Here is a 55,822-nt window from a genome sequence, read left to right as displayed (position 1 = left end):
CGGTTCGCCATGATCACCCGCGGCTCCTGGAGGAACGGCACGCCGAAGACGCCGTCACCGAACGTCGCGGTGCGCCAGCTCTCGGGCGGGATGTCCTCCCTGAGGCGCCGGGGCAGCAGATCGGTGAGGTCGGCAAGCGAGCCCCCGTACGCGAAGTCCGCGAGGTCGTCGGTGGCGTCGTGGATGATGTCGGGCGGATCGCCGCCCTCGAAGGCGGTCAGCAGCTGATCGTGGACGCCGGTCCAGCTGCCCTGGACGTACTCGACCCGGATCTTCGGATGGGCCTCGTTCCACTCCGCGACCAGTTGCTTGTTCGCGGCCACGGACTCCTGCTGCCAGGCCAGCGACTGGAAGCGGAGGGTGACCGTGCCGTCGGCGGAGCGGCGGCGGCCCGCAGAACAGGCCGGCAGCAGAGCGGCGGAGGCGGGCGCGGCCAGCGCCCCGGCGAGGAAGTGCCTGCGGCGCATCAGTGCTTCACCGCCCCGGCCAGCACCCCGCCCGTGATCCGCCGCTGGATGACGGCGAAGAGGACGAGGGAGGGGATCGTGGCGAGCAGCGCGGCCGCGGCGAGCGGGCCGAGGTCGGCCACACCCTCCGCGCCGATGAAGTGGGTGAGGATGACCGGCATGGTCTGCTTCTCCGGCGACTTGAGCAGGACCAGGGCGAAGAAGAACTCGTTCCAGGACGTGATGAAGGCGAACAGGGCCGTGGCCACGATCCCCGGGGCGAGCAGCGGGGCGGTCACCGAGACCAGGATCCGCGCCCGGCCCGCGCCGTCCACGGCCGCGGCCTCCTCCAGCTCGCGCGGCACGGCGCGGACGTACCCGGTGAGCATCCACAGCGCGAACGGCAGCGCCCACACCACGTAGACCGCCACCAGGCCCGCGAGGGAGTCGATCAGGCGGAGGTTCTTGAGGACCAGAAACAGCGGGATGATCACCAGCACCACCGGAAACGCCTGGCTGACCACGACCCAGCCGGTGGCCGCGCGGGACAGCGCGGACCGGTGGCGGGCCATCACATACGCCATCGGGGTCGCGACGACGACGGCGAACACGGCGGCGCAGGCGGCGGCGACCAGGCTGTTGGCCGCGGCCTGGAGCAGCGGCTGCTCGTCGAACGCCTGGCGGAAGTTGTCCAGGGTGGGGCGGTCGGGGATCCAGCCGGGGTCGAGGGTGGCCAGCTCGCGGGGCGGCTTGAAGGCGGTGGACATCAGCCACAGGAGGGGCAGGACGAGGAAGCCGAGGTAGCACAGCAGCGCGAGGTACTGGCCGGCGCGGGCCGTGCGCTTGGCGGCCGTTTGCCGCTTCACCGGTCTTCTCCCTTCAGCCGCCCGGCCAGATACACGGCGAGCAGCACGGAGACGACCGCGACCAGCACACAACCCATCGCCGCCGCGTAGCCGAACTGGCCGTAGCGGAAAGCCTCTTCGTACGCGAAGAGCATGGGCAGCCGGGTGCGGCCCCCGGGGCCGCCGTTGGTCAGGACGTAGACCAGCGCGAAGGAGTTGAGGTTCCAGATGAAGCTCAGCGCGCTGATGGCCAGGGCTATCGGCCTGATGGCGGGCCAGGTGACGGTGCGGAAGCGGCGCCAGGCCCCGGCCCCGTCCACCGCCGCGGCCTCGTGCAGCTCGCGCGGCACATTGGCCAGGCCGGCCAGCAGCGCGACCGTCACCTGCGGCATGCCCGCCCAGACGCCGACCACGATGACGGCGGGCAGGGCGGTGGCGGGGTCGCCCAGCCAGTTCTTGTCGGTGCCCAGCGCCTCGTTGAGGACACCCGCGTCGGGGTGGTAGACCAGCCGCCACATGATGCCGACGACGATCTCCGGCATGGCCCACGGGACGATCGCGAGGGCGCGCGCCAGCCAGCGGAAGCGGAGGTTCTGGTTGAGCAGCAGCGCCAGTCCGAGCGCCAGCAGGAACTGCGGGACCGTCACCCCGACCGCCCATTGCAGCCCGATGCCGAACGACTCCCAGAAGAGCCGGTCCTGGAGCAGGTCCTGGAAGTTGAGCAGGCCGATCCACTGGGTGGGCCGGGTGCGGCCCGACTGGGAGTCGGTGAAGGCCAGCGCGATCCCGTAGAGGAGGGGGCCGACGCTGAGGACGAGGATCGGTATGAGGGCGGGCAGGACCAGGAACCACGCGCCGTGGCCCCGCCTCCCGTCCGGTGTTCTGTTGCCCGGCCGCGCCATTGCGGCCATTGATGTCACGGCGAGGGACTCCTTCGGGCGCGGCGGTACGGCTGAACTGGGGCGCCCGGTGCGGAGGCCCACGTCATCGTGCGGAGGGGGCGCGGCGCAGTCAAGCGTTTGGATCAAGGTGAGGGGTAAGGGAGTTGGGCGGCGGGGTTGTTTCCCCACCCCGCCCCTTCCCGATCCGGGGCTCCGCCCCGGCCCCCATTGGGGCTCCGCCCCAACCCCCGCTGGGCCCTGCCCCCGCCCCGCTGGGGCCCTGCCCCGGCCCCCATTGGGGCTCCGCCCCCGACCCCGGACGCTCCGTGGCGTGCCCCCGAGGCGCAGGGCCGCCCCGGCCCGGAGATGCCCGCCCGGCCCCGTAGCCTGGAGCGCGCCGCGCCGGGCAGCGTGATGGGACCGCCCGGGCGTCCGGGGGCCGGGGGCCGGGGGCTTGCCCCCGTCGCGGGAAGGGGCGGGTGGGGGCAAGAACCCCACCGCGAACACGTCTGGGAGGCACGGCATGGGCACCACGACGCTGACCGAGGCGCGGGCGCGCGCCGTGCTCGGCGCCGCGCTGCCGCCGTACCGGGCGGGCACCGCCGAGGCCCGGCTGCTGGCGCTCGGCGAGAACGCCGTCTTCGCCGTCGACAGCCTGTCCCTCGTGGTGCGGATCAGCCGCGACCTGGAGGTGTGGGACCGGGCCGCCCGGGAGCTCCAGGTCGCCGACTGGCTGGCGCGCGAGGGCCTGCCCGCGGTGCGGCCGGACCGCCGCTACGGCCCGGAGCAGCCCCTCCCCTTCGGGGGCCACCTCGTCACCTACTGGCAGCAGCTCCCCGAGTCCGTACGCCCCGCCGGCCCCCGCGACCTCGCCGAGCTGCTTCTGCTGGTGCACGCCCTGCCCGAGCCGCCCTTCGCCCTGCCCGGCCGTGATCTGCTGGGCGGCGTGGAGCGCTGGTTGCGGCTGGCCGGGGACGCGATCGACCCGGCGGACGCGGCGTATCTGCGCGCCCGCCGGGACGACGCCGCGGCGGCCGCCGCGGAGCTGACCCCACATCTGCCGCCCGGCCCGGTGCACGGCGACGCGCTGCCGCGCAATGTGCACATCGGCCCAGCCGGCCCGGTGCTGGTGGACCTGGAGACCTTCTCGTACGACCTGCGCGAACACGACCTCGTCGTCATGGCCCTGACCCGGGACCGCTACGGGCTCGGCCCGGCCGCGTACGACGAGTTCGTGGCGGCCTACGGCTGGGACGTACGGGAGTGGGACGGCTGCGCGGTGCTGCGGGGCGCGCGGGAGATCGCGAGCTGCGCCTGGGTCGCCCAGCACGCGCCGGGCAATCCGGCGGCACTCGCGGAGTTCGGCCGCCGCGTGGCCTCCCTGCGGGACGGCGACCCCACGGTCCGCTGGTACGCGTTCTGAGCGCGGCGGCCGGTCAGCCCGCCACCGCCACCGCCTCGGCCTCGTGGAGCGGCCAGCTGCCGTCGACCACCGCGTCCGCCGTGCCCTTGCGGCGCAGCCATGCCTGGAAGTCGGCCGCCCATCGGGCGTACCAGACGACCTGCTTGCGGTGCAGATCCCACAGGTCAAGACCCGCCACCTGGCCGTGCCGCTCCGCGACCGCGTACGCGACGCGGACCGCCGCCAGTGCGTCCGCCCCCGCCTCATGGGCGTGCTCATGGACCACCCCGTACTCCCCGCACACCGCCTCCAGCGTGCGCTTTCCCTTGCGATAGCGGTCGACGGCCCGGTCTATCGTGTACGGGTCCACGACCGGGCCGGTCTCGGCGCCGCCCAGCCGCTCGCCCAGCGAGGGCAGCCCATGGCGCCGCAACTCGGCGGCGAGCAGGCTCAGATCGAATGCCGCGTTGTACGCCACCACCGGCGCTCCCGCCCGCCAGTGGGCGACCAGCGCCTCCGCTATCTCGTCGGCCACCTCGCGCGCGGGGCGCCCCTCGGCCGCCGCCCGCTCGGTGGTGATGCCGTGCACGGCGACGGCGTCGTCGGGAATGGGCACGCCCGGATCGGCCAGCCATTCGCGCCGCCCGACCGGCTCCCCGCCCCTCACCTCGACCACGGCCGCCGTCACGATCCGGGACTCCCCCGGGTCCGTGCCCGTGGTCTCCAGATCGAATCCGATCAGCAGCTCTCGGTGCCAGCCCATACCGGCCCTCCTTCGTACTTTCCCCCTGGTGTGAACCACCCTCCCACGCACCACTGACAACGCATCGAGTCCTCAGACGTCTGAGGACTCGTGCTAGGGTCCCCGGAACATGATCAGGAGAGGTGGGGGCGTGGCGGCGGAGCCGACCCGGCTGCGGCACGGGCGCGTTGTACCGCAGGTCGAGGGCGCGCTGCGCGACATGCTGCGCGAGGGACGCTGGGGGCCGGGCGAGCGGCTGCCCAACGAGGTGATGCTGGCGGCGGAGCTGGGCGTCGGCCGGTCCTCGGTGCGGGAGGCCGTACGGCTGCTGGCCCGGGACGGCCTGCTGGACGTACGCCACGGCTCGGGCACCTTCGCCGCCCCGACCGCGCCCGAGCAGGCCGCACCCGAGCAGGCCGGGGCGGCCGGGGAGCCGGATCTGCCCCAGCTGCTGCGCCGCGCCCGGCTGCTGGAGGTCTACGAGGTCCGCAGGGCCCTGGAGGTGGAGGCCGCCCGGCTGGCCGCGCGCCGCACGCGCCCCGAGGACGTCGCCCGGCTCGCGGCGGATCTGAAGCGGCGGCAGGAGTCCGCCGGGGCCGGGCCCGCCGCCTTCGTGGACGCCGATCTGGAGTTCCACCGGACGGTCGTGGAGCTGTCGGGCAACGCCGTGCTGCTCGGCCTGTTCACCTCCGTACTGCCGGTGCTGCGCGAGGCGCTGGTGGAGATGGTGACGTACGAGACCCGGCTGCCCGACCTGTCCCACGCCCACGCGGAGCTGCTGGACGCCCTGGCGCGCGGCGACGCCGCGGCTGCGGTCGCGGCCACCGCCGCCCATCTGGCGTCCGTCATGGCCCTGGTCGAGGAGGAGGTGCGATGACCCGCTCCGCCGTGCTGCGGGCCGAGGACGTGGACGTGGTCCGCGACGGCCGGTATCTGCTGCGGTCGGTCTCGCTGACCGTGCGCGAGGGCGAGCACTGGGCGCTGCTCGGCGCCAACGGCGCGGGCAAGAGCACCCTGCTCGGGCTGCTGGGCGCGCTGACGCACCCCACCCGGGGCACGGTGCAGGTCCTGGGGCACACGCTGGGCCGGGTGGATCTGCGGGAGCTGCGCACCCTCGTCGGCCATGTCGACCCGCGCCATCCGCTGCGCTCCCCGCTGCGGGTGCGGGACGTGGTGCTGACCGGGCTGACCAACACCGTCGAGACCGTGCCGCGCCGGCGGCCCGAGCCCGCCCGGCTGGAGCAGGCCGAGCGGCTGCTCGACACGCTGGGGATGGGCGCCCGGCGCGACGCCCTGTGGCCCACCCTCTCCCAGGGCGAGCGCGGCCGGGTGCTGATCGCCCGCGCGCTGATGCCCCGCCCGCGCCTGCTGCTGCTCGACGAGCCGGCCACCGGTCTTGACCTGGCGGCGCGCGAGCAGCTGCTGGACAGCCTGGACGCGCTGCGGGGCGACCATCCGCGGCTGGCCACGGTGCTGGTGACGCACCATCTGGAGGAGCTGCCCGCGAGCACCACGCACGCGCTGCTGCTGCGCCAGGGGCGCGCCCTGGCCTCCGGGGCGGCCGACGAGGTGGTCACCACGGAGCGGATCAGCGACTGTTTCGGCCATCCGGTGCGCATCACCCGCACCGACGGCCGCTGGGCGGCCCGCACCGGCCGGGCCCGTACCGGCGGCCCGGCTCAGCCGGCCACCAGCGCGGCCATGGCCGCCGCCGACGCGGGGGCCAGCCGATAGATGCCCCGCACGCTGTGGGAGCGCTTCAGCTCGCCCTCTTCGACGTGCTTGATGCGGCGCTCGCCCCGCCGGGAGCGGTAGGTCAAGGAGGCCAGGAGGCCGGGCGGCACCGCCCGGTCGAACCGCAGGGGTGAGCCGGGCGGGCCGAGCAGCACCTCACTCACCCCGCCCCCGGCCTTCAGCGCCCGCCAGCGCAGCACCCGGGCGTAGTCCTCGTCGGTGGTGAGCTCGCCGACCGTGTCGTACGGAAGGATCCGGCCGACCTCCATGCGGCCCAGCGCCCACAGCCGCTTGCGGAAGGCGCGCACGGGGTAGATGTGGTCGCCTTCCTTGACGCCGGCGCGTACAAAGCTGGGCATCGACTGGAACGGCCCGCCGAAGAGGATCACCAGGCGCTCGCCCTGGTACCCCTCCTTCTTGAGGTACGCGCACAGGTCGTTGGTCCACAGCATGGTGTAGGCATCCGGCATGCCGGGAGGCTAGCGGCAGCCACTGACAACGCTGCTCAGGACACCGGCCGGGAGTCCGCCCACACGCTCTCGAACTCCTCGCGGTAGGTGCCGAAGAGCCCGTTCTCGCCGTCCCGGTTCATGTCGTGCCCGTCCCGCAGCACGTCATGGCCGCGCCCGCCACCGCGCAGCACCAGCACCGGGGCCTCGATGCCCCGGGCCTTGCGCAGATACGACTGGACGACGGCCAGGCCGTCCGCGCCGTCCCCGTTGACCAGGTAGGCGGTGAAGCGGGGGGTCTCGTCGAAGACATGGATCTCGAACGCGCCGGGGTCGCGCAGCCGGGCCCGCACCCGCCGCATGTGGAGGATGTTCATCTCCACCGACCGGCTCATCTCGCCCTTCTTCAGCCCCAGCTCGCGCTCGCGCCGCCGCACCGCGCTGCTGGCCGGGTTGAGGAACAGCAGCCGGGCCCGGCAGCCGGATTCGGCCAGCCGGACCATCCGGCGGCCGGAGTAGTTCTGGACCAGGAGGTTGAGCCCGATGCCGACGGCGTCGAGGCGGCGGGCGTTGCCGAAGAGGTCCTCGACGGGCAGTTGCCGCTGGAGCCGCACCCGGTCGGAGTGGACCCCGACGACATCCGCGTACCGGTCCCCCACCAGGTCCTCGACGGCGTCGATGGGCAGCCGGTCGGCGGAGGGGGTGCCGGTGCCGCTGCCGAGGATGTCCAGGAGCCGGGCGGAGGCGCGCTCGGCCTGGGCCAGCACGGTCTCGGACAGGGCGCGGTTGCGGGAGACGACGTTACGGGCCACCTCCAGCTCGTCCAGGGCCAGCTCCACCTCGCGCCGGTCGTCCAGGTACGGCTCGAAGCACGGCCAGTGCTGGACGAGGAGTTCGCGCAGCTGCGGCAGGGTGAGGAAGCTGAGGACGTTGTCGTCCGCCGGGTCCAGCAGATAGCCCTTGCGGCGGCTCACCTCCCGCACGGCGACCGCGCGCTGCACCCACTCCTGCCCGGCCGGCCCGGCCGCGGCGACGACCCAGTCGTCGCTGTGCACCGGCTCGTAGATGGGGCGGAGCACCGCGGCCACGACCGCGCGCAGCCGCTGCTCGACGAGGTTCAGCCAGATGTAGGCCCGCCCGGCCCGGCGTGCGCGGGTGCGCACCTCGGCCCAGGCGTCGGCGCCCCAGTCCAGTTCCGCTCCGATCTCCACCGGCTGTACCAGGGACACCGCACCGGGGGGTGTGTCGGTGGCGCTGTCTCCCCCGGGAACCGCGTCCCCAGAGGGCAGCTCCAGCCCGCCCGAGCTCACCTGCGCACCGCCTTCCGCCCCCATCCAACGATCACCGCAGACTACTGCGGAGGACGGGGGCGGTGCAGCTCGATCGATCGAGCTTACGGTCAACCTGCTTGTTGTGTATTGCCGTTGTGATCGGACAGTGCAGAAGGCGTGAGCGGATTCATAGCGGTCACGTCTCGCGGGGCGAGCTGGAAGCCCTGCCAGTGGACCGGCATGGGCTCCTGGTCCTCATCGCGGGCGATGTGGTGGAAGCCGATGTTGACCCACACGATGGGGTGCTTGAGGGTCTGGCCGTTCACCCACTTGTCGACGCTCTTGCCCGCGCCGGCGCCGCAGTTGCGCAGATTGTGGCTGGCGAACTGCTCACACTTCTTGTACTCGGTGAAGTAGACGTCGTGCTTGGTGTAGCTACGGCCGGGGAACTTGCTGGTGTGGCCGGGCACGATCTCGTAGCTGCGCGGGTGGCCGTCCTTGTTCTTGCCCGTGTCGGACACGATCCGCCACCAGCGCTGCGCGGCCGCGTCCCCGGCCAGCTCCTTGGTGACCTTGGTGCGGGTGGTCTTGGTCTTGGGATTCTGTCCGGAGGCCGTGGTGGTCTTGGAGTCGTACTGCTCGATCCTGCTCTTCGGGGAGCCGTCGAGGCCGAAGTTCAGCCGCCAGAAGACGTTGTGGGCGTGGCTGGTGGCGTAGTCCTTGGCGCCCTTGCCGATCGGCCAGCCGCGGCCGTCGCCCGCGTCGTAGTCGACCGGGGAGAGCGTGCCGGTGGCGCCGACCTGCATGGTCATGGTGCCGTCGCCGGAGAACCGCCACTCGGTGATGTACTCGTACCAGCCGACCATGTTGACGGTGTAGAGGAGCAGGTCCTTGCCCTGGAGCTGGTAGACCTTGTTGCCGTCCTGGCCGCCGCCGCCCATGCGGTAGGCGTGGCCGCGGGCGCGGGTCGTGGCGCACAGACCCTTCACATCCGGGTTGTCCGGGTCCCATGCGCCGGGGACGCGGACGGTCTTGATGGTGCCGCCGGGGCACTCGGCCGGGTCGAGCTGCTGGAGCCCCTGGGCGAAGGACTGCCCGGTGAGGTCGTCGTACTCATTGGTGCCGTCGTCGTACGGCACATGGATCTGGGCGAGTTTGGCGCTGGTCAGCACCTTGATGGGGGCGGCCTCGCCCTTGGGCTGGTACGAGACGTCGTCGAGCACGAGCCCGGCCTTGCTCTCGTAGTGCCAGCACATCCGCCAGGTGGTGCCGCCGTCCAGCTTCTGTTCGATCCGGTACGGGGCCGAGCAGTCGGCGGCCGCGACCGGGGCCTTGGCGGGCGCCTTGGGGGCGGCCTGGGCGGATCCGGCCGGACCGGCCGCGACGCCCGTGACCCCGATCAGCGCGGAGGCGCCGAGGGCCGCCGCGACCCGCGCGCGGGCTCGGCGGAGCCTTCTTTCAGGCATGGTGGAACTCCTGTGGTGAACGTAAAGGTGTGCGAAAGGGAGCGCGCCGGGGGCGTCAGCCCAGCCGGTGGACGCTGCGGGCGCTCAGGTCGATGACCATCTGCCGGGTGTCGATCCACTGCCCGTTGACGACCTTGGTGAACAGCCGTATGCAGCGGTGGGTGCCGCAGTCCGCGAGGGCGGCCGGCCCGGCGTTCTCCTCGTCGACCCGGTAGACGAAGCCGGTGACCGTCAGCTGGTCGGGGCCGGTCAGCGCCCTGCCGGTGGCGTCCTTGTAGTCCCGCTTGAGGCCGTCGCCGAGCTTGTCGGCGATCAGCAGGCGGGCGGCCTCGCGTGCCTCGTCGCGGGTGGGCGGCGGCTGCACGCCGTGCTGGGTGTCGGTCTCCACGACCTTGCCGGAGTCGAGGTCGACGGTCTTGGTGACGTAGCTGTCGCCCTTGTAGTCGTAGTACGAGACCTCGGCGCGGCGCGGTGGAGCGGCCTCGGCCGCCTCCTCCGGAGACAGCTCCGCGAGGTCGGTGGCCAGCTGCTGTGGGCCCTTGCCGCCGGTGACGTTCTCGCTGCTGTCGCGGAAGCCACGGGTCAGCGCGAGCTGCTCGGCGCGCTTCATCTCGTCGCCCGTGAGCGGGTCGCGGCCGGTGCCCTTCTTCCCCTGGGCGGGGGCGGACTCCACGACGGCGGGCTGCGGCCGCCCCGACTGGCTCTGCTCGGCCGTCGAGCCCTGCGGGCCGCCTTCGCGCCCCGCGGCCGCGCCCTTCTCCTGGCCGGACGCGTCGCTCGGCAGCGTCACCCCCACCATCACCGCGGTGGCGGTGACCGCGATGGCCGCACCTGCCACCACCTTTCCCAGGTGGCGGTGCATCATGTTGCGCACATTCTCCCCCAAACACCCCTCAGGTCGCATGGGACCGCATACCGGGAGATCCGGTGTGCGGAGTCACCCGGTAGGACGAACCGATCCGACCGTAGGTTGCCTCCGTTTCAGCGAAGTTGGAGCGAAACCGCTACCCCAGGGCGCCAGTTGGGCAAGGATTTCTTCTCGTGCGGTGCCAGGGGTGCTCGCGGCCCCCCGGGAAGAAGTGGAAGAGTCGACGCATGCAGGTCTGGCCGGGACAGGCTTACCCCCTGGGCGCCACCTACGACGGCGCCGGAACCAACTTCGCGGTCTTCTCGGAGGCCGCCGTGCGGATCGAGCTGTGCCTACTGCACGACGACGGCTCGGAGACCGCGGTGGAGCTGCGCGAGACCGACGCCTTCGTACGCCACGCCTATCTGCCGGGGATCATGCCCGGGCAGCGGTACGGGTTCCGGGCCCACGGCCCGTACCAGCCGGAGCGCGGCCACCGGTGCAACTCCGCCAAGCTGCTGCTCGACCCGTACGCCAAGGCGGTCAGCGGGCAGGTCCGCTGGGGCGAGGAGGTCTACGGCTACCACTTCCAGCGGCCCGAGAAGCGCAACGACCTCGACTCGGCCCCGCACACCATGGCCTCGGTCGTCGTCAACCCGTACTTCGACTGGGGCGACGACCGGCCGCCGCGCACCGACTACCACCGCACCGTGATCTACGAGGCCCATGTCAAGGGCCTCACCATGCTCCACCCCCGGCTGCCGGACGAGCTGCGCGGGACCTACGCGGCGCTCGCGCACCCCGCGATCATCGAGCACCTGACGGAGCTGGGCGTCACCACGCTGGAACTGATGCCGGTGCACCAGTTCGTGCACGACCACCGGCTGGCCGACGCGGGACTGTCGAACTACTGGGGCTACAACACCATCGGGTTCTTCGCCCCGCACAACGCGTACGCCTCCTGGGGCGACCGGGGACAGCAGGTGCTGGAGTTCAAGTCGGCCGTACGCGCCCTCCACCAGGCCGGCATCGAGGTGATCCTCGACGTCGTCTACAACCACACCGCCGAGGGCAACCACCTGGGGCCGACGCTGTCCTTCCGGGGCCTGGACAACGCCTCGTACTACCGGCTGAGCAGCGACCGGCGCTACTACATGGACACCACCGGCACCGGGAACTCCCTGCTGATGCGCAGCCCGCACGTGCTTCAGCTGATCATGGACTCGCTGCGCTACTGGGTGAGCGAGATGCGGGTCGACGGCTTCCGCTTCGATCTGGCGGCCACGCTGGCCCGGCAGTTCCACGAGGTGGACCGGCTGTCCTCGTTCTTCGACCTGGTGCAGCAGGACCCGGTGGTCAGCCAGGTGAAGCTGATCGCCGAGCCCTGGGACGTCGGCGAGGGCGGCTACCAGGTGGGGAACTTTCCGCCCCTGTGGACCGAATGGAACGGCAAGTTCCGCGATACGGTGCGCGACCTGTGGCGGGGCGAGCCGCGCAAGCTCGCCGAGTTCGCCTCCCGGCTGACCGGCTCCTCCGACCTCTACCAGGGCGACGGGCGGCGGCCGCTGGCCTCCGTCAACTTCGTCACCTGCCACGACGGCTTCACCCTGCGCGACCTGGTCTCGTACGACAAGAAGCACAACGAGGCCAACGGCGAGGGCAACCGGGACGGCGAGAGCTACAACCGCTCCTGGAACTGCGGGGTCGAGGGCGAGTCCGACGACCCGGCGGTGCGGGCGCTGCGCGAGCGTCAGATGCGCAACTTCATCGCCACCCTGATGCTCTCCCAGGGCGTGCCGATGCTCAGCCACGGCGACGAGTTCGCGCGCACCCAGCACGGCAACAACAACGCGTACTGCCAGGACAGCGAGGTGTCCTGGGTTCAATGGCCGGGCACCAAAAACCAGGCGAACGAGGCGGACGCGCCGGCCCTGGAGCTGCTGCGCTTCGCCCGCTCGCTGATCTGGCTGCGCCGCGACCACCCGGTCTTCCGGCGGCGCCGCTTCTTCCACGGGCGGCCGGTGGAGGGCACCCACGACGAGCTGTCGGACATCGCCTGGTTCACGGCCGAGGGCGAGGAGATGCGGCAGCGCGACTGGCAGGCGGCCCACGCCAAGTCGCTAACGGTCTTCCTCAACGGCAACGCCATCTCCGAGCCGGGGCCGCGCGGGGAGCGGATCACCGACGACTCCTTCCTGCTGATGTTCAACGCGCACCACGAGCCGCTGGACTTCACGGTGCCCATCGACCACGGCAAGCAGTGGCAGGTGATCGTGGACACCTCGCTGCCGGAGGGCGTGGAGCCCGGCAGCGGGGCGAAGGTGGCGGCGGGCGACCGGCTGACCCTGGTGGACCGGAGCCTGCTGGTGCTTCAGCGGCCCGCTTAGCGCCGTGGGCCGGTTGTGCTTACGGAGGGGGACGGGGCCGGTTCCCGTTTCGGCGAAGAAACCCTCGTACGAGTGTTTGGCGGCTGCCCCGATCTGATGCCGGGCGCGTTGTGGGTACGTACGTTCTATGACGTCCGACCGCACCGCGCCCGGGGCCGCCGCCCCGACCGCCACCTACCGGCTACAGCTCCAGCCCGCCTTCCCCTTCGGGGCGGCGCGCGAGGCCGTGCCGTATCTGGCCTCGCTCGGCGTGTCCCATCTGCATCTCTCGCCGGTGCTGGAGGCCGTGCCCGGCTCCACACACGGCTATGACGTGGTCGACCACTCGGCCGTGCGGGCGGAGCTGGGCGGCGAGGAGGGGCTGCGCTCCCTCGCCCGCGCCGCGCGCGACCATGGGCTCGGGCTGATCGTCGACATCGTCCCCAACCACATGGCAGTGCCCGCGCCGGAGCGGCTCAACCAACCGCTGTGGGAGGTGCTGCGGGACGGCCCCGCCTCGGCATACGCGCGATGGTTCGACATCGACTGGGGCCGGCACGGCGGCAAGGTGCTGCTGCCGGTGCTCGGCGGCCCGCTCGGCGACAAGCTGGCGGAGCTGCGGGTCGAGGGCGACGTGCTGCACTACCACGACCACGAGTTCCCGCTGCGGCCCGGCACCGAGGAGACGCCGCTGCCCGCGCTGCTGGACCGGCAGTGGTATCGGCTGGGCTGGTGGCGGCTGGCGCGTACGGAGCTGAACTACCGGCGCTTCTTCACCATCTCCGAGCTGATCGCGGTGCGGGTCGAGGACCCCGAGGTCTTCGCGGCGACCCACGGAAAGCTGCTGGAGCTGGTGCGCGACGGAGTGATCGACGGGCTGCGGGTGGACCATCCGGACGGCCTCGCCGACCCGGAGGGCTATCTGCGCCATCTGGACCGCGAGGTGCGGGCAGCGGCGGGCGGCGGCCGGTGGACCGTCGTGGAGAAGATCCTCGGCCGGGGCGAGCCGCTGCCCGCGCGCTGGCCCGTCGCCGGGACCACTGGCTATGACGCGCTGCACCACATCGACGGCCTCTTCGTCGACCCGGGCGGGCTGGCCGAGCTGACCGCGCTCTACCGCGCCTTCGCCGCACCCCCGGAGGACCTGGGCGGCGACTGGCCGGCCACCGTGCGGCGCGCCGCCCGCCGCGTGGTGACCCATGAGCTGGCCGCCGAGGTGGAGCGGCTGACGCGCTCGGCCGTGAAGATCTGCGCGGCCGACCCCGCGCTGCGTGACCACGCGCCCTGGGCGCTGCGCGCGGCGATCCACGAGCTGCTGGTGCGGCTGCCGGTCTACCGCCCGTATGTCTCCCCCGACGCCCCGGCGGCGCGGACGGACGCCGAGATGCTGACCCTGGCGGCGGAGGACGCGCGGGGAGCGTTCGCGGTGCCGGAGGAGGGGCGGGTGGTGTTCACGGTGCGGGACGCGGCACTCGGCAGGCTGGGGGACGGGCCGCACCACCGGGACTTCTGCGCGCGCTTCGCGCAGACCGCCGCCGCGCTGCGCGCCAAGTCGGTCGAGGACACCGCCTTCTACCGCTATGCCCCGCTGCTCTCGACGGCGGAGGTCGGCGGCGACCCGGGGCACCCCGCCGTCTCCCCCGCGGAGTTCCACGCCTTCGCCGCCCGGCTCCAGGCCGACTGGCCCACGACGGGCACGGTCCTGTCCACGCACGACACCAAGCGCAGCGCGGACGTGCGGGCGCGGCTCGCGGCGCTGACGGAGTGCCCCGAGCGCTGGGAACGGCTGCTGGTGGCGGTGGACGCGGAGGTGCGGGAGGCGGCGCCGGGCTCCGCGGCGGCACCGGATGCCCATCTGGTGTGGACGGCGTGGCAGACCGCGGTGGGCCTGGGCTCCGCGGACGGCGAGCGGCTGGTCCCCGCGCTGCTCAAGTCGGTGCGGGAGGCGGGGCTGCGGACGACGTGGACCGAACAGGACCCGGCATACGAGGAGGAGGTCGCCGCCTACCTGAAGGCGGGCCCGTGCGACCCCGGCCATGCGGCCTGGGCGGCGCTGGGCGGCGCGCTGGACGGCCCCGCGCGCGCCAACGCGCTGGGCGCGGCGCTGCTTCAGCTGACCATGCCGGGCGTGCCGGACCTCTACATGGGCACCGAGCACAGCTATGCCGCGCTGGTCGACCCCGACAACCGCCGCCCGCCCGAGCCGCGCCCCGAGCTGCTCGCCCAGCTGGACGCAAGGCGCGGGCCTGACGGGCCGTCGGCCGAGAAGCTGCTGCTGACCGCGGCGGCCCTGCGGCTGCGGAGGCGCCGGCCCCGGTGGTTCGGGCCGTCGGGCGCGTACACCCCGCTGGCCGCCGAGGGCCCGGCCGCCGCACACTGCGTGGCCTTTCTGCGGACGGACGGCCAGGGCGAGGGCGAGGGTGAAGACGGGGGCGGGGGCGGCGGGGCGGTCACCGCCGTCACCCGGCTGTCGCGGCGGCTCGCCGAGGCGGGCGGCTGGCGGGGCACGGCGCTGCCGCTGCCGCCGGGACGCTGGCGCGATCTGCTGACCGGGCGGGCGGCCGAGGGCGCCAGCCCGCTCGGCGAGCTCTTCGACCAACTTCCGGTGGCCCTGCTGATCCGTAACTGACGGCCCGCCAGAACTGATGCTGTGTTCGCGGCCTAAAGCATTTACACCTACTCCGGACGGCGCTACCTTCACAAAGTAACTTGGGAGCGCTCCCATACGACGGTTCCTGACCCGTTCGCGTCGAAGGGAAGAAGAAGCGCAATGCCACGACGATTGATGGCTCTCGCACGTCCCGCTCGCCCGCCGGGCCCCTCCCGCGCCCGCCGGTCCGTCCTGCTGGTCCTGCTCGGTGTGCTGCCCGCCCTCGGGCTGGTCTTCTTCGGTGGCGGCAGCGCCTCCGCGCACGGCGCGCCGATGGCACCGGGCAGCCGCACCTATCTGTGCTGGAAGTACAGCCTGTCCAGCACCGGAGAGGTCAAGCCGACCAACCCCGCCTGCAAGGCCGCGTTCGACAAGAGCGGGGCCACCCCGTTCTACAACTGGTTCGCGGTGCTGCGTTCGGACGGGGCCGGCCGGACCAAGGGCTTCATCCCGGACGGCCAGCTGTGCAGCGGCGCGGCCACCGTCTACAACTTCTCCGGCTTCGACCTGGGCAGCAACGACTGGCCGGTGACCCATCTGACCGCCGGCAAGTCGATGCAGTTCACCTACAACGCCTGGGCCGCGCACCCCGGTTCGTTCCGCAGCTACGTCACCAAGAACGCGATCGACCCGACGAAGCCGCTCACCTGGAACGACCTGGAGGACCAGCCGTTCAACACGGTGACGAACCCGCCGCAGACGGGCCCGGTCGGCACGGTGGACGGCAAGTACACCTGGACCGCCAATCTGCCCTCGGGCAAGAGCGGCCGCCACATCATCTACACCGTCTGGACCCGCTCGGACAGCCAGGAGACCTTCTACAGCTGCTCCGACGTGGTCTTCGACGGCGGCAACGGTGAGGTGACGGTGCCGGGCGCCTCCAGCGGCGGCAGCGACCCGACCAACCCGCCGACGGCCAAGTGCACCGCCTCCCAGAAGACCACCAGCACCTGGAACGGCGGCTACCAGGCCGAGGTGACAGTGGCCAACACCGGCGCCACCCCCATCTCCTCCTGGATGGTCGACTGGACACTGCCGTCCGGGCAGCGGGTGGACAGCGTCTGGAACGGCAAACTGACCGCCACAGGCTCGGCCGCATCGGTGACCAACGCCGACTGGAACGGCTCCTTGGCGGCCGGGGCGTCGACGACCTTCGGCTATGCGGCCAGCGGCGGCTCACCCGACGCGGCGGCCGCGCCGATCTGCATGGTGCACTGACCCGATCCCACGCAGCGCGCCGACCCGCACGGCTCGCTGCCCCGACCCGATCCGCACGGTGCCCTGATCCGCTCCTCCGCCCTGTCAGGTGCACCTCACCCAGCCGGTCTGCCGCTCCCTTCCCCCTCGTGGGCGGCAGGCCGGCCTTTCCCCGTCCGCCCCCACCACCGCCGGTCCAGCAGCCCGACGAAGGAGGCCGCGGCCCCGGTGAGTTCGACCCGGGAGAACGCGGTCAGCTCGCGCCGCCAGGGCGGATCCAGCGGCAGCACCGCGCAGTCGTACCCCGCGGCCACATGCGCCGGGGCGATGAGCACCCCCGCCCCCGCCGCGGCCAGGCGCACCGCGGTCGAGGTGTGTTCGGTGCGGGCGCCGGTACGAGGAGTGAAGCCCGCCTGCTCACAGGCCAGGTCCAGAAAGCGCCGCCCCTCGACCACCGGCTCCAGCGCACAGCGCACCCAGTCCCGGTCCGCCAGCTCGGCCAGCCGCACGGAATCCTGCTTCGCCAGCGGGTCGTCCGGCTCCACGACCACCGCCATCTCCTCCTCGCCCAGCGACACCACGGGCCCCTGCCACGCCTTGGGGCGGTGGCCGACCGCGACATCCGCCACCCCGCGCTCCATGCGCTCGCGCAGCTCCTCGCCGGTGGCGTACTCGTGCACCGCCAGGCACACCTGGCCATGGCCGCGCCGCCAGCGCGCAAGGACCTCGGGGAGCACCCCGATGGCGAACGCGTGCAGGGTGGCGATATGCAGCTCTCCGCCCGCCGCCCCGGCCGCCGCCCGCGCGGCGCGCCGGGCCTGCCGGGCGCTGCGCACCGCGAACTCGGCGTGCGGAAGGAACGCCCGGCCCATGGGCGTCAGCCGCACTCCGCGCGGCAGCCGCTCCAGCAGCGCGCCGCCGACCTCCCGCTCCAGGGCCTTGATCTGGTGGGAGAGCGCGGACTGGGTGACGCCCAGCAGCTCGGCGGCATGGGTGAAGGACGCCTCCTCGACCACGGCCACGAGATATTCCATCTGACGCAGACTCATCGGGCCCCCACCTTCCCCCTCCTGTCATGCAGAAAATTCATCGTATCCAGAGAAACTTTGCCTTGGACTCATGGCTCGGTATGGGCACAGGGTGGACCCATGCATGAGACGGACATCATCGTCATCGGCGGCGGGACCGGCGGCTACAGCACCGCGCTGCGCGCCGCCACCCTCGGTCTCGACGTCGTGCTGGCCGAACGCGACCTGGTGGGCGGGACCTGTCTGCACCGCGGCTGCATCCCCAGCAAGGCCATGCTGCACGCCGCGGAGCTGGTCGACGGCATCGCCGAGGCGCGTGAGCGGTGGGGGGTGAAGGCCACCCTGGACGCCGTGGACTGGTCCGCGCTGACCGCGACCCGCGACGACATCGTGGCCCGCAACCACCGCGGCGTCGAGGGCCATCTGTCCCACGCGGGCGTCCGCGTGGTGCGCGGCTCCGCCGCCCTGACCGGCGCCCGCACGGTACGCATAACGAGCACAGAGACGGGCGCGGACGCGGGCGGCGAGTGGACCGCGCGCCGCGGCATCGTGCTGGCGACCGGCTCCCGCCCGCGCGCCCTCCCCGGCCTGCCGCCGGACGGCCGACAGGTCGTCACCAGCGACGACGCCCTCTTCGCCCCTGGACTCCCGGCCTCCGTCCTGGTGCTGGGCGGCGGTGCGATCGGCGTCGAATACGCTTCACTGCACCGCTCCATGGGCGCGCAGGTCACCCTCGTCGAGGCGGCGGACCGGCTGCTGCCCCTGGAGGACGCGGATGTCAGCCGCCATCTGACGCGCGGGCTGAAGAAGCGCGGCATCGAGGTGCTGACCGGCGCCCGGCTGGAGCACGCCGAGCCGTACGCGGACGGGGTGCGCGCCACCGTCCGCCCGGCCCGCGGCGAGCCGCGCACCCTCGACGCCGAGCGGCTGCTCGTCGCCGTGGGCCGCACCCCGGTCACCGACGGCCTGGACCTGGGCGCCGCCGGACTGACCACCGACGACCGCGGGTTTGTCGCCCCCGCCGACTGGTCGCGGCTGGAGACCGCGGTGCCGGGCATCCATGTCGTCGGCGATCTGCTGCCGCCGCCCTCACTCGGGCTGGCCCACGCCTCCTTCGCGGAAGGGCTGCTGGTGGCCGAGACCCTGGCGGGCCGCTCACCCCAGCCTGTCGACTACGACACCGTCCCCCGGGTGACCTACTCCAGCCCGCAGACCGCCGCGGTCGGCCTGTCGGAGGCCCAGGCGCGCGAGCGGGGCCACGATGTCGTCGTCAACACCATGCCGCTGACCGCGGTGGCCAAGGGCATGGTGCACGGCCAGGGCGGGATGGTGAAGGTCGTCGCCGAGCGGGCGGGCGAGGGCACCGGCAGGGTCCTCGGCGTCCATCTCGTCGGCCCCCATGTCTCGGAGATGATCGCCGAGAGCCAGCTGATCGTGGGCTGGGACGCCGAACCCTCGGACGTGGCCCGGCACATCCATCCGCACCCCACCCTCTCGGAGGCGGTCGGCGAGGCCTTCCTCACTCTCGCGGGGCGCGGTCTGCACCAGATATGAGCGGACCGGACGGGCGCTCGCCCGACTCCTCGGCGACGGCCACCACGATGAAGCCGACCACGGCCAGCCCGATACTCGCGTACAGCTCATAGCCGTCCAGGAACGGCAGAAAACGGACCAGCGCCATCAGCCGGAACCAGCCGATGAGCTCGTGGACGATCCCGACGAGCCCCTCGAACAGCAGAAAGCCGCCCACCAACTCGCATGCCTTTCTCATGTGTTCGACGCTATGCGGCGGACCGGCGGACGCGGGTCGGCCAAAGGTCTAAGGCCCTGCGACTTTGGTCGATACCCGCGTCCGAGGCGGCGACGGAGCCCATCCCTCCTCACTACATTCAACGGTATGAGCAGCTCGGACGCCGCGCCGACGGCGAACGCCAGAACGCGCCGCGCCCTGCGCGACTGGATCGTGGACGTGTGCTGCATCTCGCTCGCGGCCCTGTTCTCGCTGACGACCTCCGAGTCGATGGCCACGGACCCCTCGGTGTCCGACGAGGCGCTGTTCGCCGACCTGATGGCGGGCGCCCTGGCCTGTCTCGCGCTGTGGCTGCGCCGCCGCCGGCCGGTCGGGCTGGCGCTGGTCCTGCTCGCCGTCGGCACGGTCGCGTTCTACGTCTCGGGGCCGCTGCTCGTGGCGCTGTTCACGGTCGCGGTGCACCGGCCGCTGCGTACGGTCGCGTGGGTCGGCGGGGCGGCGCTGGCCCAGATCTTCGTCGCCCCGGCGGTACGCCCCGACCCCGACCTCGACTACACCGGAAACGTGCTTCTCGGGGCGCTGCTCGTCAGCGGCGCCATCGGCTGGGGCATGTTCGTGCGCTCCCGGCGCCAGTTGCTCGAATCGCTGCGCGACCGGGCCGCGCGGGCCGAGGCGGAGGCGGCGCTGCGCGCCGAGCGTACGCAGCGCCTGACGCGCGAGCGGATCGCCCGGGAGATGCATGACGTGCTCGCGCACCGGCTGTCCCTGCTGAGCGTGCACGCGGGCGCGCTGGAGTACCGGGCCGACGCGTCCCCGCAGGAGGTGGCCGAGGCCGCCGGGGTGATACGCAGCAGCGCGCACCAGGCGCTCCAGGACCTGCGCGAGGTGATCGGCGTGCTGCGGGCCCCGGACGCCGCCCCTGGCGCCACCGCCGCGGACGGCGCGCCCGACCGGCCCCAGCCGACCCTCGCCGATCTGCCGCGGCTGGTGGAGGAGTCGCGCCGGGCGGGCATGCGGGTGACGCTGTCGGACGAGGCGGGCGTCGCCGGGGCGGGCGCGGCGGCCGTGCCGGGCGCCACGGGGCGTACAGCCTACCGGATCGTGCAGGAAGGGCTGACCAACGCGCGCAAACACGCGCCGGACGCGGAGGTGGCGGTGACGGTGTCGGGAGCGCCCGGCGAGGGGCTGACCGTGGAGGTGCGCAATCCCGTAGGCGATCCCGTACGCAATCCCGTGCGCGCCCCGATGCGCGCCCGTACACCCGGTGCGCCGCCGGAGCACGAAGACCGGCCGGGGGCGATCCCCGGTTCGGGCCAGGGCCTGGCCGGGCTGGCCGAGCGCGCGGCGCTGACGGGCGGGCGGCTGGAGTGCGGCCCTTCGGACGCCGGGGACTTCCGGCTCCACGCCTGGCTACCGTGGCCCGCATGACCCCATCCCCTCCGGAACCCCCCACGCCCGCACCGGCAGCGGCCCCCGCCCCGATCCGCCTGCTGATCGTCGACGACGACCCGCTGGTCCGCGCCGGGCTGCGGCTGATGCTCGGCGGCGCGTCCTCCGGCATAGAGATCGTCGCCGAGGCGTCCGACGGCACCGAGGTGGACGCGCTCGTGGACCGCCACCTCCCCGATGTCGTCCTCATGGACATCCGCATGCCGACGGTGGACGGGCTGGCCGCCACCGAGCAGCTACGGAGCCGCGATTCCGCCCCCGAGGTGGTGATCCTGACGACCTTCAACGCGGACGAGCATGTGCTGCGGGCGCTGCGCGCCGGAGCAGCGGGCTTCGTACTCAAGGACACCCCGCCCGCCCAGCTCGTCGCGGCCGTGCGGCGGGTGGCCGCGGGCGAGCCGGTGCTGTCCCCCGCGGTGACCCAGCAGCTGATCGAGCATGTGGCGGGCTCCGGGCGGGACGGGCGGCGGGAGCGGGCCCGGGGGCTGCTGGACCGGCTGAACGACCGGGAGCGCGAGGTGGCGGTCGCCGTGGGCCAGGGCAAGTCCAACGCCGAGATCTCCGCCGGTCTGTTCATGAGCGTCGCGACCGTCAAGACGCATGTGTCGCGGATCCTGACCAAGCTGGATCTCAACAACCGGGTGCAGATCGCGCTGCTGGCCCATGACGCGGGCCTGCTCGAATGACGTCCGCCAAAGCCCCTGACGCCCGTCCGAACGCTCACGGGGCGGTGAGCGGTTCGGCCCGGTAGGCGCGGTGCAGCAGGTCCAGGAAGGCCGGCGCTTCGGGCAGGGGCACCGAGCCGATCCGGCGCACCGCCACACCCGGCGTCCAGGAGTTCATGACCACGCCCCCGGCCAGCTCCGGCAGGTCGGCGAGCGTGACCTCCTGGACGCGCTGGGGGACGCCGAGGCCGTCCAGCTGCCGGCGGACGATGCTCATGGTGATCCCGCCCAGCACCTCGGCCTCGGGCCACACCACCGCGTCCCCGTCCCAGAAGGCGAGGTTCCAGATCGTCGCCTCGCTGAGCCGGCCCCGGCGGTCGACGAAGGCGGCGTCGTCGAAGCCCTGGGCGACGGCCCGGCGGAGGAGGTAGGTCTTGGCCACCTCGCCGACGTGCTTCACGGCCGGGAGGAATCGTTCGTGCTCCATCGCCGCCAGCGCCAGCGGGCCCTCCGGGCCGGAGGCGGGCGGCCCGGTGCGGACCAGCACATCGAGCTTCGCCTCGCCGCTCGCCGTGAACTCCCCCGCCGGGGAGTAGACCGTGGCCGTCAGCGAGAGGTCGGCCGGCCCGGCTTCCAGCGCCGCCCGCAGATACGACCGCACCTGGTCGTCGGGCAGCGCGTGGCCGAACAGCTCCACCGAGGCGGTCCGCAGCCGCTCCAGATGGAGGTCGAGGCCCCGGACCCGGCCCCGGCGCACCTGCATGGCGGTGAAGTGGGCGTAGCCCGCGAACGCGAGCGGCGCCAGCTCCTCGGCGGTCGCCGCTCGTCCGTTGCGGTGTGCGACAAAAGCGCCAAAATCGGAAAGGGAAGTCATGAACGCTCCAACGGATGACGGAATCGGCGGAATAACCGCCCGCGGAATGACGTTAGGGGTTCACACCGATGGAAGGGTCAAGCTCGGAAGTGGGGCGGAACGCATGGCAGGGCGCATGCTGATCGGGGAGTTGTCCCGGCGCACCGGGGTCAGCACGCGGTTGCTGCGGTACTACGAGGAGCAGGGGCTGCTCGAGGCCGGACGCGGCCCCAACGGCTACCGCGACTATGACGAGGGCTCGGTGGTCACGGTGCGGCAGATCCGCGCCCTGCTGAGCGCCGGGCTGTCCACCGAGGTGATCCGTACGCTGCTGCCGTGCGTCCGGGGCGAGCAGCCGGGGTTCGACTGGTGCCCGGACATACGGGCCACCCTCCAACGGGAGTTGGCGGCCGTGGACGAGCGCATCGACGACCTCCAACGCAACCGGGGCGCGCTCGCCGACTATCTGGCGCAGCCCTGAGCCGTCCCCGTCGGGCACCCGGAAAAACGCCTGGACATGAACTCGTCGGCCCGCATAGTGTGCGGGCACGCCCGTGATCGAGGAAGGAGGCGAGAGCCATGGACATCATCACGTTCCCGCGCTCCCGCCCCTTGTCCGCCGGGCGTACCTGAAGTCTGATCTCCGATCCGACCGGGAGCGCATCGTATTCCCGGAAGGAATCCCATGACCGATCTGGTCATCCGCGCGCTCACCGAGGGCGACGCACATCTCTTTCACACCCTGCACGACCCCGCGCTCGTCGGCCGCGCCCGCTTCGGCTTCACCTACCGCACCCGCGCCGAGGGCGGCGACTACCGCCCCGACTGGACGTGGGTCGCGCTGCGTGACGACCGCGTGGTCGCCCGCGCCGCCTGGTGGGGCGCGGGCGACGACAAGGCCCCCGTCGCGCTGGACTGGTTCGACTTCGCCGACGGCGAGGCCGACGCGGCGGCGGAGCTGCTGCGCACCGCCCCGCTGCACACCGAGTACAGCCTGCTGGTGGCGCCCGGCTGGCGTGAGCGGCCCGAGGAGCGGGCGGCGGCACAGGCCCGGATAGACGCCGCCATCGCCGGCGGAATGAAGCCGCTGGTGGAGCGCTACCGCTACGAGTGGACGCCCGAGTGCGGGCTGCCCGCGCGGCCGGGGCGGCTGGAGTTCCGGCCCGAGCCCGACGACGCGGTGATCGCCGACGTGCTGCGCCGCATCATGCCGGGCACGCTCGACGCACACGACCTGCGGGCCATCGAGCAAGGGGGCATCGACGCCCCGGTGCGCGAACTGATGGACTTCTTCAACTGGTGCCCGTCGCCGCGCGAGTGGTGGCGGCTGGCGTGGACGCCGGAGGGCGAGCTGGTCGGCATCCAGGTGCCCGCGCACAACCCGTCCGGCCCGTGCGTCGGCTACATCGGGGTGGTCGACGGGCAGCGCGGCCACGGCTATGCGTACGACCTGCTGGTGGAGTGCACCCACGACCTGGTGGAGCGGGGCGCGACGAAGATCGCGGCGGCGACCGACCAGCCCAACATCCCGATGGCCAGGCACTTCGCCAAGGCGGGCTATCCCATCACCCAGGAGCGCATCGACCTCGTCTGACCTCATCCGACCTCATCGCGGCGTTCCTGCTGCGCGGCGCGCCCCGCGTCGCGCAGCATGGTTCCCCGGACGCCGATGAGGTGAGGAGAGGCCAGTGCTGTTCGAGGTGTGGGCGCCGCGCGCCGGGCGGGTCGGGCTCCAGCTGGAGGGACATACGCACCCCATGGAGCGCGACCCGGCCCGGGAGGGGTGGTGGCGGGCGGCAGCCGAGGCCGCCCCCGGCGCGCGCTACGGCTTCGCGCTGGACGGCGGCGCGCCGCTGCCCGACCCGCGCTCCCGCCGCCGGCCCGACGGCCCCGAGGGCCTGAGCGCGGTGGTCGACCCCGCGGGCTTTTCGTGGCGGCGGGAGTGGCGGGGGCGGGCGCTGCCGGGCGCGGTCCTGTACGAGCTGCACATCGGCACCTTCACCCGTGAGGGCACCTTCGACGCGGCCGCCGAGCGCCTGCCGCACCTGGCGGAGCTGGGCGTCACCCACATCGAGTTGATGCCGGTGTGCCCGTTCCCGGGGACGCACGGCTGGGGGTACGACGGGGTGGCGCCATGGGCCGTGCACGAGCCGTACGGGGGGCCGGAGGGGCTCGCGCGCTTCGTCGACGCCGCGCATGGCCACGGCCTCGGCGTGGTGCTGGACGTGGTCCACAACCACCTGGGCCCGTCCGGCAACCATCTCCCCCAGTTCGGTCCGTACTTCACCGACACCCACCACACACCGTGGGGTGCGGCCGTCAACCTGGACGCCCCCGGCTCGGACGAGGTCCGCGCGTACTTCCTCGGCAGCGCCCTCGCCTGGCTGCGCGACTACCGCCTGGACGGGCTGCGTCTTGACGCGGTGCACGCGCTGCGCGACACCCGGGCGCGCCACTTCCTCGCCGAGCTGTCCGCCGCCGTGGACGCGCTGGCCGTGGAGGTGGGCCGGCCGCTGTTCCTGATCGGCGAGTCCGATCTGAACGACCCGCACACCACGGCGCCGCGCGAGGCGGGCGGCCACGGCCTGCACGCGCAGTGGAACGACGACTTCCATCACGCCCTGCACACCCTGCTGACCGGCGAACGGCAGGGCTATTACGCCGACTTCGCCGAGCAGGGGCCGCACGCCCTGATGAAGACCCTGCTCGGCGGCTTCTTCCACGACGGCACCTACTCGTCCTTCCGCGGCCGGACCCACGGCGCCCCGCTCAACACCCTGGCCACCCCCTCGTACCGGCTGCTGGGCTACGCCCAGACCCATGACCAGATCGGCAACCGCGCGACGGGCGACCGGCTCTCCGCCCGGCTCTCCCCCGGGCTGCTGGCCTGCGCGGCCGCGGTCGTGCTGTGCTCCCCCTTCACACCGATGCTCTTCATGGGCGAGGAGTGGGGGGCCGGCACGCCCTGGCAGTACTTCACGGACCACCAGGACCCGGAGCTGGCCGAGGCCGTACGGCGCGGCCGGCGCCGCGAGTTCGCCGCCCACGGCTGGGCGGAGGAGGACATCCCCGACCCACAGGACCCGGCGACGCGGCTGCGCTCCTGCCTGGACTGGTCCGAGCCGGACCGCGAGCCGCACGCGGAGCTGCTCGGCTGGTACCGGCGGCTGATCGGGCTGCGCCGCGCCGAACCGGCCCTGGCCGACCCGTGGTGGTCCGCCACCGGGCTGTCCGTCGCCGCGGACGGCTGTCTCGGCTTCCGGCGCGGCCCCCTGTACGTCCTGGTCAACCCGCGCGACCGCCCGGCACAGGCCCGGCTCGGCGCCCCCGCCGCCGACGGCGCCGAGGTCGTCGCCGCCTGGCGCCCCACCGACCCGCCCGCCGCGGACGGCACCCTGCGGCTGCCGCCGGAGACGGCCGTGGTGCTGCGGTGCGGCGGCGGCCGGGCGGGGCCGGATCAGCCCTCCCTGGGCTCCAGCCGCAGCGAGATCGAGTTGATGCAGTAACGCTGGTCGGTCGGGGTCGGGTAGCCCTCGCCCGCGAAGACATGGCCGAGGTGGGAGCCGCAGCGGGCGCAGCGGACCTCGGTGCGGACCATGCCGTGCGTGCGGTCCTCGATCAGTTCGACGGCGGAGGAGTCGGCCGGGTCGTAGAAGGACGGCCAGCCGCAGTGGCTCTCGAACTTGGTCTGCGAGGTGAACAGCTCGGCCCCGCAGGCCCGACAGGAGTAGACGCCGGTCGTCTTGGTGTCGGTGTACTCACCGGTGAAGGCGCGCTCGGTGCCGGCCTCGCGGAGGACGTGGTACTCCTGCGGGTTCAGCTCCGCGCGCCACTGCTCTTCCGGCTTGTCGATCTCGTACGGCATGGAATCTCCTAGCTCTCGGCGCTCTCGACGCTCCGCAGGCGGGCGAGGATCTCCGGACCGAGGTCCGTGACGTCGCCGGCGCCCATGGTGAGAACAAGGTCACCGGGCTTGGCCATTCCTGCGATCAGCCCGGGGATCGCGGTCCGATCGTGCTCGGCGGCGACGTCCGCGCCGTGCCGGGCCGCGGCGTCGATCACCAGGGCGCTGGTGATGCCGGGGACGGGGTCCTCGCGGGCGGGGTAGATGTCCAGGACGACGCTGGCATCGGCGAGCGCGAGGGCCTCGCCCATCTCGGCGCCCAGCTCGCGGGTGCGGCTGAAGAGGTGCGGCTGGAAGACCACCAGGACCCGGCCGTCGCCCGCGCCACCGCGGATCGCCTCCAGGTCGGCGGAGATCTCGGTGGGGTGGTGTGCGTAGGAGTCGATGACCTGCACCCCGGCCGCGACGCCCTTGAGCTGGAGGCGGCGCTTGACGCCGGTGTACGAGCCGAGGGCGGGGGCCAGCTCGCGGGCGGGGACGCCGAGGGCGGCGCCCGCGGTCAGGGCGGCGACGGCGTTCAGGGCGTAGTGGCGGCCGGGGACGGAGACCGTGAAGGTCAGCTCGCCGCCGCCGAGGGCGTCCGCGAGCGCCACGGTGACCTCGCTGGTCAGCCCGTGCTGGGTGATCCCCAGCACGTGTACGTCCGCGTCCGGGTGCTCGCCGTAGGTGAGGACGCGCAGCCCCTCGCGGCCGGTGACGCGGCCGGTCAGCTCGCGGGCGCCGGGGTGGTCGGCGGAGATCACCAGGGTGCCGCCGGGCCGGATCCGTTCCACGAAGGTCTGGAACGACTCGTGGATCTCCTCCATCGAGGCGTAGTTGGCGTGGTGGTCGAGCTCCACGTTGAGGATGATCGCGACCTTGGGCGCGTACTTGTGGAAGCTGCGGTCGCTTTCATCCGCCTCGGCGACGAAGATCTCGCCGCCGCCATGGTGGGCGTTGGAGCCGGGGGCGTCCAGGTCGCCGCCGATCGCGTACGACGGGTCGAGGCCGAGGGCGGTGAGGGAGACGGCCAGCATGGAGGTGGTGGTCGTCTTGCCGTGGGTGCCCGCGACCGCGATCGGGCGGGCGCCGTCCATCAGGCCGGCCAGCGCGTCGGAGCGGTGTATGACCGGGACGCCGCGCTCGGCGGCGGCGACCAGCTCGGCGTTGTCGGCGCGGATCGCGCTGGAGACGACCACGCTGGTGGCGTCGGCGGCCAGGTGCCCGGCGGCGTGGCCGATGTGCACCGTCACCCCGAGCTCGCGCAGCGCCTCGACGGTCGGGGAGTCCTTGGAGTCGCTGCCCGCGACCCGTGAGCCGCGCATGGCGAGGATCTTCGCGATGCCCGACATCCCGGCGCCGCCGATGCCGATGAAGTGCGGTCGGTCCATCGCGTCGGAGGCAAAGCCGGCCGGTGCCATGTGCGGGTCTCCCCTGGGTCGCGGTTCGTCGCTGTCGGCCCCGATTCTCGCACCCCGTGAGGACGGGTCCGGCGAAGGCCCGTCCGGTGCACAGCGGCGGCAGCGGCGGCAGCGGCGCGCGGGCGCGCTCAGCCGCGCTTCGTCGGCTGTTCCTCGTCGGCCGCGTGGGAGAAGAGCTTGAGCACGGGGACGCCCACCTTGTGCCGCGCCCGGGACGCCCAGTCGCGGTGGAAGAACTCCTCCACGAAATGCGGCGCGGTCAGCACGATCACCTCGTCGGCGTGGGCCTCCTCGACGACGCCCCGCAGCGCGTCCAGCGGGTGGCGCTGGACGACCTGCCCGCGGGCCTCGGCGCCCGCCACGCGCAGGGCGGCGACGGAGTGGGCCAGGGCTCGCTCGGCGGGCTCCAGCGCCTCCTTCCCCTCGGGCTCCTCACGCTCCTGGACGGCCTGCTCCAGTTCGCCGAGCGCGATGTCGTCAATGGCGCGCAGCAGCCGGTCCTTGCTGCCCCGCGGCTGCATGAGCACCACGAAGGAGACCGGGTCGTCGCCGTGCAGGCCGGTGACGAATTCCACGTCGACGGGGCTCAGGGGCATCTCGATCATCAATACGCTCGTGAACACGGGCGGCGCCCTTCTTCTGCGATATATCTACGATATATCCTTTATATTCCGCTTTCGCCAGGTTTTCGCCAGGTTTTTGCCAGGTTTTCGCCGGGTTTTCGCTAAGGCTGATTATCGCCGTATTGGCGCTTCCGACGGTAGCTGGTGAAGAGAAACCCGGCGTCCTCCAGGACAGAAGAGAGAGCGAACCGTTCCGGTTCCATCAGCGTGGGGCCGTTGACGATCCGCTCCGCGTCGCCCGCCGCCACCATCGGCGCCAGCGACAGACACAGCTCGTCCAGCACCCCGGCCGCCGCGAACTGCCCGAGCAGCTTCGGCCCGCCCTCCGACAGCAGCCTGGTGAGGCCCCGCTCGGCCAGCGCGGCCACCACCCGCGCCGGTTCCACCCGCCGCCCCTCCCCCGCCAGGACCACCTCGGCCCCGGCCGCACGGGCAGCCGCCACCCGCTCCGCGGGCGCCTGCGCGCCGGTGACCACGAGCGTGGGCACCAGCGGCTCGGTGAACAGCGGCAGCGAGAAGTCCAGGTCCAGACTCGCGCTGACCACGGCGATCGCGGGCACCGGCGGACGGCCCAGCGCCGCCCGCCGCGCGGCGAACGCCTCGCGGGCGCGGGCCGGGCGGTAGCCCTCGCGGCGTACGGTCTCGGCGCCGACCACGACCGCGTCGGCCAGCCCGCGCAGCACCCCGAAGATCCGCATGTCGGCGGCGGAGGACAGCGGCTGCGACCGGCCGTCGTGGTGGGCGGCTCCGTCCAGCGAGGACACCATGTTGGCCCGCAGCCAGGCCCCCGCGGGCCGCCCCGGCCCGGCCGGGGACTCCGGGTAGGCGTAGAGGTCCGCCAGCTCGTCCAGAGCCCACTCGCGGTCCTCCCACGGGGACGGTCCGGTCGGCGGGTCGGCGGGCAGTGGGAACAGGCGTCGCATAGGCCGCAGTGTGACATGCCTCCCTATCGGACGGTGACCTCCCCCGAAGGGACTACGCTGGGAGTTTGTGTCATCGCGAACCACCACGTCCGACAGGCCCGCGGGTCCGATAGCCGAGGAACCCCCCGGCAATACCGACATCCCCGCCGCCCCCGTCGCCCTCGCCTCCCGCACCCCGCACGTGCCCGCCGAGCGTCTGGTCGCGGAGATGGTCCCGCCGCCGCGCTTCTCGACGGTGAGCTTCGACAACTACATCCCGGACCCGGGACAGCCCAGCCAGGCCACGGCCGTCAAGGAGCTGGCGGCCTTCGCCACCTCCGTCGGCGGCGGCCCGGGGGCGGCGGAGCCCCGCCGCAGGAGCTGGTTCCGCCGGGAGTCCAGGCCCACCGCGCCGCGCGGCCCGCGCGGGATGTATCTGGACGGCGGCTACGGCGTCGGCAAGACCCATCTGCTGGCCTCCCTCTGGCACGCCACCCCGGGCGCGCCCGAGAAAAAGGCGTTCGGCACCTTCGTCGAGCTGACCAACCTGGTCGGCGCCCTCGGCTTCCAGCAGACCGTGCAGACGCTCAGCGGCCACCGGCTGCTGTGCATCGACGAGTTCGAGCTGGACGACCCGGGCGACACCGTGCTGGTCTCCTCGCTCCTCGGCAAGCTGGTCGACGCGGGGGTCGCGCTGGCCGCCACCTCCAACACGCTCCCCGGCAAGCTCGGCGAGGGCCGGTTCGCCGCGGCCGACTTCCTGCGCGAGATCCAGGGGCTGTCCGCCCACTTCCGGGCGCTGCGCATCGACGGCGAGGACTACCGCCACCGCGGTCTGCCGAAGGCCCCCGCCCCGTATTCGGACGAGGCCGTCACCCGCGTCGCGCACCGCACGCCCGACGCCTCGCTCGACGACTTCCCCGCCCTCCTCGAGCACCTCTCCCGGGTACACCCGAGCCGCTACGGCGCGATGTGCGACGGAATCCACGCGGTGTGTCTGACCGGGGTCGGGCCGGTGCCCGACCAGTCGACCGCGCTGCGGCTCGTGGTCCTCGCGGACCGGCTGTACGACCGCGAGGTGCCGGTGCTGGCGTCCGGCGTGCCGTTCGACCGACTCTTCAGCGAGGAGATGCTCCAGGGCGGCTACCGGAAGAAGTACTTCCGGGCGATATCCCGGCTCACGGCGCTCGCCCGCGACGCGGGGCGGCTGACGGAGCAGCCGGGCGACTGACGGAGCAGCGGCGCGCGATCGGATGGTTCCCGTAAGCGAATTCGCGTGATACACACGTGCGGTCACATTTCCTGTCCGCCAACAGGGAGTTACCGCATGTCAGTAACACGACGTCAGGCCCTGGCCCGCAGCGGCGCGGCCGGTGCCTCCATCGCCTTCGCCGGTGCCATCTCCGAGCTCTTCGCCGGCACCGCCGCGGCCGCCGAGCCGGGCCCGCAGGCCGCGGCCGGCTCGGGCGGGTACGGCCCGCTCGTCCCCGACCCCGACGGCCTTCTCGACCTCCCCAAGGGCTTCCGCTACCGGGTGCTGTCCCGCGAGGGCGACGAGCTGCGCTCCGGCGAGGGCAAGGTCCCCAGCAACCACGACGGCATGGCGGCCTTCCCCGGCCGGTCCGGCGCCAGAGCCCGCACCCACCTGGTCCGCAACCACGAGAACCGCCCCACCGCCGCGATCCGCGTCCCCGCGGTCAAGGGCCTCACCTACGACCCCATGGGCATGGGCGGCTGCACCGCCCTCGAACTCGACGCCGGCAACCGCGTCCTGGCCGAACACGTCGCCATCGCGGGCACCGCGGTCAACTGCGCGGGCGGCCCGACCCCCTGGAACACCTGGCTGACCTGCGAGGAGACCGAGGACAAGGCCGGCACCAACGGCTACACCAAGGACCACGGCTTCATCTTCGAGGTCGACCCGTACGACCCGCGCCGCACCGGCGCCGTGCCGCTCACCGCGATGGGGCGCTTCCAGCACGAGGCCATCGCGATCGACCCGCGCAACGGCGTCGTCTACGAGACCGAGGACGCCTTCGACAAGCCCTTCGGCCTCTTCTACCGCTTTCTGCCGCGCAAGCCGCTCGGCGGCACGGGCTCGCTGCGCGCGGGCGGCGACCTGTACGCGATGCGCGTGCCCGGGGTGCGGGACCTGTCGGTCGTCCAGGAGACCGGCACGACCTTCCACGACATCGAGTGGGTGCCGGTCCCCGACCCGCTGGCCGGACAGACCCCGATCCGGTTCCAGGACTTCGGCCCCCAGGGCATCACGCACGCGCAGAAGCTGGAGGGCTGCTACTGGGGCGGCACATCCGTCTATTTCGTCTCCAGCTTCGCCAAGAGCGCGAACGGCTCGGCCGCCGACCACTACGGGCAGATCTGGCGGTACGACCCGGACCAGCGCCGCCTCACGCTCGTGATCGTCTTCGGCCCGAGCACGGACGTCCAGCTGCCCGGCGAGTCACCGGACAACATCACGCTCGCGCCCAGCGGCGGCCTGATGGTCTGCGAGGACGGCAGCGGCGCGCAGCATGTCTACGGGCTGACCAGGCGCGGGGAGGTGTACCCGATGGCCCGGGGGCGCCAGAACCTGGGCACCCCGGAGGAGCCCGAGTGGGGTGAGTTCGCGGGGGTGACCTTCTCGGCCGACCGCCGCACGATGTACGTCAACTGCTACACCCCGGGCACGACCTTCGCGGTGACCGGACCCTGGCGCCACTGAGCCCCGCCGCTCCGCGGCCTGCTCCGCCCGCCTCGGCCGGAGCGGGCCGTCCGCGCCGACGCCCCCGTACGGCCTCAGGACCGTCGTGAGCTGAGCGCGCAGGCCAGCGCGGTCGCCCCCGCGGCGGCCGCGGCGGTCAGGGCGAGCGGCAGCAGGGGCAGCGTCACGGTGCCCGTGTGCGAGCCGCCGACCAGGTCGGACACGGCGGCGTTCGCGGGCGACACCTGGACCACCAGCACCAGGAGCGAGGCGACCGCGGTGGCCTGGATGCCCCAGCCGTTGCTGAGCAGCAGCGGACGGCTGAACAGCACGCCGACCACCACGCCCAGCAGGGCGCAGATGAGCGCCGCGAGCAGCCCGGCGGACGTCGCGTCGAGGCGTGAGATGTCGATCCGCTGATCGGAGGTCTTCGGATCGCTGATCAGGGCGACGAACAGCGCTCCCGCGACGCCGAGCACGGCCGCCGCGGACAGCCCGGTGAGCACGGCGCCGAGGTGGACCCGGGCCGGGCTCGTCGCCGCGGCGGAGCAGTTGCGCGCCGCGGGCGGCTCGTTGCTGACGCACACGCGCACCAGCCAGGCCGCGATGGGGAGCAGTGCGCCCGCGGCGTACCCGAAGGAGTCGAGGATCGGCTGGCCCGCCGCCACGCCGATGCCCATGAACGCCGCGTACAGGACGATCGGCGGCACCCAGCGCTGCGAGCGGGCCAGCAGCGCCGCCTGATAGCGCAGCAGCGCGGGCAGCCGCCGCCCGGCCGCCGCCCCGGCTCCGGCCGGCCGCGGCCGGGGCCGCCGCTCCGGGGCGCCGGGGACGGCCCGGCCCTGGGCGGGCGCGGGCGTCACCGTGCGGATGTGCCAGGGCGGCCGGGCGGTGAGGAGCGCGCGCAGCAACGCGTCGGAGTGGGCGGCGGCGACCGTCAGCCGGACGGCGGGCGCGGCCCCGCCCGGGCCCGGCTCGCCGGCCGGGTCCCCCGGCAGGCCGTCCGGCAGCGAGACCCCCGGCGGACCCTCCACCTCGACGCATACGCGCGCCTCGGCGGCCCGGCCGGTCGGTGCGGCGCTCGGGAGGGGGGCGGCGGGCGTGCCCGGCGCCCGGACGAGCCGGGTGTCCACGACGTGGAGGACCTCGTCGGCGGCGTCGGCCAGGCGGCGTGGGTCGTGGTCGACGAAGACGACCGCGGCGCCGTCGGCGACGCGGTCGGTGACCGCCTGGTCCAGGACGGCGCGGGCGGCCTGGTCGAGACCGGTCCAGGCCTCGTCGAGGACGAGGAGGTCCGGGGCGGCCAGGAGGGCCTGGACCACGGCGACCTTCTGGCTGGTGCCCTTGGAGAGCTCGGCGAGCGGGATGCGCGCGTGGCCGCCCGCGTCGAAGCGCTCCAGCCACTCCTCGGCCCCGCGCGCCGCCACGGCGCCGCTGAGGCCGTGGAGGCGGCCGAGGTGGGTGAGGTAGCCGAGGGCGGTGAAGGGCAGCTCCGCGGGGAAGCGCTCGGGGACGTACGCGGTGCACGGGCGGCCGGTGATCCGGCCGGTGGTGGGTGCGTCGATGCCGGCGAGCAGCCGCAGGAGGGTGGACTTGCCGCTGCCGTTGCTCCCCACCACCCGGATCAGCGAGCCCGGCCGTACCTCGAGGTCGACGCCGTGCAGCACCCATGGCCCGCGCAGGCCGTAACGGCGGCCAACTTCATGCAGCATCATGCCGGTTGAGCCTATGCGGTCGCGGCCGTTCTGGGGGCACGTCGGCCCGGGTGGCACACTGGGGCCCGTGACCAGCGCCGACACCAGCCCCGACACCAGCCCCGGCCTCTCTTCCGACACCGGCTCCGCCCGCACCAGCCCGTTCCGGCACTCGGAGACCGACCGGGACGCCGCGCCGCAGTTCGTGCTGCCCCTGGTGGTGCACATCGAGAAGGCCGCGCCCCCGGCCCGTACGGACGCCCTGGAGACGGCGGCGCGCGCCGTGCTCGTGCTGCTGTCGGACGAGCGGGCGACGGCGCCGGACGGCGAGTGGACGGAGGCCGTGCGGAGCTGGCAGGACGCCCGGATCCGCAAGGTCGTACGGCGGGCGCGGGGCGCGGAGTGGCGGCGGGCCGAGGCGCTGCCGGGCATCACGCTCGGCGGCCCGGCGGCCGAGGGCGGCGCGGCGGCGGCCGAGGTGCGGGTGTTCCCCCCGGTGCCGCTCGACGGGTGGCCGAAGGACCTGGCCAAGCTCCAGGTCTCGGGCACCGACCTGGACGACCCCGAGCCGCCGCCCGTGCCGGATCCCGCCACGCCGGTGCTGTGGCTGAACCCGGAGATCGCCATGTCGGCGGGCAAGGCCATGGCGCAGGCCGGGCACGGCGCGCAGCTCGCGTGGTGGGAGCTGGACGACGCGGCCCGCATGGCCTGGCAGGCGGCCGGCTTCCCGCTGTCGGTGCGCACCCCGTCGGCGGACCACTGGGCCCGGCTGGTCGCGAGCGGTCTGCCGGTGGTGCGCGACGCAGGGTACACCGAGATCGCGCCCGGCTCGTGCACGGTCGTCGCCGACCACCCGGCCCTGCGCGGGCCCGGCCGCGCCTGACGGCCCTGTTCGCCCTCGCCTACCGGCCGCCGGCGCTCCGTCGGCGGATCGCCCGGGTCACGACCGGCGGGAGCACATCGGCCGCCAGCCTGCGGACCGGGCCGCGGCGGCGCGGCGCGGACGGCGCGGAACGGTCCGGCGTCGGGCACCGCGCGCCGGGCTCCACCTCAGTGCGCCCGGCCTCGCGGGGCTCCTCGGCGTACCGGGAGCGGGGCGCGGCCGGGTTGGGCGGGCGACCCGAGAAGCGCAGCACCCGCTGTCCGGCGATCTCCTGCACGCTCAGGTGCGTCCCGGCCCGCCACTCCTCGTCGGCGATCAGCTCCTCCTGGAGCGGCTCGGGGTCACCCCAGGCGCCGTACAGCTTCTGGGTGCTCAGACACACCGGCCGCAATCCGCGCAGGAACACCGCCTCCCAGGTGGCGGCCGCCACGCCCGGGATGTGCTCGGAGCGGAAGTCGTCCAGGGCCACCACCCCGGTCGGCACCATCGCCGTGCGGGCGGCGTCGATGTCGCCCGCCACGTGCTCGTACAGATGCGCGGCGTCGACGTGGACGAAGCGGCAGCTGTCGGGGGCGACATGGCGCGGGACGAGCGAGGTGGGGCCCTGGACGACGTCCGGGGCTGTTGCCGTCATGGTGCTGTCCTCGGTCGGTCGCTTGCGGTGGGGGGTGACCGGCCGCCACGCTGGCAGCGGCAGGCAACGCCGCGTCGTCCCCACTGTGAGCGTTCTGTGACCGAAGACCCGTCAGAAACGAAGGACCGCCGCGATGCGCTCGTGCGCGGCCAGGGAGTCGTCCGGGACGAAGGCGACCTCCGCGCCGGTGTCCAGCGCGGTCTCGATGATCTCGTCGACGATGTCCTCCAGCACCGCCGCGCCCAGCTCGGCGGGCGAGCCCTCCTCGGGGTCGACCGGGGTCAGATGCTCACCGGCGACCCTCACGGTCCGCTGGTAGTTCTCCTCGACGGCGAGCAGCTCGATCCGGCCTTCCTTGCTCACCTGCCAGACCTCCTCGAGACCGGCGGCGAAGGCGCGGCGCCCCTGCGCCATCCCGATGCGTTCGAGGACGCGCCCGGTGTGCCGCGCCGCCTGCTCCCGCAGGGCGGGCCGGAGCGCGTCGGCGAGCGCGCGGGCGGGGCCGTGCTGGAGCCCGCCCTTGACGACCCTGCTGTCGGCCGCCTTGGCCGCCGAGCCGACCTCCTCCAGGAGGCTCAGCGCGGGGGCGAGCCCGACCAGGTAGAGCGGGAGCGGGTCGGTGGTCAGCAGGGCGTCCAGGGCGGTGTCGACCTGCCGCAGATAGGTCCGGGTGCCCTCGTCGTCGTACGGGCCGGGGACGTCGCCGACCCGCTCCTTGCGCTCGACGTCCTCGTTGTCCATCGGCTCGGGCTCCAGCGGGAAGCCCGCGGCGCGCTCCTCCACCAGGTTGCCGTCGCTGCCGCGCCACAGCGTCGTACGGTCCACGGCGACCGCCAGCACCCAGTAGGGGCGAGTCCGCTCCCGCGCCGCGACCAGGTTGCGGGTCAGGAAGGTGTCGCTGAAGACGACGCGCTCGGGGGCGGCCCTCGGCAGGGACCACACCTCGTTCTCGTCCTTCGCCGCGCAGATCACGAGCGAGTCCAGGGCGTAGCGCAGGTCCACATCGGCCAGGGCCCGGTCGAGCTGCCCGCTGATGTCGTAGCGGGCCTCGCGCGGGACGTCGGGGTCCGCCTCCAGCCGGCGCTTGGCCTCGGCGATCAGGTTGCGCAGCCGCACGGTGTCCGCCGGGCGGTAGGGCTCGCGGCGGTGGGTCGGCAGGGTGATGGTGACCGCGGGGTAGGGACGCCTGGCGCGGAGGGCGGTCAGCGTGCGGGATGTCAGTCCGGTGGTACGCATCCGTTGCCTCTCACCTCTTGACGTGTTTATCCAGCATCGCCCAGGACCGGCGGCGGCGCATCGCGGGGCGGCGGCCGATCAATGCGGGGCCCGTGTGAAGAGACGGTAATTCTTCAGTGATACTGGTGAGCCGTACTGTCTCCGGGGGCGCGACCCGTGAGGGGGGCTTGAAGACCTTGAAGGCTTTGAAAGCGTTAAGGCCGAGGAACGCCTACGGCGTGACGGGCCCCATGGGCGCGCTGATCGTCGTGGCCGTCGTCGTCGCCGTGTTATTGGCCGTCCTGCCGTCGGGCGGTGAGGCGGACGACGGTTCGCCCGAGGGGAAGGCCCCGGTGGCCGGCTCCTCCCCCGTGCCGGACGGGGAGACCCCCGGCACCAAGAAGAAGAAGGACAAGTACGCCGACTGGGACGGCAAGGTCAAGGTGCTCGGGGACGGCTCGACCTCGTACACCGGGCCGCAGCCCAACCAGCTCAAGATCAAGAAGCTGAAACCCGGCGAGAAACCACCGCAGTTCGTGGTCTTCTCCTGGGACGGGGCGCTGGAGAACGGCGACCATCTCTTCTCCCACTTCCGCGACGTGGCCAAGGAGAGCGGCGCCACCATGACGTTCTTCCTGAGCGGCATGTATCTGCTGCCCAAGTCGAAGAGCGGCCTGTACCAGCCGCCGCAGCACAACCGGGGCTCGGCCGCGATCTCGTACCCGACCGACGAGCACATACGGGAGACGCTGGAGCAGCTGAGCGGGGCGTGGCAGGAGGGCAATGAGATCGGCTCCCACTTCAACGGCCACTTCTGCGGCGCCAAGGGCGGCGAGGACTGGAGCACCGAGGAGTGGAAGAGCGAGACCGAGCAGGCCTACTCGTTCGTGAAGAACTGGAAGACCAACACCGGCTTCACGGACGTCGCCCCGCTGCCCTTCGACTACGACGTCGAGCTGGTGGGCGGCCGGGCGCCGTGCCTGGAGGGACAGAAGAACCTCATCCCGGCCATCAAGTCGATGGGCTGGCGGTACGACGCGAGCTCGCCCGGCGACTTCCAGATCTGGCCGTCGAAGAAGGACGGGATCTGGAACTTCCCGCTTCAGCTGGTGCCCTACCCGGAGAGCGAGAAGCAGGTCCTCTCGATGGACTTCAACTTCCTCTACCACCAGTCGGGCGACACCACTGAGGGCGACCCGGCCAGGTACCCGGAGTGGGAGCGGCTGACCCGCGAGGGCTATATGAACGGCTTCGAGCGCGTCTACAACGGCAGCCGGGCGCCGCTGTTCATCGGCAACCACTTCGAGACCTGGAACGGCGGCATCTATATGCAGGCCATCGAGGACGTGATGCGGAACGTGTGCCCCCGCAAGGGCGTCGAGTGCGTCTCGTTCAAGCAGCTCGCCGACTGGCTGGACGCCCAGGACCCGAAGGTCCTGGACAAGCTCCGCACGCTGGATCCGGCTCAGACGCCCGACTGGTCCACCTTCACGAAGACGAAGTGACGGCCTTCATATAGCGCGTCCAGATGTCGACGGCGTAGGTGGATCCGGCGCCCGGAGTGGTGGTGCCGGCGGGATCGGAGGTCCCGGGAACCCCGCCGGTACCGACGGTGCCGTCGGTGCTCCCGGTGCCGGATCCGCCCAGCCCGTCCAGCGGCAGCAGCTCCTGGGTCTTCGGATCCAGCCGCGACAGCGAGACGGCCGTCGACATCTCCTTCGTATAACCCACGAACCACGACGAGGTGTTGTCCTGCTCGGTACCCGCCTTGCCCGCCACATCAGGGCCGATCACCGAGGCCGTCCGCGCGGTCCCGCTCTGCGCCGCACCGTGCAGCGCCTCGTTCACCTGCGCCGCCACCTCCTGGCTGAACGGCCGGGTCGCGGCCTGCTTTTCGAGGGGCACCTGCTCGCCGCGGTGGGTGAGCCCGGTGACCGAGTACGGCGGGGTGTGCTTGCCGCCGGCCGCGAACGTCCCGTAAGCGCTGGCCATGCGGATGGAGCTGGGGGTGGCCGTGCCGAGCGAGAAGGCGGGCACCCGGTCGCCGAAGCTGCTGGGCAGAAGCCCCGCGTCGACGGACGCCTTGCGCACCCGGTCCAGGCCCACGTCCATGCCGAGCTGCATCATCGGGGTGTTGATCGACTCCTCGATGGACTGACGCAGTGTCACCTGCCCCCACGAGCGGTGCCCGTCGTTCGTACCGCGCACGATCTGGCCGTTGCGGTCCCAGTACGGGCCCTCGGGCGTGCGCACGGCCACCTTGTCGTTGCCGTCGTAGAGGCTGGTCGGGGACACCGGGGTGCGCGCCCCGTCGCGTTCGAGCTGTACGCCGTCGCGCAGGGCCGCGGCGTAGACGAAGGGCGTGAAGGACGTGCCGGCCGGGACATTCGAGGCGTTGGCGTCGTTGAAGCCCTGTTCGAGATAGCCGGGGCCGCCGTAGAGCGCGGCGATACGGCCGTCCGTGGTGACGGACGCGGCGCCGATCCGTACGTACCGGTCCTCCTTGCGCGACTTCGGGTCGAGGCCGTCGCGCATCTTGTCCACCGACTTGGCGAGCTCGTTCACCTTCGACTTATCGAAGGTGGTGTGTATCTGATAGCCACCCAGGTCGAAATCGGCGTCGGAGATATCGGTGTGGGAGGCCACATACGCCTTCGCCGTCTCCACCAGATACCCGACCTGGCCGGTCAGCCCCTCCGCTTTCGGCGGCGCCTTGGGCTCCGGGAATTTCGTGTACTTGGCGCGCTCGGCCTTGGAGAGCCTGCCGATGTCCACCATCCGGTCCAGGATCCATTTCCAGCGCTCCTCCGCCCGGCGGTGGTTCTTGGCACCGAGCGTGGGGTCGAAGGTCCCGGCACCCTTGAGCAGGGAGGCCAGCATGGCGCCCTCGCTCACATTGAGCTTGGAGACGTCCTTGCCGTAATAGGCGTAGGCGGCCCGCTGGATGCCATAGGTGCCGCGGCCGAACCAGCTGGTGTTGAGATATCTCTCGAGGATCTCCTCCTTGTCCATCCGGTCGTCCAGCTTGATGGCCATGAACATCTCGGTGAGCTTGCGGGAGAAGGTCTGCTCCTGATTCAGATAGGCGTTCTTCACATACTGCTGAGTGATGGTGGAACCGCCCTGGGTCTCACCGCCCGTCACCATCCGGGTCAGGGCGCGCATCAAACCGCTGGGCGAGACGCCGCTGTCGGAGTAGAAGCTGGCGTTCTCGGCGGCGAGCACCGCCCACTGCACCTTCTCCGGCACCTTGTCGAGCGGGACCTCCTGGCGGTTGACCGGGCCCGTGCGGGCCATTTCCGAACCGTCGGCCCAGTAGTAGACGTTGTCCTGCTGGGTCGCGAAGTCGTTGAGGTCTTCCGGGATGTCGGTCTGGAGATACAGAAAGCTCAGCACGCCGGTCAGCCCGCCGACACAGAACAGGAAGAGCATGGCCAGCTGCCGCCACGAGGGCAGCCAGCGCAAGGGGCCGCTTCTGCCCGCGCGGGGATAGTCCAGCCGGATACGGCGGACGGCCCAGCGGCGCAGCGCCCACCCCTGGAAGGCCACCGGCGCACTGCCGCTCGCCGCCCTGCCGCGCGGCGCTCTTCGCGGTGGTGCCTCGCGGCGGTGTCTTCCCCCGGCGTTGTTGCTGCCCTGCACGTGTCCCCCACGATCCGCGCGCGGGGCGCGGCCAAAGGTCTGATGGTCCGTCCCCCCGAAGACGGTCCGACCCTATGATGCTTTCCGAACATCTGTCGCCTCAGAGCGCCAAAAGTTTGTAACAGTAATGACATTCCGCGACGTGCGTCACGTACGACACGCCACAAAAGGGGACTTTGGCCGACCGTCGATCTCCGCTTGTCCGGGACGCGGCACACCGTGAACGCCCGAAGCTCAAATGAACCTCTGAACCGCACCGCTCCTGGGTTCGTCCTTTCCCAGCGGGGTCATCACCCCAGACGAGGGGACGGACGAGGAGGGGGAAGCCATGAGGCGCCTCGGAACCGGCATTGGATGGCGCCCGGAGATCGCCGATGACATCGAGCGACTGCCGGGCATTGACTGGGTGGAGGTCGTGGCGGAGAACATCTGCCCCGGCCACCTCCCCGACGCGCTGCTGCGGCTGCGGGAGCGGGGGACGACGATCGTCCCGCACGGCGTCTCGCTCGGCCTCGGCGGCGCGGAGCGACCGGACACGGCACGGCTCACCGCGCTCGCCGAGCGGGCGGAGGCGCTGGGCTCGCCACTGGTCACGGAACACATCGCGTTCGTACGGGCGGGGGGCCCGCGAACCGCCTCACCGGCGGCCGAGGCCGGGCATCTGCTGCCGGTGCCGCGCACCCGCGACGCGCTGGACGTGCTGTGCGAGAACGTCCGCATCGCGCAGGAGTCGCTGCCGGTGCCGCTCGCGCTGGAGAACATCGCGGCGCTGATCTCCTGGCCGGGCGAGGAGTTGACGGAGGGGCAGTTCCTCGCGGAGCTGGTGGAGCGGACGGGCGTACGGCTGTTGATCGACGTGGCCAATCTGCACACCAACCACGTCAACCGGGGCGAGGACCCGGCGGCGGCCCTGGACGCGCTCCCGACCTCGGCCATCGCGTATGTCCATGTCGCGGGCGGGGTCGAGCGGGACGGGGTGTGGCACGACAGCCACGCCCACCCGGTGACCCAGCCGGTGCTCGATGTGCTCGCCGAGCTGTGCGCCCGTACGGCGCCGCCCGGCGTGCTGCTGGAGCGCGACGACAACTTCCCCGCGACCGGGGAGCTCGCGGCCGAACTCGACGCGATACGCGGCGTGGTGGCCAAGGGGGTCCGGAACACTTCCGAGGCGGCCGCCGTAACCGCCCCGGCCGGCTCGACCGCCGCGACCGCCCCGGCCGGCTCGGTGACCGGGCCGGAGGCCGTGGAGGAGGCCGTGGAGGGCGCCCGGGGGCGGCTCGCGCTCGCGCAGGCGTCCCTGCTGTCCTCGCTGGTCGCGGGCACCCCCGCGCCGGAGGGGTTCGACCGGCGGCGGCTGGGGGTGCAGAGCCGGGCGCTGGTGGCCAAGCGGGCCGATGTGGTCGGGAAGGTCGCCCCCGAGCTGCCGCGGATCCTGGGCACGGGCTATCGCCCCGCGTTCCTGGACTACGCCCTGGGCCGCCCGATGACCGCCGGCTACCGGCGCGACGCCCTGGCGTTCGCCGAGCACCTGCTGGCCGCCGAGCGGCCGGAGGACCCCGCGGCGCGGCGGCAGTTGACGCAGTGGTGGCAGGAGCGGTCGGGGCCCGCTCCGGTACGGCCCGGCCCCGCGGCGCGCCTGGCACGGGCCGCCCGACTCGCGCTGCTCGGAAGGTGAGGAACATGAACACGGAACTGGTGTATCTGGCGGTCGCGGTGTCGTCGGCGGCGCTCATCACGGGCACGGTGCGCTCCCGGAGCGGGGCCGGCACGAAGGGGGACAACCGGGCGCACGACCTTCTGGAGGCCGCCTTCCTGGAGGCCGGCCCGGGCCGGGTGGCCGACACGGTGATCTGCGAGATGTACACCGACGGGCGGCTTGCGGTGGGCGGCCCCGGGGTGGTCTCGGTGCGGCAGGCGGTGGCCCGCAACCCGGTGGAGGAGGCGCTGCTTGAGGTGCACGCCCGAGCGCCGCACGGCGGACTCACCCTGCTGCGCTCGGAGTTGATGCGCCACCGGGCGGTGCAGTCGATCGGCGACCGGCTCGCGCAACGCGGGCTGATGGTGCGGCCGGAGAAGATGCGCTTCTGGCGGTGGATGGCCGCCCTCCAGACGCTCGCCTGCGTCGCGGGCGTGTTCCTGGGCATCTGGGCCTCCACAGGAGAGGAGTACGACGGCGGGCTGCCGTTCATCTTCAAGATCTTCCCGGCGCTGTTCGCCGGGTTCCTGACCGCCGTGATCTGCGCCGCCTCGAACAGGAAGCGGATCACGGTGTCCGGGAGGCGGGCGCTGGCGTCGTTCCGGCGGAACCTCGCGTACGCCTCGACCGAGTCGAGGGATGGCACCCGGGTGGCGTCCGTGGCCGAGACGGTCGCGCTGGCGGGGGTGGGCGCGCTGGCCGCCGACGAGCTGCTGCGGCACCACCTGTTGGAGGCGGAGCGCGTCCAGGCCGCCGCGGCGGCCTCGTCCTCCGGCTCCTCGGGGTCCTCGAACTCCGCCTCCTCCAACTCCTCGGGGTCGACGTCCTGCGGGAGCTCCGGCGGCTCGTGGTGCGGCGGCGGCTCCGGGGGCGGCGGTTCGAGCTGCGGCAGCTCCAGCTGTGGCGGAGGGGGCGGCGGCGGTGGCGGCTCCAGCTGCGGCGGCGGTTCCAGCTGCGGGGGCGGGGGCGGCTCCAGCTGCGGCGGGGGTGGCGGCTGCGGGGGCGGCTGACCGGCCGCGTCGTATCCCGGTGGCGGTGGCGAGGCGTGGCGGGCGTCCGCCACCACCGCGTTCATCTGATGAAATGTCTGGCGGAAGGCGGGGCGGGTCGAGTACAAATCGGCCATGTTCTGGCTGTTGTTCCTGCTCATCGCCTGTGCCGCGGCCGTCGTCTCCAGCGCCCGGCTGTGCTCGGCCGCCGTCGCCGCCGCCCGGGAGCCCGAGGGCGCCGGGGCCGGCCGCCGGCTGAGCCTGTACGAGGTGGCGTTCCTGTCAGGCGGTCCGCAGCGCGTCGGCGATCTCGCCCTGGTGGCGATGGACCGTCAGCGCCGGCTGCTGCTCGCGCACACCGGCTGGGTCACGGTGGTGGACCCGGAGGGCCGGAACGAGCTGGAGCGCTCCGTCATCGCCGCGATAGGCCCGCGGGGCCAGTCGCCCGTCCCTCCGGTGCGGGCCGCGCTCGCCGCCGCGGCCCCGGTCCGGGCGCTCGCCGACCGGCTGGTGGCCGCCGGGCTCGCGGTGCCCGCGGCGGCGCGTACGAACGTGGCGGCCGCGGTCCGTCAGGTGTGGGCGGCCACCGGGCTGGTCCTGCTCATGGGGGTGGCCGCGCTGCTGATCGTGCCACCCGACTCGGGGCGGGGACAGGCGGCGGCGTGGTTCGCGCTCCCGCTGCTGCTGACGCTCGGCTGCCTGGCGATAGCCCACGCCGAGGTGCATCCGTACACCCGGTGGGCGTCGCCCGCCGGGCAGCGGCTGCTGGGCCGGATCGAGGCGCCCCGGCCCCGGCCCGCCCGGCCCGCCCGACGCGTCGGCGGACAGAGCGGTGACGGCGACGGTGACGGCGATGGCCGCGGCGACGGTGACGGCCGGGGCGGCGGTGACGGCCGGGGCGGCGGTGAACACGCGATGCTCGTCGCGCTCGCGCTGCACGGCGCGTCCGCCCTCCCCGACCCCGAGCTGCGTTCGGCCTTCAAAGCGCATTGGGGTCATTGACCCCGACACCTCGGCGCGGTGCTTTACATGGCCGGCCGCCGGGCCAAGTATCCCTTTCGTCACGGAATGACAAGTGACAGGTCGTCGCGGAACGACAAGCGGAACGCGAACGCACTACGAGGGGACGGCCCGTGGGAGCAGTACCGCTGAACGGCGTCCTCCGGCCGCTGTCCCTGGCCCTGGCCATGGCCGCCCTGTTCGCCGCCCCGGCGCCCGCCGCCACCGCCGCCGCGGCAACCGGCGCCGCCACGGCCGCCTCCCTCCCCGGCACCGCCGCCGAGGACCGGGGCGTGGCGCTCGCCGCCCGGCGCGCCGCCGCCCGCGGCGTCGACTTCGGCAGCTGCCCGCTCGACGAGGAACTGCCCGACGCGGCCCGCTGCGGCACCGTCAAGGTGCCCCTGGACTACGCGCACCCCCGCGCCACCCAGCTGTCCCTCACCGTCAGCCGGATCCGCGCCACCGGCCCCAGGTCGAGCCGCCAGGGCGCGCTGCTCTACAACCCGGGCGGGCCCGGCGCCTCAGGCCTGGGGTTCCCCGCGTACGCCAGTGTGGCCGCGTTCCGCAAAGCCGCCGCGGCGTACGACTTCGTCGGCTACGCCCCGCGCGGCGTGGACCGCTCGAGGCCGCTGTCCTGCCAGGACCCGGCCGCCTTCGCCAAGGCGCCGACGAACTTCCCCGTCCACCCCTCCGCGGCCTTCAAGCGGAAGATCGTCAAGCGGGCGCGGGCCTACGCCCGCGGCTGCGCCCGCAGCACGGGCCGCGCGCTGCGCCACTACACGACCCTCAACAACGCCCGCGACCTCGATGTGCTGCGCGCCGCCCTCGGCGAGAAGCGGCTCAACTTCGTGGGCGCCTCCTACGGCACGTACTTCGGCGCCGTCTACGCCACGCTCTTCCCCCGGCATGTGCGCCGCATGGTCTTCGACAGCGTGGTCGACCCCGACCCGCGGCAGATCTGGTACCGCAGCAATCTGAAGCAGTCGCTGGCCTTCGAGCGGCGCTGGCGGGACTGGCGGCGCTGGGTCGCCCGGTACGACGAGGTCTACCACCTCGGCGACACCTCGGCGAAGGTGCTCGCCTCCTACAACAAGGCCCGGCGGCGGCTGGCGCGCCACCCGGCGGGCGGGCAGGTGGGCACCGCGCAGCTCCAGGACGCGTATCAGCGGACCGTCTACAACGACGCCTACTGGGACCCGAGCGCGCACGCGCTGGCCGCGTATCTCGGCGGCGACCCCGAGCCCCTGGTGACGCTGGCCGCGCCCGACCCGGCCGCGGCGGTGTCCGAGGAGAACGGCAACGCCGTCTACACGGCCGTGCAGTGCAACGACGCGCCCTGGCCGCGCCGCTGGGCCCGCTGGAACCGCGACAACACCGCGCTGGCCCGCCGCGCGCCCTTCGAGACCTGGGACAACGCGGCGATGAACCTGCCGTGCGCCTACTGGTCCGCACCGCACCGGCGGCCGCTGACGGTGGGCCCCCGGGGCGGCGCGGGACGCGGGACGCTGCCGCCGGTACTGCTGCTGGCCGCCGAGCGGGACGCGGCCACCCCGTACGAGGGCGCCAAGGAGCTGCGGCGGCGGCTGCCGGGCTCGTCGCTGGTCACCGAGCGGAAGGCGGGCACCCACGGGCTGTGGGGCGGCCCCAACGCCTGCGTCAACCGCCACGTCGACACGTACCTGCTGACCGGGCGGACGCCGGGCCGCTCAGCCTCCTGCGCCTCGCGCGCGCTGCCCGAGCCCACCGTCTGGTCGGCGCCCGGTCCCGGAGCAGAACCGGAACCGGAAACGGAACCGGCCGCGGGCGCGGCGTACGGATGACGGCGGCGCAGGGGTGGCCGTGGGCGGTCCCGGTCAGGCCAGCCCGGCGACCAGCTCGGACACCGGCTTGCGCCGCCCGGTGAAGAACGGCACCTCCTCGCGCACGTGCCGGCGCGCCTCGGAGCCGCGCAGATGGCGCATGAGGTCGACGATGCGGTGCAGCTCGTCGGCCTCGAAGGCGAGGATCCACTCGTAGTCGCCGAGCGAGAAGGACGCGACCGTGTTGGCCCGCACGTCCGGGTAGCCACGCGCCATCTTGCCGTGGTCGGCGAGCAGCGCGCGGCGCTCCTCGTCGGGCAGCAGATACCACTCGTAGGACCGGACGAAGGGGTACACGCTGACGTAGTCGCGGGGGTTCTCGTCGGCCAGGAACGCCGGGATGTGCGAGCGGTTGAACTCGGCGGGGCGGTGCAGCGCCATGTTCGACCAGACCGGCTCGAGGGCCCGGCCCAGCCTGGTGCGGCGGAAGAGGTTGTACGCCTCCTGAAGGGCGTCGGAGGTCTCCGCGTGCCACCAGAGCATGATGTCCGCGTCCGCGCGCAGCCCGGAGACGTCGTAGGTGCCGCGCACGGTGACGTCCTTCGCGGCGAGCTGCGCGAACAGCTCCTCGACCTCGTCTGCGTAGCCGGTGCGGTCCTCCGGCAGGAGGTCGCGCAGCTTGAACACCGACCACAGGGTGTAGCGGATGACCTCGTTGAGGTCCTTGGCCTTCTTGCCGGCGTTGGGAACCTTGCCGGACGGGCCGGTCTCGGGAGCGGATGCAGCAGTCATGGTCCCTATTCTCGCTCTCCGCGCCCGGCGCCCCGCGCCTGGGTGGCGGCTAGCCGGTGTCCGGCGGGGCAGGAGCCCGCCGCAGGCGTCAAGATCCGCTGGACAGGGCCTAAACGGCCTCGGGTGAGTCCGGGCGGCGTCGCGTGGCCAGCAGCTCCAGCAGTTCGTCGGCGGCGGTGCGGGCGCTGGCGACGCAGGCCGGGATCCCCACGCCGTCGTACACCGCGCCGCACACCCGCAGCGCCGGGAGCTTCGCGACCTCCGCGCGGATGCGGGCCACGCGGTCGAGGTGGCCCACGGGGTACTGCGGCAGCCCGCCCTCCCAGCGGTTCACCCGGGTGGCGACCGGGCGCGCGGCCAGGCCGATGGCCTCGCCGAGGTCGGCGAGCGACAGCCCTACCAGATCGTCGTCGTCGCGGCTCAGGTCCGCCTCGTCGGCAAACCGCCCGATCGAGGTACGCAGCACGAAGAGTTCGGGGTCGGCCTTCCCCAGCCAGCCCCATTTGCGGCTGGAGAAGGTGGCGGCCTTGATGGTGTGGCCCTCGACGGGCGGCACGAGGAATCCGCTGCCCGGGACGATCCCTTCCACGTCGGCGCGGCGGAAGGCCATGGTGATCAACGCCATGGAGGCGTAGTCCACGCCGGCCAGCTCGGCGGAGGCCGCCGGGGAGTCGGCGGCGAGCAGCCGGGACGCGACCGGTGCGGGGGCGGCGAGCACGACGGCGTCGGCCTCCAGCGTCTCGCCGCGGCCGGTGACGACCGTCCAGCGGGCCGCCCGGCCCTCCCCCGCGCCATCGCGACCGGCAGCGGCGGCGGTCGGGCGCAGCTCGCGCACGGGCTCGCCGGTGCGGATCTCGCCGCCCGCGGCGCGCACCGCGTCGGCGACGGCGAGCGGGAGCCGCCCGATCCCGCCGTCGATGCCGGTGAACACCGGGCCGGGCTGCGCCGCCGCGGCCCGCGCGGCGAGCGCCTGCGCGCCCTCGGTCAGCGAGCCGTGGGTGCGGGCCGCCTCGAAGAGCGTGGGGACCGCCGCCCGCATGGACGTCCGGTACACATCGCCCGCGTACACCCCGCCCAGCAGCGGCTCGACCAGCCGGTCCACGACCTCCCGGCCCAGCCGCTCCGCGACGAACTCGCCGAGGGCGACGTCCTCGCCCAGCTCCGGCCGCGGCAGCCCGGGCTCCGCGGCGATCCGGGCGAGCCCTTCCTCCGAGATCACCCCGGAGGCGGCCAGCGGGGCGAGGTCCCCGGGCACGCCCATCACATGGCCCTTGGGCATCGGGCGCAGCCCGCCGCGGGTCCACAGCGAGGCGGTGGCGGTCGCGGGCGGCTGGAGCCGGTCGCCGAGCCCGGCCGCGCGCGCCAGGTCCACGCCCTCGGGGCGGCGCGCGAGCATCGACTCGGCGCCGAGGTCCACGGGGACGCCCGCGATCTCGCCCGCGTACAGCTTGCCGCCGAGCCGGCCGGTCGCCTCCAGGACGGTCACCCGGGCCCCGCCGGCCAGCAGGCGGTGGGCGGCCGCGAGCCCGGAGATGCCGCCGCCGACGACCACGACATGGCCCGTGGGGCCGTTCGCTGCGCTCATTTCCCTGCCTCCCGCTCAGTCTCGGCGCGCTCCGACGCACGAGCCTTCCTCGTCACCGCTCGCTCCTCCGTCGCCGCGCGGCTCCTCAGTCCAGCCCGCGCAGCACCCCAAGACACGCACCCCTCCACCCGCTCAGTCCCGGCGCGCTCCAACGCACGAGCTTCCCTCGTCACCGCTCGCTCCTCCGTCGCCGCGCGGCTCCTCAGTCCAGCCCGCGCAGCGCCCCAAGACACGCTCATGTTGCCACTCTCTCAGACGCCCGTCGGCCGCCTGGCGCCCAGGCCATGGGGTCGGTGGGCGGAGGCCGTGCGCAGGTCGGCCTCGACGCGGGCCGCGGCGGCGCGCAGCGGCGGCAGGAGGGTGCGCACGGTGTCCTCCGGGGTGCCCCGGCCCGCGTGCACCGCGAGGTTGAGCGCGGCCGCCACCCGCCCCTCCGCGTCCCGTACGGGCACGGCGAGGGAGCGCAGCCCCTCCTCCAACTCCTCGTCGACCAGGGCGTATCCGCTCTCCGCCACGCCCTCCAGGACACGTGCGAGCCCGGGTGCGGAGGTGAGGGTGTGCCGGGTCAGCGGGCGCGGGTCGAGGGCGGCGAAATACGCGGCGCGCGCGTCCGGGTCCAGGCCCGCCAGCAGCACCCGGCCCAGGGAGGTGGCGTAGGCGGGGAAGCGGGTGCCGATGGTGATGTTGACGCTCATGATGCGGACGGTCGGCACGCGCTCGACGTACCGGATGTCGTCGCCGTCGAGGACGGCCAGGGACGCCGACTCGTGGACGGCGCCGACCAGTTCGCGCATATGGGGGCGCGCGATGTCGGTGAAGCCGAGCCCGGCGAGCGGGGCGTGGCCGAGCTCCAGGACGCGGGGGGTGGGGCGGAAGAGGCGCTCCCCGTCGGTCTCGGCGTAGCCGAGCTCCAGGAGGGTGAGGAGCGAGCGGCGGGCGGTGGCGCGCGCCAGGCCGGTGGCCTCGGCGACGGCGGTGAGGGTCACGCCCTGGCGGAGCCCCGAACGGGCCGGGAGCCCCGGACCGGGCTCGGGCCCCGGACCGGGCGGGGCCGCCGAGCCCAGCGCGCGCAGCACGGCCAGCCCGCGGGCCAGCGACTGGAGAAAGCCCGCCCCCATCTCCCGCTTGGCCAGCCGGGCCGGGTCCTCGCCGACAACGCCGCCCCCGGCCGGGGGCGGCTCGGCGCCCGGCCCGCCCGCGGCTGGGGCGGCCAGCGCCGCCTCCATCGCGGGGACCAGGTCGCGCAGGGGGGCGAGCGCGGTCCGGCCCAGGGACGCGATGTCGTGGCGGCTGGTGTGGCTGACCACGTTCACCGCGCAGACGATCCGGCCCGCCGGGTCCCGCAGCGGCACGGACACCGCCACCAGCCCCGGCTCGATCAGCTGGTCGTCCGGTGCCCAGCCGCCGCGGCCCGCGGCCTCCACGCGCCGCGCGAAGTCGCCGGGGTCCGGGGTCCCGGGGCCCGGGGCCCCATCCCGCTCCGGCCGGGGCGGGACGGCGGGGAAGGAGGCGTCCAGCGGGTCGGCGGCGCGGCGGGCGCGCCAGGCGGCCCAGGTCGCCTCGTCCCACTGGGTGGCGAAGAGGGCCCCGGGGGCGCAGCGTTCGGCGGGGAGGAGGTCGCCGATGCGGAAGGCGAGGGACATGGTGCGGCGCCGGGTGACCTGGACGACGAAGCGCACCCCGGCTCCGTCCGGGACGGCGACCGAGACCGACTCGTCGAGCGCGTCCGCCAGCCGCCCGGCGAACGGAAGGAGCGCGTCCGGCAGGCCGCTCGCGTTCAGGTAGGCGTTGCCCAGCTCCATCAGCCGGGTCGCCAGGCTCACCTCGCGCCCGTCCAGCCGTACATATCCGAGCTGTTCGAGCGTGCCGAGCACGCGGTCGACGACGGAGCGGGCGAGCCCCGTGGCGCGCACCAGGTCGCCGGGGCGGACCGCGGTTCCCGCGCCGTGCGCGGACAGCGCGGACAGGGCGGCCAGCTCGCGCAGCACGGCGAGGCCGCGCTCGAGAGGCCCGACCGAACCATTGACAGGCGGTGAGGCCGCCCTGAGACTCATCACCACCAGATTATGAACCATCCTTCACCAGGCGAACAGCCCGCCAGGCGAACAAGGCTGGGCGAACGGGCAAGAGGGGACAATCGGATGCGCACGACCGTCGGCATCGTCGGCGGCGGCCCCGCCGGACTGCTGCTCGCCCGCCTCCTGCACCGCGCCGGAGTCGACTGCGTGGTGCTGGAGAGCCGCGACCGCGGTTATGTCGAGGCGCGTCAGCGGGCCGGGATCCTGGAGCAGGGCACGGTGGACGCGCTGCGGGCGTGCGGCGCGGGCGCCCGGATGGACCGGGAGGGGCTGCTCCACCACGGCATCGAGCTGCGCTTCGAGGGCCGCGCCCACCGCGTCGACTTCCGCGCCCTGACCGGCGGGCGGTCGGTGATGGTGTACGCCCAGACGGAGGTGGTCAAGGACCTGATCGCGCTCCAGCTCACCGACGGGCCGCCGCTGCTGTTCGGGGCCGAGGTGCTCGCCATCGAGGGTCCCGACTCCGCCGCGCCCGCGATCCGCTTCCGCCACGAGGACCGCGAACAGACGCTCCACTGCGACTTCGTGGCGGGCTGCGACGGCTTCCACGGCGTGGCCCGCCGCGCGGTCCCGGCCCGCCTCACCACGGTGTACGAGCGCGTCTACCCGTACTCCTGGCTCGGCGTCCTGGCCGATGTGGCGCCGTCCTGCGAGGAGCTGATCTACGCCCGCCACCGGCGCGGCTTCGCCCTGCACAGCATGCGCTCCCCGCTCGTCTCCCGGCTCTACCTCCAGGTGGCGGCCGACACCGACCCGGCCGGCTGGTCCGACGAGCGGATATGGGACGAGCTGTCCGCCCGCTTCGCCGTCGACGGCGACTGGGCCCTGGAGCGCGGCCCGATCACCGCGAAGTCGGTCACCCCGATGCGCAGCTTCGTCCAGGAGCCGATGCGCCACGGCCGGCTGTTCCTCGCGGGCGACGCCGCGCACATCGTGCCGCCCACCGGCGCCAAGGGGCTCAACCTGGCCGTCACCGATGTGATCACCCTGGCCCGCGCCCTGACCCTGCACCACGAGACCGGCTCCACCGAACTGCTCGACGGCTACTCCGAGACCTGTCTGCGCCGGGTGTGGCAGGCCGAGCGCTTCTCGTACTTCATGACCGACACCCTCCATCCGCACCCGGACCGCTCCCCGTTCGAGGAGCGGCTGCGCCTCGCCCAGCTGGAGCGGATCGCCGACTCGCCGACCGCGTCGGCCGAACTCGCCGAGAACTACGTCGGCCTCCCGCTCATATGACCGCGCCCAGGGCCCTGGAGGGGCGCCCCCTCGACGGCCGCCGCTCGGTCGCGGGCCGGGTGCTCGCCGTGCTGGACGCCTTCGACGCGACGCACCGCTCGCTGTCGCTGACCGCGCTCGCCCGCCGCGCCGGGCTGCCGCTGGCCACCGCGCACCGCCTGGTCGCCGCGCTCACCGGCTGGGGCGCCCTGGAGCGGGACGCGGCGGGCGCCTACCACATCGGGCTACGGCTGTGGGAGGTGGCGACCCTGTCGCCGCGCGGGGCCGCCCCAGCACGCGGGCCGCGCGGGGAGGTGGTGGCCTCACTGTCCGTCGTCGTCCCGGGCGCCAAGGGGCGGGCGCCGACAACGCTGATCCCGGCCGACGCACGGGATCTCCCGTACCGCTCCTGGGCAGTGAGCGGGGTGAGCCCACGCACTGGCACGCCCCGAACGGTCTTGGGCGCACTGGTCCCCGGCGTACTCGACCCCGGGGCAGCGACACGGATCCTGTCCAAGGCCCCGTCGCGAAGGCTTCCGCCCGGTGAAAGGGTGCGGCCGCACCCCTTGCCGCGGCGTGACTGAGCCCACAGGCTGTGGGGCACCACGCGCCTCGCATCGCATCGCTTTTCACACCTCGCACCTCGCGCCACCGACGCCGGACCGTCCGTGAACCGCCGCGCCCAGAGGGGGACATGAGGACATGCCCGAAGCGACCGAACCGACCACCGCCCAGGAGCCGGAGGCCGCGTCCGGAGGCTGGAAGCCGTACCACACCCTGTGGGCCATGCTGCTCGGCGGCTGGCTCTTCTCGTACGCGGACCGCACCATCACCGGCCCGGTCGTCACCTGGCTCATCGACAACGACCACGGGATGCTGGGCTCCGCCAGCCATCCGCACGCGCTCGGCGGGCTGATCGGCAGCCTCTTCTTCGCGGGCTACATGCTGACGCAGTTCCCCGGCGGCTATCTCGGGGACCGCTTCGGGCACCGTGCGATGCTCGCCGTCTCGCTGCTGTGGGCGGGCGTGGCGACCCTCGCCAGCGGGATGGTCACCGGCCTGATCGCGTTTGTGGTGCTGCGCGTGCTGACCGGTCTTGGCGAGGGCGTCTTCTACTCCAACGACCGCACGCTGATCGCCCAGCGGACCCCGCCGGCCAAGGCCGGTCTCGGCATGGGCGTGGCGATCACGGGGCTGTCCATCGGGCTGACGATCGCGACCATCAGCGCCCCGTATCTGATCGACTGGGGCGCGGACGTGTTCGGCCACGAGGACGCCTGGCGGATGCCGTTCCTGGTCCTGGGCGGCGCGACGCTGGTGTTCGGCGTCGTCTCGGCGGCCTATCTGCGGCGCATCGGCGGCCCGCTGCGGGCGGGCGGCTCGGCGCTGCGGCTCCTGGGCATCTCGGCCGTGCTGTGCGCCGCCGTGATGGCCGTGTATCTGATCGCCGACGGGGCGGGGCTGCCGACCTGGGGCGTGGCCGTCCTGGAGTGTGTCCTGGCGTTCGTCCTCATCGGGGCGATCTTCGCCCGGCGGGGCTCACGGCTGGGCGCGGTCTCCCGCAACCGCAACGCGCTGCTGCTGAGCTTCGCCTTCATCGCGGTCATGTGGAACCTGTGGTTCTTCAGCTTCTGGTCGGTCTCGATCGTCGCCGACGCCGCCCACAGCTCCTTCCAGAACGCCGCGCTGGTCGCCACCTTCAACGCGGGCGCGGGCATCCTCGGCTTCCCCGCCGGCGGCTGGCTCTCGGACCGGGCGAAGGACCGGGGCTGGGGGCGACGGCCGCTGCTGGTCGCGTTCACCGTGGTCCAGGGGGTGCTGGTGCTGGTCTTCGGCGCCTATCTCCAGGCCGACGAGACGCCCTCGCTGCTGGTGATGTCGGTGCTCCTGTTCGTCACCAGCCTGTTCTTCAACGCCCTCCAGCCGATGGCGCACGCGCTGCTGAACGACGTGGTCGACCCGGCCGAACGCGGGGCGGCCTTCGGGATGTTCAACCTCGTCGGCGAGATCGGCGCGGTGATCAGCCCGGCGCTCAGCGGCACCCTCTTCGACCACTACAAGAGCTGGACGCAGGCCGTCTACATCGACGGCGCGCTGATGCTCGCCAGCGCCGTGCTGTACTACCTGATCCGCGAGGAGGTCCGGCGACCGTAGCGCGCGCCCCTCACCAGCCGTCGGCGTCGCCCTCCGCGTCCTCCGCGTCCTCCGCGTCGTCCTCGTCGCTCTCGTTCACCTCGTACAGCACCTCCAGCACGTCCCGGACCCGCCCGGCCACATGGCGGGGGCAGCTCCAGGCGCCGGGGGCGAACGGCTCGTCGGGGGCCTCGAAGTCCCCGGGCGCGCAGAGGTGGTTCAGATGGGCGCCGATCAGCGTGTCCCGGTACCCCACCACCCCGTACCCGCGGCTCGCCAGGCGCTCCAGGCCCTCCCAGGGGTGCCCGCCCGGGTGCGGGCACGGCTCGTCCAGGGGGGCGAGATCGACGCGCTCGAAGATCTCCTGAAGGACGCCGAGCACGGATCTCGGTATGTCGATGACCATCCCGTCCACCGCCCAGCAGGCGAGCAGCAGCAGAACGGCCCGCTCGCGCTCGTCGCCGTCGCCGTCGCCCGCCGCCCAGCGGCGGGCGGCCCACAGCGCGGCGTTCTGCACCAGCTCGTCGTGTTCGGTGACCCAGGACTGGCGGTAGGTGGTGGTGAGGGTGTCGATATCGAGCCGCCCGTCGGGGAGCAGGTACTCCGCGTCGAGGTGGGCGGTGTCGCGGGTGCCGAAGAGCTTGCCGCGCCCGGCCAGCAGCCGGTCCAGCGCCTCGCGGGCGAGCCCGGCGAGGAAGGCCGGGCACAGCCAGCCCTCCAGGGGGGTGTGCCACCCCTCGATCCCGCCCCGCCACTGGTAGACGCCCCGCCCGCCGGTGCTGAGCAGATGGACGCCGACGGTGGCCAGGGCGGCCGGGTCGTCGCCGGTCCGGGGGTGCTCGCCGTCCCGGTGTGCGCAGGGCTCGTCGCCGAGCGCGGGCAGGACGGCCTCCAGGGCCTGGATCATCTCGTCCAGCACCCACTTGCCGCGGATCCGGCCGCTCACCGCGTACCCGCAGGCGGCGTGCAGGATGACGACGAGCCCGGCGCGGCCGTCGCCCTCGGGGTGGTCGCGCAGGGCGGCGGCGTGGTCGGAGAGCTCGTACGCGGGGTCCACGTTGGGGTAGTCCCACAGGATGGACCGCAGGTGCTGGGCCTTGCGCGCGTCGATGAGGGGCAGCCTTGGCGGGATGTCGGCCACCGCGCCGGGGTCGATGACATCGATGGCCACCCGCGCGTATCCGGCGATGTTGCGCGGGCACAGCCACTGTTCCTTGGTGGCCGTGTCGCGCCACTGCTCGTCCTCGGCCTCGCTCCGGCCGTTGCGCAGCAGCGGCAGCAGGTGCGCCAGACCGTCCTGGCGCTCGCCCAGGTCGTCCTCGTACGGGTGCCACCGGTGGCCGCAGGGGCGCTCGCGCAGGGCGGTGTCGGCGGCGTCGAGGGCCACCAGGGCGGCGCCCTCGACGCCGTCCCCGGTGAGCCAGCCGGTGTGTTCGGCCGTCATCAGCAGGCCGAGCGTCCACAGGTAGGCGTGTTCACCGGTGGGCTCGGCGGTCAGCCGCTCGGCACAGCCGCGGACGAGCCGGTCGGCCTCGTCTTTGGAGCGGCCTTCGCGGACGGCGTCCCACTGGTCGGCCAGTTCCCGGACGCGGTCGGCGGTGATGGCAGGGAAGTCCCTCATGGTCTCCCAGACGATGAGGGACCCCGTGCGGGTTCCGGCTACTGAGGGCGCAGGCTCAGCGGGCGGTGCGGGTGTGGACGTACTCCACCAGGCGGGTCAGGGCGTCGGGGTCGGTGCTGGGCAGCACGCCGTGGCCGAGGTTGAAGACATGGCCCTCCAGGCCCCGGGCCGCTTCCAGCACCTCGTCGGTCTTGGCCTCGACGGCCTGGCGCGGGGCGAAGAGCACGGCCGGGTCGAGGTTGCCCTGAAGCGCCTTGCCGGGGCCGACCCGCCGGGCCGCCTCGTCCAGCGGCACCCGCCAGTCCACGCCGACGACGTCCGCGCCCGCCTCGCCGAGCAGCCCCAGCAGCTCGCCGGTGCCGACGCCGTAGTGGATGCGCGGCACCCCGTATCCGGCCACGGCGTCGAAGACCTTCGTGGAGGCGGGCATCACGCGGGCCCGGTAGTCCGCGGGGGACAGGGCGCCGACCCAGGAGTCGAAGAGCTGGACGGCGGAGGCGCCCGCCTCGATCTGCACCTTCAGGAAGACGGCGGCGATGTCGGCGAGCCGGTCGAGCAGTTCGGCCCACAGCTCGGGGTCGCCGTACATGAGCGCCTTGGTGCGCTCGTGGTTGCGCGAGGGGCCGCCCTCGATGAGATAGCTGGCGAGCGTGAAGGGCGCGCCGGCGAAGCCGATCAGCGGGGTGGCGCCGAGCTCCCCGGTGAGCATCCCGACCGCCTCGGTGACGTACTTCACATCGTCCGGGTCCAGCGGGCGCAGCCGGTCCAGGTCCGCACGGGTACGGATGGGGTCCGCGATGACCGGGCCGACGCCGGGCTTGATGTCGAGGTCGATCCCGATGGCCTTCAGCGGGACCACGATGTCGCTGAAATAAACGGCCGCGTCCACATGGTGGCGGCGAACCGGCTGCAGCGTGATCTCGGTGATCAGGTCCGGCCGCGTACAGGAATCGAGCATCGCGATGCCCTCGCGGACCTTGTGGTACTCCGGCAGCGAGCGGCCGGCCTGCCGCATGAACCACACCGGAGTGTGCGAAACCGGCTCACGTCGGCAGGCGCGCAGGAAGGCCGAGTCGGCTGTGGCGCTCGCCGCGGTGCGGCCCGTCTGCTGCTGGCCCGAGGGCCCCTCGTTGGCGCTCATGACCCAAATCTTCGCACGGGCCGAACGAGTGACCCGCCAACCCGGGTGTTCTTCCCCGGTTGAGGCCCCCGATGCGCCTAGTCTTCCGAGCATGGCAGCGGTTCAAGGACACCTCTCGAACGGTGCTGACGG

Annotated in this window: 47 protein-coding genes and 1 pseudogene (2 of these 48 running past the window's edge); 24 read left to right on the top strand and 24 right to left on the bottom strand. The window is 73.3% G+C overall.

Features of this window, described 5'->3' with window-relative positions:
• The 3 genes in view from ACZ4WQ_RS22445 to ACZ4WQ_RS22435 are tightly spaced (each overlapping or abutting the next) and all read right to left on the bottom strand, a layout consistent with a single transcriptional unit that may run on beyond the window.
• Positions 1 to 467, bottom strand: the 5' portion of a protein-coding gene (locus ACZ4WQ_RS22445) for an ABC transporter substrate-binding protein (RefSeq protein WP_398373764.1). The gene continues 832 nt to the left of window position 1, outside the view; the window shows 467 of its 1,299 coding nt (coding positions 1-467); its start codon is at positions 465 to 467; its stop codon lies off the left edge, out of view.
• Complete coding sequence (locus tag ACZ4WQ_RS22440; RefSeq protein WP_311723574.1) at positions 467 to 1,312, bottom strand: carbohydrate ABC transporter permease; 846 nt, start codon at positions 1,310 to 1,312, stop codon at positions 467 to 469. Before ACZ4WQ_RS22440 ends, ACZ4WQ_RS22445 begins: the two co-directional genes overlap by 1 nt.
• Positions 1,309 to 2,202, bottom strand: a complete 894-nt coding sequence (locus ACZ4WQ_RS22435; protein WP_358846180.1) for a carbohydrate ABC transporter permease — start codon at positions 2,200 to 2,202, stop codon at positions 1,309 to 1,311. Before ACZ4WQ_RS22435 ends, ACZ4WQ_RS22440 begins: the two co-directional genes overlap by 4 nt.
• A 493-nt stretch (positions 2,203 to 2,695) precedes the next feature.
• Here ACZ4WQ_RS22435 and ACZ4WQ_RS22430 point away from each other — a divergent pair, with 493 nt between their 5' ends.
• Entirely contained in the window at positions 2,696 to 3,595 is a 900-nt protein-coding gene (locus ACZ4WQ_RS22430; protein ID WP_398373763.1) for an aminoglycoside phosphotransferase family protein, read from the top strand.
• A 13-nt stretch (positions 3,596 to 3,608) separates the two neighbouring features.
• Here ACZ4WQ_RS22430 and ACZ4WQ_RS22425 read toward each other — a convergent pair whose 3' ends face one another.
• Positions 3,609 to 4,337 (bottom strand): 3'-5' exonuclease, encoded by a 729-nt coding sequence (locus tag ACZ4WQ_RS22425; RefSeq protein WP_311723576.1) that lies wholly within the window; start codon positions 4,335 to 4,337, stop codon positions 3,609 to 3,611.
• Positions 4,338 to 4,467: 130 nt separating this feature from the next.
• Between ACZ4WQ_RS22425 and ACZ4WQ_RS22420 the strand changes: the two genes are divergently transcribed.
• Positions 4,468 to 5,193, top strand: coding sequence for a FadR/GntR family transcriptional regulator (locus ACZ4WQ_RS22420; RefSeq protein WP_398373762.1), 726 nt, complete (start codon positions 4,468 to 4,470; stop codon positions 5,191 to 5,193).
• Positions 5,190 to 6,050 carry an ABC transporter ATP-binding protein gene (locus ACZ4WQ_RS22415; protein WP_311723579.1) on the top strand — a complete coding sequence of 287 codons (861 nt, stop codon included), beginning with the start codon at positions 5,190 to 5,192 and terminating at the stop codon, positions 6,048 to 6,050. Before ACZ4WQ_RS22420 ends, ACZ4WQ_RS22415 begins: the two co-directional genes overlap by 4 nt.
• On the opposite strand, the gene ACZ4WQ_RS22410 is transcribed toward ACZ4WQ_RS22415, so the two are convergent.
• The 4 genes from ACZ4WQ_RS22410 to ACZ4WQ_RS22395 form a co-directional block, all read right to left on the bottom strand.
• Positions 5,996 to 6,520: a hypothetical protein gene (locus ACZ4WQ_RS22410; protein WP_358846137.1), complete on the bottom strand. Its 525-nt coding sequence runs from the start codon at positions 6,518 to 6,520 to the stop codon at positions 5,996 to 5,998. The genes ACZ4WQ_RS22415 and ACZ4WQ_RS22410 overlap by 55 nt on opposite strands.
• 35 nt (positions 6,521 to 6,555) lie before the next feature.
• Positions 6,556 to 7,833 (bottom strand): SAV2148 family HEPN domain-containing protein, encoded by a 1,278-nt coding sequence (locus ACZ4WQ_RS22405; RefSeq protein ID WP_311723582.1) that lies wholly within the window; start codon positions 7,831 to 7,833, stop codon positions 6,556 to 6,558.
• Between the two features lie 65 nt (positions 7,834 to 7,898).
• Positions 7,899 to 9,236 carry a copper amine oxidase gene (locus ACZ4WQ_RS22400; protein ID WP_311723583.1) on the bottom strand — a complete coding sequence of 446 codons (1,338 nt, stop codon included), beginning with the start codon at positions 9,234 to 9,236 and terminating at the stop codon, positions 7,899 to 7,901.
• A gap of 55 nt (positions 9,237 to 9,291) precedes the next feature.
• Positions 9,292 to 10,098, bottom strand: a complete 807-nt coding sequence (locus tag ACZ4WQ_RS22395) for a Tat pathway signal sequence domain protein (protein WP_385347663.1) — start codon at positions 10,096 to 10,098, stop codon at positions 9,292 to 9,294.
• A gap of 233 nt (positions 10,099 to 10,331) precedes the next feature.
• On the opposite strand from ACZ4WQ_RS22395, the gene glgX reads away from it, so the two are divergent.
• The 3 genes from glgX (at position 10,332) to ACZ4WQ_RS22380 (ending at position 16,317) form a co-directional block, all read left to right on the top strand.
• On the top strand, positions 10,332 to 12,470 hold the full coding sequence (gene glgX / locus ACZ4WQ_RS22390; protein WP_385347605.1) for a glycogen debranching protein GlgX: 2,139 nt from the start codon (positions 10,332 to 10,334) through the stop codon (positions 12,468 to 12,470).
• Between the two features lie 127 nt (positions 12,471 to 12,597).
• Complete coding sequence (gene treY / locus ACZ4WQ_RS22385) at positions 12,598 to 15,078, top strand: malto-oligosyltrehalose synthase (RefSeq protein WP_385347608.1); 2,481 nt, start codon at positions 12,598 to 12,600, stop codon at positions 15,076 to 15,078.
• A 141-nt stretch (positions 15,079 to 15,219) separates the two neighbouring features.
• A complete protein-coding gene (locus ACZ4WQ_RS22380; protein WP_361187175.1) occupies positions 15,220 to 16,317 on the top strand; it encodes a lytic polysaccharide monooxygenase auxiliary activity family 9 protein in 1,098 nt (365 codons plus the stop codon).
• A gap of 95 nt (positions 16,318 to 16,412) precedes the next feature.
• Here the strand turns inward: ACZ4WQ_RS22380 and ACZ4WQ_RS22375 are convergent, their stop codons facing one another.
• Positions 16,413 to 17,345, bottom strand: a complete 933-nt coding sequence (locus ACZ4WQ_RS22375) for a LysR family transcriptional regulator (protein WP_398373761.1) — start codon at positions 17,343 to 17,345, stop codon at positions 16,413 to 16,415.
• A 99-nt stretch (positions 17,346 to 17,444) separates the two neighbouring features.
• Between ACZ4WQ_RS22375 and lpdA the strand changes: the two genes are divergently transcribed.
• Entirely contained in the window at positions 17,445 to 18,878 is a 1,434-nt protein-coding gene (lpdA, locus tag ACZ4WQ_RS22370) for a dihydrolipoyl dehydrogenase (RefSeq protein WP_398373760.1), read from the top strand.
• Here lpdA and ACZ4WQ_RS22365 read toward each other — a convergent pair.
• The gene (locus tag ACZ4WQ_RS22365) at positions 18,844 to 19,095 is read right to left on the bottom strand and encodes a hypothetical protein (RefSeq protein ID WP_385347619.1); all 252 of its coding nucleotides are present in this window, start codon (positions 19,093 to 19,095) and stop codon (positions 18,844 to 18,846) included. The two genes, lpdA and ACZ4WQ_RS22365, sit on opposite strands and share 35 nt — an antisense overlap.
• Positions 19,096 to 19,221: 126 nt before the next feature.
• On the opposite strand from ACZ4WQ_RS22365, the gene ACZ4WQ_RS22360 reads away from it, so the two are divergent.
• Entirely contained in the window at positions 19,222 to 20,502 is a 1,281-nt protein-coding gene (locus ACZ4WQ_RS22360) for a sensor histidine kinase (RefSeq protein WP_398373759.1), read from the top strand.
• Positions 20,499 to 21,209 (top strand): response regulator, encoded by a 711-nt coding sequence (locus ACZ4WQ_RS22355; RefSeq protein WP_398373758.1) that lies wholly within the window; start codon positions 20,499 to 20,501, stop codon positions 21,207 to 21,209. Before ACZ4WQ_RS22360 ends, ACZ4WQ_RS22355 begins: the two co-directional genes overlap by 4 nt.
• 34 nt (positions 21,210 to 21,243) lie before the next feature.
• On the opposite strand, the gene ACZ4WQ_RS22350 is transcribed toward ACZ4WQ_RS22355, so the two are convergent.
• Positions 21,244 to 22,062: an aminotransferase class IV family protein gene (locus ACZ4WQ_RS22350; protein WP_398373757.1), complete on the bottom strand. Its 819-nt coding sequence runs from the start codon at positions 22,060 to 22,062 to the stop codon at positions 21,244 to 21,246.
• A 115-nt stretch (positions 22,063 to 22,177) separates the two neighbouring features.
• Between ACZ4WQ_RS22350 and ACZ4WQ_RS22345 the strand changes: the two genes are divergently transcribed.
• The 3 genes from ACZ4WQ_RS22345 (at position 22,178) to treZ (ending at position 25,547) form a co-directional block, all read left to right on the top strand.
• Positions 22,178 to 22,522, top strand: a complete 345-nt coding sequence (locus ACZ4WQ_RS22345) for a MerR family transcriptional regulator (RefSeq protein WP_311723868.1) — start codon at positions 22,178 to 22,180, stop codon at positions 22,520 to 22,522.
• 204 nt (positions 22,523 to 22,726) lie between these two features.
• Positions 22,727 to 23,635, top strand: a complete 909-nt coding sequence (locus tag ACZ4WQ_RS22340; RefSeq protein WP_385347631.1) for a GNAT family N-acetyltransferase — start codon at positions 22,727 to 22,729, stop codon at positions 23,633 to 23,635.
• Between the two features lie 94 nt (positions 23,636 to 23,729).
• A complete protein-coding gene (gene treZ, locus ACZ4WQ_RS22335) occupies positions 23,730 to 25,547 on the top strand; it encodes a malto-oligosyltrehalose trehalohydrolase (RefSeq protein ID WP_398373756.1) in 1,818 nt (605 codons plus the stop codon).
• On the opposite strand, the gene msrB is transcribed toward treZ, so the two are convergent.
• The 4 genes from msrB to ACZ4WQ_RS22315 form a co-directional block, all read right to left on the bottom strand.
• Positions 25,499 to 25,906 carry a peptide-methionine (R)-S-oxide reductase MsrB gene (gene msrB / locus ACZ4WQ_RS22330; protein WP_311723597.1) on the bottom strand — a complete coding sequence of 136 codons (408 nt, stop codon included), beginning with the start codon at positions 25,904 to 25,906 and terminating at the stop codon, positions 25,499 to 25,501. The two genes, treZ and msrB, sit on opposite strands and share 49 nt — an antisense overlap.
• A gap of 8 nt (positions 25,907 to 25,914) precedes the next feature.
• The gene (gene murC, locus ACZ4WQ_RS22325) at positions 25,915 to 27,345 is read right to left on the bottom strand and encodes a UDP-N-acetylmuramate--L-alanine ligase (RefSeq protein WP_398373755.1); all 1,431 of its coding nucleotides are present in this window, start codon (positions 27,343 to 27,345) and stop codon (positions 25,915 to 25,917) included.
• A 128-nt stretch (positions 27,346 to 27,473) separates the two neighbouring features.
• The gene (locus tag ACZ4WQ_RS22320; protein ID WP_385347637.1) at positions 27,474 to 27,950 is read right to left on the bottom strand and encodes an indole-3-glycerol phosphate synthase; all 477 of its coding nucleotides are present in this window, start codon (positions 27,948 to 27,950) and stop codon (positions 27,474 to 27,476) included.
• Between the two features lie 119 nt (positions 27,951 to 28,069).
• Positions 28,070 to 28,891 carry a pyrimidine reductase family protein gene (locus ACZ4WQ_RS22315; protein WP_311723600.1) on the bottom strand — a complete coding sequence of 274 codons (822 nt, stop codon included), beginning with the start codon at positions 28,889 to 28,891 and terminating at the stop codon, positions 28,070 to 28,072.
• A 109-nt stretch (positions 28,892 to 29,000) separates the two neighbouring features.
• Between ACZ4WQ_RS22315 and zapE the strand changes: the two genes are divergently transcribed.
• Positions 29,001 to 30,101 carry a cell division protein ZapE gene (zapE, locus tag ACZ4WQ_RS22310; RefSeq protein ID WP_398374004.1) on the top strand — a complete coding sequence of 367 codons (1,101 nt, stop codon included), beginning with the start codon at positions 29,001 to 29,003 and terminating at the stop codon, positions 30,099 to 30,101.
• A 96-nt stretch (positions 30,102 to 30,197) separates the two neighbouring features.
• Positions 30,198 to 31,592 (top strand): PhoX family protein, encoded by a 1,395-nt coding sequence (locus ACZ4WQ_RS22305; RefSeq protein WP_385347643.1) that lies wholly within the window; start codon positions 30,198 to 30,200, stop codon positions 31,590 to 31,592.
• A 74-nt stretch (positions 31,593 to 31,666) separates the two neighbouring features.
• On the opposite strand, the gene ACZ4WQ_RS22300 is transcribed toward ACZ4WQ_RS22305, so the two are convergent.
• The gene (locus ACZ4WQ_RS22300; protein WP_398373754.1) at positions 31,667 to 33,286 is read right to left on the bottom strand and encodes an ATP-binding cassette domain-containing protein; all 1,620 of its coding nucleotides are present in this window, start codon (positions 33,284 to 33,286) and stop codon (positions 31,667 to 31,669) included.
• A 13-nt stretch (positions 33,287 to 33,299) separates the two neighbouring features.
• Here ACZ4WQ_RS22300 and ACZ4WQ_RS22295 point away from each other — a divergent pair, with 13 nt between their 5' ends.
• Positions 33,300 to 34,148 carry a peptidyl-tRNA hydrolase gene (locus ACZ4WQ_RS22295; protein WP_398374003.1) on the top strand — a complete coding sequence of 283 codons (849 nt, stop codon included), beginning with the start codon at positions 33,300 to 33,302 and terminating at the stop codon, positions 34,146 to 34,148.
• A gap of 19 nt (positions 34,149 to 34,167) precedes the next feature.
• Here the strand turns inward: ACZ4WQ_RS22295 and ACZ4WQ_RS22290 are convergent, their stop codons facing one another.
• Together ACZ4WQ_RS22290 and ACZ4WQ_RS22285 are read right to left on the bottom strand one after the other, a co-directional pair.
• Positions 34,168 to 34,782: a class I SAM-dependent methyltransferase gene (locus tag ACZ4WQ_RS22290; protein ID WP_398373753.1), complete on the bottom strand. Its 615-nt coding sequence runs from the start codon at positions 34,780 to 34,782 to the stop codon at positions 34,168 to 34,170.
• Positions 34,783 to 34,893: 111 nt separating this feature from the next.
• Positions 34,894 to 36,018 carry a baeRF3 domain-containing protein gene (locus ACZ4WQ_RS22285; RefSeq protein ID WP_385350884.1) on the bottom strand — a complete coding sequence of 375 codons (1,125 nt, stop codon included), beginning with the start codon at positions 36,016 to 36,018 and terminating at the stop codon, positions 34,894 to 34,896.
• A gap of 218 nt (positions 36,019 to 36,236) precedes the next feature.
• Here ACZ4WQ_RS22285 and ACZ4WQ_RS22280 point away from each other — a divergent pair, with 218 nt between their 5' ends.
• Entirely contained in the window at positions 36,237 to 37,502 is a 1,266-nt protein-coding gene (locus tag ACZ4WQ_RS22280; protein ID WP_311723606.1) for a polysaccharide deacetylase family protein, read from the top strand.
• Here the strand turns inward: ACZ4WQ_RS22280 and ACZ4WQ_RS22275 are convergent.
• Positions 37,486 to 39,429 (bottom strand): transglycosylase domain-containing protein, encoded by a 1,944-nt coding sequence (locus ACZ4WQ_RS22275; RefSeq protein ID WP_385350902.1) that lies wholly within the window; start codon positions 39,427 to 39,429, stop codon positions 37,486 to 37,488. The genes ACZ4WQ_RS22280 and ACZ4WQ_RS22275 overlap by 17 nt on opposite strands.
• Positions 39,430 to 39,967: 538 nt before the next feature.
• Between ACZ4WQ_RS22275 and ACZ4WQ_RS22270 the strand changes: the two genes are divergently transcribed.
• From ACZ4WQ_RS22270 to ACZ4WQ_RS22255, 4 genes are all read left to right on the top strand, one after another.
• A complete protein-coding gene (locus ACZ4WQ_RS22270; RefSeq protein WP_361187144.1) occupies positions 39,968 to 41,314 on the top strand; it encodes an MbnB/TglH/ChrH family RiPP precursor modification enzyme in 1,347 nt (448 codons plus the stop codon).
• 5 nt (positions 41,315 to 41,319) lie between these two features.
• Positions 41,320 to 42,345, top strand: coding sequence for a TIGR04222 domain-containing membrane protein (locus ACZ4WQ_RS22265; protein ID WP_398373752.1), 1,026 nt, complete (start codon positions 41,320 to 41,322; stop codon positions 42,343 to 42,345).
• 114 nt (positions 42,346 to 42,459) lie between these two features.
• On the top strand, positions 42,460 to 43,326 hold the full coding sequence (locus tag ACZ4WQ_RS22260; RefSeq protein ID WP_398373751.1) for a TIGR04222 domain-containing membrane protein: 867 nt from the start codon (positions 42,460 to 42,462) through the stop codon (positions 43,324 to 43,326).
• A gap of 185 nt (positions 43,327 to 43,511) precedes the next feature.
• Positions 43,512 to 45,143, top strand: coding sequence for an alpha/beta hydrolase (locus ACZ4WQ_RS22255; protein WP_398374002.1), 1,632 nt, complete (start codon positions 43,512 to 43,514; stop codon positions 45,141 to 45,143).
• Positions 45,144 to 45,176: 33 nt separating this feature from the next.
• Here ACZ4WQ_RS22255 and hemQ read toward each other — a convergent pair whose 3' ends face one another.
• The 3 genes from hemQ to ACZ4WQ_RS22240 form a co-directional block, all read right to left on the bottom strand.
• Entirely contained in the window at positions 45,177 to 45,914 is a 738-nt protein-coding gene (hemQ, locus tag ACZ4WQ_RS22250) for a hydrogen peroxide-dependent heme synthase (protein WP_311723611.1), read from the bottom strand.
• A 109-nt stretch (positions 45,915 to 46,023) separates the two neighbouring features.
• Positions 46,024 to 47,499, bottom strand: coding sequence for a protoporphyrinogen oxidase (gene hemG, locus ACZ4WQ_RS22245; RefSeq protein ID WP_398373750.1), 1,476 nt, complete (start codon positions 47,497 to 47,499; stop codon positions 46,024 to 46,026).
• Between the two features lie 251 nt (positions 47,500 to 47,750).
• The gene (locus ACZ4WQ_RS22240) at positions 47,751 to 49,553 is read right to left on the bottom strand and encodes an IclR family transcriptional regulator domain-containing protein (RefSeq protein WP_398373749.1); all 1,803 of its coding nucleotides are present in this window, start codon (positions 49,551 to 49,553) and stop codon (positions 47,751 to 47,753) included.
• 87 nt (positions 49,554 to 49,640) lie between these two features.
• On the opposite strand from ACZ4WQ_RS22240, the gene ACZ4WQ_RS22235 reads away from it, so the two are divergent.
• From ACZ4WQ_RS22235 to ACZ4WQ_RS22225, 3 genes and pseudogenes are all read left to right on the top strand, one after another.
• Entirely contained in the window at positions 49,641 to 50,816 is a 1,176-nt protein-coding gene (locus ACZ4WQ_RS22235) for a 4-hydroxybenzoate 3-monooxygenase (protein ID WP_398373748.1), read from the top strand.
• Positions 50,813 to 51,079, top strand: a pseudogene (locus ACZ4WQ_RS22230) (helix-turn-helix domain-containing protein); the annotation flags it as partial. The gene ACZ4WQ_RS22235 and the pseudogene ACZ4WQ_RS22230, both read left to right, overlap by 4 nt.
• 418 nt (positions 51,080 to 51,497) lie before the next feature.
• Positions 51,498 to 52,949 (top strand): MFS transporter, encoded by a 1,452-nt coding sequence (locus tag ACZ4WQ_RS22225; protein ID WP_311723616.1) that lies wholly within the window; start codon positions 51,498 to 51,500, stop codon positions 52,947 to 52,949.
• 10 nt (positions 52,950 to 52,959) lie between these two features.
• Here ACZ4WQ_RS22225 and ACZ4WQ_RS22220 read toward each other — a convergent pair whose 3' ends face one another.
• Both ACZ4WQ_RS22220 and hemE read right to left on the bottom strand, forming a co-directional pair.
• Positions 52,960 to 54,549 carry a hypothetical protein gene (locus ACZ4WQ_RS22220; protein ID WP_398373747.1) on the bottom strand — a complete coding sequence of 530 codons (1,590 nt, stop codon included), beginning with the start codon at positions 54,547 to 54,549 and terminating at the stop codon, positions 52,960 to 52,962.
• Positions 54,550 to 54,604: 55 nt separating this feature from the next.
• Positions 54,605 to 55,690, bottom strand: a complete 1,086-nt coding sequence (gene hemE / locus ACZ4WQ_RS22215; RefSeq protein ID WP_311723618.1) for a uroporphyrinogen decarboxylase — start codon at positions 55,688 to 55,690, stop codon at positions 54,605 to 54,607.
• Positions 55,691 to 55,781: 91 nt separating this feature from the next.
• Between hemE and ACZ4WQ_RS22210 the strand changes: the two genes are divergently transcribed.
• Positions 55,782 to 55,822, top strand: the 5' end (the start) of a protein-coding gene (locus ACZ4WQ_RS22210) for a DUF3000 domain-containing protein (RefSeq protein WP_358846165.1). Its footprint extends 718 nt past the window's final position; only the first 41 of its 759 coding nucleotides appear in the window; the start codon lies at positions 55,782 to 55,784; its stop codon lies beyond the right edge, outside the window.

Source organism: Streptomyces sp. NPDC028305 (assembly GCF_055569495.1).
The sequence above is the reverse complement of the archived record's forward strand: the minus strand, read 5'-3'. Positions and strand labels throughout refer to the sequence as shown.

Coding starts and splice junctions, on each gene's coding strand:
- ACZ4WQ_RS22435 (WP_358846180.1), bottom strand. CDS start 2,202: ATGGCCGCAATGGCGCGGCCGGGCAACAGAACACCGGACGGGAGGCGG.
- ACZ4WQ_RS22430 (WP_398373763.1), top strand. CDS start 2,696: ATGGGCACCACGACGCTGACCGAGGCGCGGGCGCGCGCCGTGCTCGGC.
- ACZ4WQ_RS22425 (WP_311723576.1), bottom strand. CDS start 4,337: ATGGGCTGGCACCGAGAGCTGCTGATCGGATTCGATCTGGAGACCACG.
- ACZ4WQ_RS22415 (WP_311723579.1), top strand. CDS start 5,190: ATGACCCGCTCCGCCGTGCTGCGGGCCGAGGACGTGGACGTGGTCCGC.
- ACZ4WQ_RS22410 (WP_358846137.1), bottom strand. CDS start 6,520: ATGCCGGATGCCTACACCATGCTGTGGACCAACGACCTGTGCGCGTAC.
- ACZ4WQ_RS22405 (WP_311723582.1), bottom strand. CDS start 7,833: ATGGGGGCGGAAGGCGGTGCGCAGGTGAGCTCGGGCGGGCTGGAGCTG.
- ACZ4WQ_RS22400 (WP_311723583.1), bottom strand. CDS start 9,236: ATGCCTGAAAGAAGGCTCCGCCGAGCCCGCGCGCGGGTCGCGGCGGCC.
- ACZ4WQ_RS22395 (WP_385347663.1), bottom strand. CDS start 10,098: ATGCACCGCCACCTGGGAAAGGTGGTGGCAGGTGCGGCCATCGCGGTC.
- glgX (WP_385347605.1), top strand. CDS start 10,332: ATGCAGGTCTGGCCGGGACAGGCTTACCCCCTGGGCGCCACCTACGAC.
- treY (WP_385347608.1), top strand. CDS start 12,598: ATGACGTCCGACCGCACCGCGCCCGGGGCCGCCGCCCCGACCGCCACC.
- ACZ4WQ_RS22380 (WP_361187175.1), top strand. CDS start 15,220: ATGCCACGACGATTGATGGCTCTCGCACGTCCCGCTCGCCCGCCGGGC.
- ACZ4WQ_RS22375 (WP_398373761.1), bottom strand. CDS start 17,345: ATGAGTCTGCGTCAGATGGAATATCTCGTGGCCGTGGTCGAGGAGGCG.
- lpdA (WP_398373760.1), top strand. CDS start 17,445: ATGCATGAGACGGACATCATCGTCATCGGCGGCGGGACCGGCGGCTAC.
- ACZ4WQ_RS22365 (WP_385347619.1), bottom strand. CDS start 19,095: ATGAGAAAGGCATGCGAGTTGGTGGGCGGCTTTCTGCTGTTCGAGGGG.
- ACZ4WQ_RS22360 (WP_398373759.1), top strand. CDS start 19,222: ATGAGCAGCTCGGACGCCGCGCCGACGGCGAACGCCAGAACGCGCCGC.
- ACZ4WQ_RS22355 (WP_398373758.1), top strand. CDS start 20,499: ATGACCCCATCCCCTCCGGAACCCCCCACGCCCGCACCGGCAGCGGCC.
- ACZ4WQ_RS22350 (WP_398373757.1), bottom strand. CDS start 22,062: ATGACTTCCCTTTCCGATTTTGGCGCTTTTGTCGCACACCGCAACGGA.
- ACZ4WQ_RS22345 (WP_311723868.1), top strand. CDS start 22,178: ATGCTGATCGGGGAGTTGTCCCGGCGCACCGGGGTCAGCACGCGGTTG.
- ACZ4WQ_RS22340 (WP_385347631.1), top strand. CDS start 22,727: ATGACCGATCTGGTCATCCGCGCGCTCACCGAGGGCGACGCACATCTC.
- msrB (WP_311723597.1), bottom strand. CDS start 25,906: ATGCCGTACGAGATCGACAAGCCGGAAGAGCAGTGGCGCGCGGAGCTG.
- murC (WP_398373755.1), bottom strand. CDS start 27,345: ATGGCACCGGCCGGCTTTGCCTCCGACGCGATGGACCGACCGCACTTC.
- ACZ4WQ_RS22320 (WP_385347637.1), bottom strand. CDS start 27,950: ATGATCGAGATGCCCCTGAGCCCCGTCGACGTGGAATTCGTCACCGGC.
- ACZ4WQ_RS22315 (WP_311723600.1), bottom strand. CDS start 28,891: ATGCGACGCCTGTTCCCACTGCCCGCCGACCCGCCGACCGGACCGTCC.
- ACZ4WQ_RS22305 (WP_385347643.1), top strand. CDS start 30,198: ATGTCAGTAACACGACGTCAGGCCCTGGCCCGCAGCGGCGCGGCCGGT.
- ACZ4WQ_RS22300 (WP_398373754.1), bottom strand. CDS start 33,286: ATGATGCTGCATGAAGTTGGCCGCCGTTACGGCCTGCGCGGGCCATGG.
- ACZ4WQ_RS22295 (WP_398374003.1), top strand. CDS start 33,300: ATGCGGTCGCGGCCGTTCTGGGGGCACGTCGGCCCGGGTGGCACACTG.
- ACZ4WQ_RS22290 (WP_398373753.1), bottom strand. CDS start 34,782: ATGACGGCAACAGCCCCGGACGTCGTCCAGGGCCCCACCTCGCTCGTC.
- ACZ4WQ_RS22285 (WP_385350884.1), bottom strand. CDS start 36,018: ATGCGTACCACCGGACTGACATCCCGCACGCTGACCGCCCTCCGCGCC.
- ACZ4WQ_RS22275 (WP_385350902.1), bottom strand. CDS start 39,429: ATGCTCTTCCTGTTCTGTGTCGGCGGGCTGACCGGCGTGCTGAGCTTT.
- ACZ4WQ_RS22270 (WP_361187144.1), top strand. CDS start 39,968: ATGAGGCGCCTCGGAACCGGCATTGGATGGCGCCCGGAGATCGCCGAT.
- ACZ4WQ_RS22265 (WP_398373752.1), top strand. CDS start 41,320: ATGAACACGGAACTGGTGTATCTGGCGGTCGCGGTGTCGTCGGCGGCG.
- ACZ4WQ_RS22260 (WP_398373751.1), top strand. CDS start 42,460: ATGTTCTGGCTGTTGTTCCTGCTCATCGCCTGTGCCGCGGCCGTCGTC.
- ACZ4WQ_RS22255 (WP_398374002.1), top strand. CDS start 43,512: ATGGCCGCCCTGTTCGCCGCCCCGGCGCCCGCCGCCACCGCCGCCGCG.
- hemQ (WP_311723611.1), bottom strand. CDS start 45,914: ATGACTGCTGCATCCGCTCCCGAGACCGGCCCGTCCGGCAAGGTTCCC.
- hemG (WP_398373750.1), bottom strand. CDS start 47,499: ATGAGCGCAGCGAACGGCCCCACGGGCCATGTCGTGGTCGTCGGCGGC.
- ACZ4WQ_RS22240 (WP_398373749.1), bottom strand. CDS start 49,553: ATGAGTCTCAGGGCGGCCTCACCGCCTGTCAATGGTTCGGTCGGGCCT.
- ACZ4WQ_RS22235 (WP_398373748.1), top strand. CDS start 49,641: ATGCGCACGACCGTCGGCATCGTCGGCGGCGGCCCCGCCGGACTGCTG.
- ACZ4WQ_RS22225 (WP_311723616.1), top strand. CDS start 51,498: ATGCCCGAAGCGACCGAACCGACCACCGCCCAGGAGCCGGAGGCCGCG.
- ACZ4WQ_RS22220 (WP_398373747.1), bottom strand. CDS start 54,549: ATGAGGGACTTCCCTGCCATCACCGCCGACCGCGTCCGGGAACTGGCC.
- hemE (WP_311723618.1), bottom strand. CDS start 55,690: ATGAGCGCCAACGAGGGGCCCTCGGGCCAGCAGCAGACGGGCCGCACC.